Origin of the sequence: Erythrobacter oryzae, from assembly GCF_030271515.1 — a bacterium.
Classification (GTDB): domain Bacteria; phylum Pseudomonadota; class Alphaproteobacteria; order Sphingomonadales; family Sphingomonadaceae; genus Erythrobacter; species Erythrobacter oryzae.
In genome coordinates this window covers 669,474-726,152 of the sequence record NZ_JASCXI010000001.1, presented here as the reverse complement: position 1 = coordinate 726,152, position 56,679 = coordinate 669,474, and the positions used below count along the sequence as shown (strand labels likewise).

At 67.8% G+C, this 56,679-nt stretch carries 52 protein-coding genes; 32 read left to right on the top strand and 20 right to left on the bottom strand.

Going from position 1 to position 56,679, the window contains the following annotated elements:
* Positions 1-16: 16 nt before the first annotated feature.
* The 3 genes from PFX90_RS03575 to PFX90_RS03565 form a co-directional block, all read right to left on the bottom strand.
* Positions 17-466, bottom strand: a complete 450-nt coding sequence (locus PFX90_RS03575) for a MaoC family dehydratase (RefSeq protein WP_285710673.1) — start codon at positions 464-466, stop codon at positions 17-19.
* A 104-nt stretch (positions 467-570) separates the two neighbouring features.
* Positions 571-1,953 carry a putative O-glycosylation ligase, exosortase A system-associated gene (locus PFX90_RS03570; RefSeq protein ID WP_285710670.1) on the bottom strand — a complete coding sequence of 461 codons (1,383 nt, stop codon included), beginning with the start codon at positions 1,951-1,953 and terminating at the stop codon, positions 571-573.
* Positions 1,950-2,165 (bottom strand): hypothetical protein, encoded by a 216-nt coding sequence (locus PFX90_RS03565; RefSeq protein WP_285710668.1) that lies wholly within the window; start codon positions 2,163-2,165, stop codon positions 1,950-1,952. Before PFX90_RS03565 ends, PFX90_RS03570 begins: the two co-directional genes overlap by 4 nt.
* A gap of 91 nt (positions 2,166-2,256) precedes the next feature.
* On the opposite strand from PFX90_RS03565, the gene PFX90_RS03560 reads away from it, so the two are divergent.
* The 4 genes from PFX90_RS03560 (at position 2,257) to PFX90_RS03545 (ending at position 10,878) form a co-directional block, all read left to right on the top strand.
* Positions 2,257-3,510: a TIGR04063 family PEP-CTERM/XrtA system glycosyltransferase gene (locus PFX90_RS03560; RefSeq protein ID WP_285710665.1), complete on the top strand. Its 1,254-nt coding sequence runs from the start codon at positions 2,257-2,259 to the stop codon at positions 3,508-3,510.
* Positions 3,511-3,517: 7 nt separating this feature from the next.
* On the top strand, positions 3,518-4,501 hold the full coding sequence (locus PFX90_RS03555; protein WP_285710662.1) for a hypothetical protein: 984 nt from the start codon (positions 3,518-3,520) through the stop codon (positions 4,499-4,501).
* A gap of 277 nt (positions 4,502-4,778) precedes the next feature.
* On the top strand, positions 4,779-9,419 hold the full coding sequence (gene gltB, locus PFX90_RS03550; protein ID WP_285710660.1) for a glutamate synthase large subunit: 4,641 nt from the start codon (positions 4,779-4,781) through the stop codon (positions 9,417-9,419).
* Positions 9,420-9,441: 22 nt separating this feature from the next.
* Positions 9,442-10,878: a glutamate synthase subunit beta gene (locus tag PFX90_RS03545; RefSeq protein ID WP_285710658.1), complete on the top strand. Its 1,437-nt coding sequence runs from the start codon at positions 9,442-9,444 to the stop codon at positions 10,876-10,878.
* Positions 10,879-10,900: 22 nt separating this feature from the next.
* On the opposite strand, the gene PFX90_RS03540 is transcribed toward PFX90_RS03545, so the two are convergent.
* Entirely contained in the window at positions 10,901-12,679 is a 1,779-nt protein-coding gene (locus PFX90_RS03540; RefSeq protein ID WP_285710655.1) for a DEAD/DEAH box helicase, read from the bottom strand.
* A 276-nt stretch (positions 12,680-12,955) separates the two neighbouring features.
* Here PFX90_RS03540 and PFX90_RS03535 point away from each other — a divergent pair, with 276 nt between their 5' ends.
* Positions 12,956-14,197: a hypothetical protein gene (locus PFX90_RS03535; protein WP_285710652.1), complete on the top strand. Its 1,242-nt coding sequence runs from the start codon at positions 12,956-12,958 to the stop codon at positions 14,195-14,197.
* A gap of 33 nt (positions 14,198-14,230) precedes the next feature.
* Here the strand turns inward: PFX90_RS03535 and PFX90_RS03530 are convergent, their stop codons facing one another.
* From PFX90_RS03530 to murI, 5 genes are all read right to left on the bottom strand, one after another.
* Positions 14,231-15,559, bottom strand: coding sequence for a methyl-accepting chemotaxis protein (locus PFX90_RS03530; RefSeq protein WP_285710649.1), 1,329 nt, complete (start codon positions 15,557-15,559; stop codon positions 14,231-14,233).
* A gap of 123 nt (positions 15,560-15,682) precedes the next feature.
* Positions 15,683-16,381, bottom strand: coding sequence for a nitroreductase (locus PFX90_RS03525; RefSeq protein ID WP_285710646.1), 699 nt, complete (start codon positions 16,379-16,381; stop codon positions 15,683-15,685).
* Between the two features lie 62 nt (positions 16,382-16,443).
* Positions 16,444-17,436, bottom strand: a complete 993-nt coding sequence (locus PFX90_RS03520) for a hypothetical protein (RefSeq protein ID WP_285710643.1) — start codon at positions 17,434-17,436, stop codon at positions 16,444-16,446.
* Between the two features lie 76 nt (positions 17,437-17,512).
* Positions 17,513-18,733, bottom strand: coding sequence for a 5-aminolevulinate synthase (gene hemA / locus PFX90_RS03515; RefSeq protein ID WP_285711236.1), 1,221 nt, complete (start codon positions 18,731-18,733; stop codon positions 17,513-17,515).
* Between the two features lie 174 nt (positions 18,734-18,907).
* A complete protein-coding gene (murI, locus tag PFX90_RS03510) occupies positions 18,908-19,720 on the bottom strand; it encodes a glutamate racemase (RefSeq protein ID WP_285710641.1) in 813 nt (270 codons plus the stop codon).
* Between the two features lie 110 nt (positions 19,721-19,830).
* Here murI and plsY point away from each other — a divergent pair, with 110 nt between their 5' ends.
* Together plsY and dprA are read left to right on the top strand one after the other, a co-directional pair.
* Positions 19,831-20,421: a glycerol-3-phosphate 1-O-acyltransferase PlsY gene (gene plsY / locus PFX90_RS03505; RefSeq protein ID WP_285710639.1), complete on the top strand. Its 591-nt coding sequence runs from the start codon at positions 19,831-19,833 to the stop codon at positions 20,419-20,421.
* Between the two features lie 16 nt (positions 20,422-20,437).
* Positions 20,438-21,571: a DNA-processing protein DprA gene (gene dprA, locus PFX90_RS03500; RefSeq protein ID WP_285710637.1), complete on the top strand. Its 1,134-nt coding sequence runs from the start codon at positions 20,438-20,440 to the stop codon at positions 21,569-21,571.
* Here dprA and PFX90_RS03495 read toward each other — a convergent pair.
* Positions 21,568-22,119, bottom strand: coding sequence for a superoxide dismutase family protein (locus PFX90_RS03495; RefSeq protein ID WP_285710634.1), 552 nt, complete (start codon positions 22,117-22,119; stop codon positions 21,568-21,570). The genes dprA and PFX90_RS03495 overlap by 4 nt on opposite strands.
* Positions 22,120-22,362: 243 nt before the next feature.
* Here PFX90_RS03495 and topA point away from each other — a divergent pair, with 243 nt between their 5' ends.
* The 3 genes from topA (at position 22,363) to PFX90_RS17105 (ending at position 25,977) form a co-directional block, all read left to right on the top strand.
* Positions 22,363-24,927, top strand: a complete 2,565-nt coding sequence (gene topA, locus PFX90_RS03490; RefSeq protein WP_285710632.1) for a type I DNA topoisomerase — start codon at positions 22,363-22,365, stop codon at positions 24,925-24,927.
* A gap of 98 nt (positions 24,928-25,025) precedes the next feature.
* Positions 25,026-25,313 carry a hypothetical protein gene (locus tag PFX90_RS03485; protein ID WP_285710631.1) on the top strand — a complete coding sequence of 96 codons (288 nt, stop codon included), beginning with the start codon at positions 25,026-25,028 and terminating at the stop codon, positions 25,311-25,313.
* Position 25,314: 1 nt separating this feature from the next.
* Positions 25,315-25,977, top strand: a complete 663-nt coding sequence (locus PFX90_RS17105) for a response regulator (RefSeq protein WP_336426481.1) — start codon at positions 25,315-25,317, stop codon at positions 25,975-25,977.
* A gap of 45 nt (positions 25,978-26,022) precedes the next feature.
* Here the strand turns inward: PFX90_RS17105 and PFX90_RS03475 are convergent, their stop codons facing one another.
* Positions 26,023-26,400, bottom strand: coding sequence for a hypothetical protein (locus PFX90_RS03475; RefSeq protein ID WP_285710628.1), 378 nt, complete (start codon positions 26,398-26,400; stop codon positions 26,023-26,025).
* Between the two features lie 227 nt (positions 26,401-26,627).
* On the opposite strand from PFX90_RS03475, the gene PFX90_RS03470 reads away from it, so the two are divergent.
* Positions 26,628-27,143, top strand: coding sequence for a hypothetical protein (locus tag PFX90_RS03470; protein WP_285710626.1), 516 nt, complete (start codon positions 26,628-26,630; stop codon positions 27,141-27,143).
* A gap of 50 nt (positions 27,144-27,193) precedes the next feature.
* Here PFX90_RS03470 and PFX90_RS03465 read toward each other — a convergent pair whose 3' ends face one another.
* The 4 genes from PFX90_RS03465 to lepB all read right to left on the bottom strand — a co-directional run bounded on the left by PFX90_RS03465 (position 27,194) and on the right by lepB (position 30,103).
* On the bottom strand, positions 27,194-27,535 hold the full coding sequence (locus tag PFX90_RS03465; protein ID WP_285710624.1) for a hypothetical protein: 342 nt from the start codon (positions 27,533-27,535) through the stop codon (positions 27,194-27,196).
* Between the two features lie 68 nt (positions 27,536-27,603).
* Positions 27,604-28,521 carry a GTPase Era gene (gene era, locus PFX90_RS03460; RefSeq protein WP_285710621.1) on the bottom strand — a complete coding sequence of 306 codons (918 nt, stop codon included), beginning with the start codon at positions 28,519-28,521 and terminating at the stop codon, positions 27,604-27,606.
* Positions 28,522-28,580: 59 nt separating this feature from the next.
* Positions 28,581-29,267: a ribonuclease III gene (gene rnc / locus PFX90_RS03455; RefSeq protein ID WP_285710619.1), complete on the bottom strand. Its 687-nt coding sequence runs from the start codon at positions 29,265-29,267 to the stop codon at positions 28,581-28,583.
* On the bottom strand, positions 29,264-30,103 hold the full coding sequence (gene lepB / locus PFX90_RS03450) for a signal peptidase I (protein WP_285710617.1): 840 nt from the start codon (positions 30,101-30,103) through the stop codon (positions 29,264-29,266). The genes rnc and lepB overlap by 4 nt, the downstream gene beginning before the upstream one ends.
* Before the next feature lie 49 nt (positions 30,104-30,152).
* On the opposite strand from lepB, the gene pgi reads away from it, so the two are divergent.
* From pgi to PFX90_RS03425, 5 genes are all read left to right on the top strand, one after another.
* Positions 30,153-31,697, top strand: a complete 1,545-nt coding sequence (pgi, locus tag PFX90_RS03445; protein ID WP_285710614.1) for a glucose-6-phosphate isomerase — start codon at positions 30,153-30,155, stop codon at positions 31,695-31,697.
* Between the two features lie 246 nt (positions 31,698-31,943).
* Positions 31,944-33,524, top strand: coding sequence for a DEAD/DEAH box helicase (locus PFX90_RS03440; protein WP_285710612.1), 1,581 nt, complete (start codon positions 31,944-31,946; stop codon positions 33,522-33,524).
* 107 nt (positions 33,525-33,631) lie between these two features.
* Positions 33,632-34,984, top strand: coding sequence for a glutathione-disulfide reductase (gene gorA, locus PFX90_RS03435; protein WP_285710610.1), 1,353 nt, complete (start codon positions 33,632-33,634; stop codon positions 34,982-34,984).
* 60 nt (positions 34,985-35,044) lie between these two features.
* The gene (locus PFX90_RS03430) at positions 35,045-36,067 is read left to right on the top strand and encodes an NAD-dependent epimerase/dehydratase family protein (protein ID WP_285710607.1); all 1,023 of its coding nucleotides are present in this window, start codon (positions 35,045-35,047) and stop codon (positions 36,065-36,067) included.
* 1 nt (position 36,068) lies between these two features.
* Positions 36,069-36,791, top strand: coding sequence for an SDR family oxidoreductase (locus tag PFX90_RS03425; RefSeq protein WP_285710603.1), 723 nt, complete (start codon positions 36,069-36,071; stop codon positions 36,789-36,791).
* On the opposite strand, the gene PFX90_RS03420 is transcribed toward PFX90_RS03425, so the two are convergent.
* Entirely contained in the window at positions 36,788-37,894 is a 1,107-nt protein-coding gene (locus tag PFX90_RS03420; protein ID WP_285710601.1) for an NAD(P)/FAD-dependent oxidoreductase, read from the bottom strand. The two genes, PFX90_RS03425 and PFX90_RS03420, sit on opposite strands and share 4 nt — an antisense overlap.
* A 103-nt stretch (positions 37,895-37,997) precedes the next feature.
* Here PFX90_RS03420 and PFX90_RS03415 point away from each other — a divergent pair, with 103 nt between their 5' ends.
* The 12 genes from PFX90_RS03415 (at position 37,998) to PFX90_RS03360 (ending at position 49,736) form a co-directional block, all read left to right on the top strand.
* The gene (locus PFX90_RS03415) at positions 37,998-39,530 is read left to right on the top strand and encodes an acyl-CoA carboxylase subunit beta (RefSeq protein WP_285710599.1); all 1,533 of its coding nucleotides are present in this window, start codon (positions 37,998-38,000) and stop codon (positions 39,528-39,530) included.
* Between the two features lie 17 nt (positions 39,531-39,547).
* Positions 39,548-39,898: a hypothetical protein gene (locus PFX90_RS03410; RefSeq protein WP_285710596.1), complete on the top strand. Its 351-nt coding sequence runs from the start codon at positions 39,548-39,550 to the stop codon at positions 39,896-39,898.
* On the top strand, positions 39,895-40,347 hold the full coding sequence (mce, locus tag PFX90_RS03405; protein WP_285710593.1) for a methylmalonyl-CoA epimerase: 453 nt from the start codon (positions 39,895-39,897) through the stop codon (positions 40,345-40,347). The genes PFX90_RS03410 and mce overlap by 4 nt, the downstream gene beginning before the upstream one ends.
* Before the next feature lie 87 nt (positions 40,348-40,434).
* Positions 40,435-41,220, top strand: a complete 786-nt coding sequence (locus PFX90_RS03400; protein ID WP_285710591.1) for an enoyl-CoA hydratase-related protein — start codon at positions 40,435-40,437, stop codon at positions 41,218-41,220.
* 135 nt (positions 41,221-41,355) lie between these two features.
* Positions 41,356-43,605 carry a methylmalonyl-CoA mutase gene (scpA, locus tag PFX90_RS03395; protein ID WP_285710589.1) on the top strand — a complete coding sequence of 750 codons (2,250 nt, stop codon included), beginning with the start codon at positions 41,356-41,358 and terminating at the stop codon, positions 43,603-43,605.
* A gap of 143 nt (positions 43,606-43,748) precedes the next feature.
* The gene (locus PFX90_RS03390) at positions 43,749-44,060 is read left to right on the top strand and encodes a hypothetical protein (protein WP_285710587.1); all 312 of its coding nucleotides are present in this window, start codon (positions 43,749-43,751) and stop codon (positions 44,058-44,060) included.
* 15 nt (positions 44,061-44,075) lie between these two features.
* Positions 44,076-45,086 carry a biotin synthase BioB gene (gene bioB / locus PFX90_RS03385; protein ID WP_285710586.1) on the top strand — a complete coding sequence of 337 codons (1,011 nt, stop codon included), beginning with the start codon at positions 44,076-44,078 and terminating at the stop codon, positions 45,084-45,086.
* Positions 45,083-45,484 (top strand): hypothetical protein, encoded by a 402-nt coding sequence (locus PFX90_RS03380; RefSeq protein ID WP_285710583.1) that lies wholly within the window; start codon positions 45,083-45,085, stop codon positions 45,482-45,484. Before bioB ends, PFX90_RS03380 begins: the two co-directional genes overlap by 4 nt.
* On the top strand, positions 45,481-46,335 hold the full coding sequence (locus PFX90_RS03375; protein ID WP_285710581.1) for an alpha/beta hydrolase: 855 nt from the start codon (positions 45,481-45,483) through the stop codon (positions 46,333-46,335). The genes PFX90_RS03380 and PFX90_RS03375 overlap by 4 nt, the downstream gene beginning before the upstream one ends.
* 73 nt (positions 46,336-46,408) lie before the next feature.
* Positions 46,409-47,062 carry a CPBP family intramembrane glutamic endopeptidase gene (locus PFX90_RS03370; protein WP_285710579.1) on the top strand — a complete coding sequence of 218 codons (654 nt, stop codon included), beginning with the start codon at positions 46,409-46,411 and terminating at the stop codon, positions 47,060-47,062.
* Between the two features lie 88 nt (positions 47,063-47,150).
* Positions 47,151-49,211: an acetyl-CoA carboxylase biotin carboxylase subunit gene (locus tag PFX90_RS03365; RefSeq protein WP_285710577.1), complete on the top strand. Its 2,061-nt coding sequence runs from the start codon at positions 47,151-47,153 to the stop codon at positions 49,209-49,211.
* 243 nt (positions 49,212-49,454) lie between these two features.
* Positions 49,455-49,736, top strand: coding sequence for a hypothetical protein (locus PFX90_RS03360; protein WP_285710573.1), 282 nt, complete (start codon positions 49,455-49,457; stop codon positions 49,734-49,736).
* Between the two features lie 10 nt (positions 49,737-49,746).
* On the opposite strand, the gene PFX90_RS03355 is transcribed toward PFX90_RS03360, so the two are convergent.
* Genes PFX90_RS03355 through PFX90_RS03340 form a run of 4 tightly spaced genes read right to left on the bottom strand, consistent with a single transcriptional unit; the run spans position 49,747 to position 52,654 of the window.
* Positions 49,747-50,205, bottom strand: coding sequence for a GNAT family N-acetyltransferase (locus tag PFX90_RS03355; protein ID WP_285710572.1), 459 nt, complete (start codon positions 50,203-50,205; stop codon positions 49,747-49,749).
* Between the two features lie 3 nt (positions 50,206-50,208).
* Positions 50,209-50,979 carry a cyclase family protein gene (locus PFX90_RS03350; RefSeq protein WP_285710570.1) on the bottom strand — a complete coding sequence of 257 codons (771 nt, stop codon included), beginning with the start codon at positions 50,977-50,979 and terminating at the stop codon, positions 50,209-50,211.
* The gene (gene aroB, locus PFX90_RS03345; protein WP_285710568.1) at positions 50,976-52,094 is read right to left on the bottom strand and encodes a 3-dehydroquinate synthase; all 1,119 of its coding nucleotides are present in this window, start codon (positions 52,092-52,094) and stop codon (positions 50,976-50,978) included. Before aroB ends, PFX90_RS03350 begins: the two co-directional genes overlap by 4 nt.
* Positions 52,085-52,654 (bottom strand): shikimate kinase, encoded by a 570-nt coding sequence (locus PFX90_RS03340; protein ID WP_285710566.1) that lies wholly within the window; start codon positions 52,652-52,654, stop codon positions 52,085-52,087. The genes aroB and PFX90_RS03340 overlap by 10 nt, the downstream gene beginning before the upstream one ends.
* A gap of 47 nt (positions 52,655-52,701) precedes the next feature.
* Between PFX90_RS03340 and PFX90_RS03335 the strand changes: the two genes are divergently transcribed.
* From PFX90_RS03335 to PFX90_RS03320, 4 genes are read left to right on the top strand one after another with little or no spacing between them, the layout of a single operon-like run.
* Positions 52,702-52,887, top strand: a complete 186-nt coding sequence (locus PFX90_RS03335) for a hypothetical protein (protein WP_285710563.1) — start codon at positions 52,702-52,704, stop codon at positions 52,885-52,887.
* Positions 52,884-54,794 carry a hypothetical protein gene (locus tag PFX90_RS03330; protein ID WP_285710560.1) on the top strand — a complete coding sequence of 637 codons (1,911 nt, stop codon included), beginning with the start codon at positions 52,884-52,886 and terminating at the stop codon, positions 54,792-54,794. The genes PFX90_RS03335 and PFX90_RS03330 overlap by 4 nt, the downstream gene beginning before the upstream one ends.
* Positions 54,794-55,681: a tyrosine recombinase gene (locus tag PFX90_RS03325; RefSeq protein WP_285710558.1), complete on the top strand. Its 888-nt coding sequence runs from the start codon at positions 54,794-54,796 to the stop codon at positions 55,679-55,681. Before PFX90_RS03330 ends, PFX90_RS03325 begins: the two co-directional genes overlap by 1 nt.
* 9 nt (positions 55,682-55,690) lie before the next feature.
* On the top strand, positions 55,691-56,635 hold the full coding sequence (locus tag PFX90_RS03320) for an acetyl-CoA carboxylase carboxyltransferase subunit alpha (RefSeq protein ID WP_285710555.1): 945 nt from the start codon (positions 55,691-55,693) through the stop codon (positions 56,633-56,635).
* Positions 56,636-56,679 lie beyond the last annotated feature (44 nt).

Below are 56,679 nucleotides of genomic sequence, written 5' to 3'. Positions count from 1 at the left end.
ACGTTAGGGCGCAAAATCAGACGAAGTATTGCGTGATCCACTCGCACATGAGGGCGGGCTTGTCCTCGCCTTCGATCTCGATCGTGATCTCGCAGGTCTGCTGCCACTGGCCGGGGCGCTTCTCGACCATTTCGAGCAGCTTCCAGTGCCCGCGGATGCGCTTGCCGGCGCGCACGGGGGCGATGAAGCGGGTCTTGTTGCCGCCGTAGTTGACGCCCATCTTCACCCCATCGACGCGCGGCGCGCCGCCCTGGGCGCCGAGATAGGGGATCATCGAGAGCGTCAGGAAGCCATGCGCGATCGTGCCGCCGAAGGGGGTCATCTTCGCCATCTCTTCGTTGACGTGGATGAACTGGTGGTCACCGGTCGCCTCGGCGAACTGGTTGATGCGTTCCTGGCTCATTTCGGCCCAGTCGCTGGTGCCGATCACTTCGCCGACCTTGGCGGCCAAATCCTGTGCGTTCATCGGGGCTCCTCCTCTTGTGTGCGAGGCGCCCGATCCGGGGCCGCCCTCGCTTGCCTTGCGCGGCGCTTCATGGCGCAAGCGAGAGGGGAGCGCAACGGCCAGAACTATGCCGCTACGGCACCGTGCATCTGGCCATTCGCCGCAGCGCGGCGCGAGGCGCTGCGGGCCAAACTCGCCCGCGCCGAATCGATCCGCAGGCAATAGGTGTTGAGCCCGATCTGGAGGCCCACCAGCATCAGCATCACCGGCTGATAGGCGATCCCCTGGAACAGCGCCCCGACGAGGTAGATCACCGCCCCCATCTGGAGCGCGGCGGCAAGCGGCGCGATCCAGCGGGTGGTCTCCTCCCCGGCCGCCTTCCAGCGGCGCTGGATCCGCTCCATCTGCCACAGGCCGACAAGGTGCAGCAGCAGCCACAGGCCGAGCCCCGGCCAGCCCTGTTCGCCGAGCATCTCGAACACCGAGGAATGGTAGGCGCGCGCCTTGTCCTCGACCTCGGTGTATTCGATGGTGGTGGTGTTCCCCTCGGTCTTCTTGACCGGCATGGTGTAGGTGAACCTGTTCGAGCGATAGGCATCGAACCCGCCGCCCAGCGGCTTGGTCTGGACATAATCGAGCGTCCAGTTCCACACCGCCACGCGGGTCGAGGCGCTCTCGTCGCCGCCCGGCTCGGCGATGGTCGCCATGCGGTCGTAATAGGATTGCGGCAGGAAGGGCAGGGCGGTCAGCCCGAGCACCCCGGCTCCCGCGATGAACAGCAGGCGGCGCTTGGTGTAGCGGAGCATCAGCACGGCGAGCGCGGCGATGCACAGGAGTCCCGTGCGTGCCTCGGTCCCGATCGGCACCAGCAGCGCGGCGAAGGTCAGCGCGGCGGCGAATAGCGTCACCGTCCAGTGCTTCGGGAAGACCGTGCCGTGCTTCACCAGCCACCACAGCAGGGGGATCAGCCCGATCGCCACGGTCGCCAGCGTTGAGCTTTCGTAGATACCCGAGTTGTCGTCGACGAAGAAATTGAGCTCGCCATAGCCGCCCCCGCCGGTCACCACCTTCAATCCCGTCGCGATGACGATCATCGCCACGCTCAGCACCAGCGAGAGCGCCAGCCCCTCGATCCGCGCGCGGGTGGTCAAGGTGAGGGGGAGGAAGATCGCGAAGAGCAGCGCCTTCCACACCCAGTCCCACTTGGTCAGCGCCTCCTCGGGGAAATCGGCATTGCCGGTGGTCCACCAGCAATAGCCGAGCAGCGCCAGCATCAGCCCCTGCCGCAGGGTGAAGCGCGCGCCCTCCTTGCGGTCGATCGCGAGCCACCCCCCGAAGGCCGCGGCAAAGGCGATCAGCGACAGCGGCAGGGTGGTGATGATCGAATAGCCGATCCGCTGGGGCGAGAGGATGTCGATATAGATATAGAGAAGCACCCAAAGGAACGGGCGCCTGAGGCCGAGCAGCATCACGTATGCGATGAATACGAGGAAGAAGAGGTCCTTCACTGCGCCGCCTCGTCGCTGTCTGCCGCCTGCCCGCTGCGCGCGCGGCGCGCCTCGTTGCGGCCCGAGACGCTGGCGGCCTTGCGGTTGCCGGCGGTCTCGGACTTGATCTCCTCGAGCAGCGGATCGACATCGAGCCCCTCGCGCATCACCAGCCGCATCAGGGCGACCGCGAGCAGGCCATGGCCGAGGGCAAGGGCGAAGGTGTCGATCATCTCTCAGGCGGGTTCCGCTGGCGTCATGGGGGAGCCTTACTCCTAGCCAGTTGACGCCGCGTTAAGCACGCCTGCGATAGAGCGTCGGGCCATGACCCGCGTCCTTCACGTCCTCGACCACTCGCTGCCGCTTCACAGTGGCTATACCTTCCGCACGCGTGCCATTCTGAAAGCGCAGGAGGGCCACGGGCTGGAAGTGCGCGGGATCACCGGGCAGCGGCACAATCTTGAAGCCCCCGGCGGGCCTGCGACCGAGGAGGCCGACGGGCTCATCTTCCACCGCACCCCCGGCACCCCCTCGGGCCCTCCCGCCTTGCGCGAGCTGGGCGAGATCGAGGCGCTCACCGCGGCGATCATCGCTCTGGCCGACGAATGGCGCCCCGACATCATCCACGCCCATTCGCCCGCCCTGTGCGGCGCGGCGGCCGAGCGTGCAGCGCGGGCGCTGGGCGTGCCCTTCGTCTACGAGATCCGCGCCTTCTGGGAGGACGCCGCGGTCGGCAACCTTTCGGGCACCGAGGGCAATCTCAAATACCGCCTGACCCGCGCGCTCGAGACCCGCGTGGCGCGCGCGGCGGATGCGCTGTTCACGATCTGCCACGGCCTCAAGGACGATCTGGCGGCGCGCGGCATTCCCGAGGGGCGCATCAATGTCATGCCCAACGGGGTCGATTTGGGGCTCTTCGGCGATCCGCCCCCGCGCGACGAGAACCTTGCGCGCGATCTCGGCATTGCGCCGGGGGCTCCGGTGATCGGCTATATCGGCAGCTTCTATGCCTATGAGGGCGTCGACGACCTGATCGCCGCCATGCCCCTGCTGCGGCAATCCCACCCCGAGGCGCGGCTGCTGCTGGTGGGTGCCGGGCCGATGGCCGAAAGCTGGCGCGCCGCCGCCGCCCGCCTGCCCGAGCCTGACGCGGTGATCTTCACCGGGCGCGTGGCCCACACCGCAGTCGAGCGCTACTATTCGCTGGTCGACGTGCTCGCCTATCCGAGGAAGGCCCAGCGCCTCACCGATCTGGTAACCCCCCTGAAGCCCTTGGAAGCGATGGCCCAGCGCCGGCTGGTGGCCGCATCGAGCGTCGGCGGGCACCGCGAGCTGATCGAGGACGGGATCACGGGCACGCTCTTCGCCCCCGACGATCCGGCCGCCTGCGCCGCCGCGCTCGCGCGGCTGCTGGACAATCGCGGCGACTGGGAGGCGATGAAGGCGCGCGCGGTCGATCATGTGCGCACCCGCCACGACTGGGCCGCAAATGCGCGGCGTTATCTCTCTGTTTACCATCTCTTGATAGCCCAAGGTAATACGGACGGCGCGCCGCGCGCTGTCGCACGGACGGGGTAGTTTTCGCATGGCAACGGGGCACAAGGGCAAGTCGGCGCAGAGCAAGGGCAAGCACAAGCCGGGCCCCGCCCGCAAGCGTCCTGCCAGGCTGCCGCTTGCCGCGCACCGGGCCTTCCCGCCGCTCCTCGGCCTGTGGGGCGCGCTGCTGGGTGCAGGCGTGGTGGTGGTACTGCCCGAGGCGATGGTGCTCGAGATGCTGCACGGCACGCTGATCGGCACCTGGGCCGCGGCGGCGCAGCCCTCGCTCGCGTGGATTTCCGGCGGATTGCTCGGCGCCCTGCTGTTCGCCTTTGCCGCCTGGCGCCACGTCGGCGCGCGTCGCACCATCAAGGGCCCCTCGGTGGTCAAGATGGCCGCGCGTCAGGTGAACCCGATCAATCCCGCGCGCGACCTCGGTTCGCTGCGGCTCGACGATCCGGTCGAGACCATGCCTTTCTCGACGCCCGCGTGGCGCGATGCCGATCTTGCAGAGCCCAAGCCGGCACAGGCGCCCGAGCCCGCTGCCGCCCCGCGCGAACTCGACCTCAGCGAATTCGCCGAACTGCCCGGCCGCAATGCGGTGTGGGTCGAGGAACCGGCGCCCGCGCAAGATACCGCGCCCGAGCCCGCACCCGTCGCCGCTGCGCCCGCCGCGCCGGTCGCCGAGCGCCCCGCCGCACCCGAACCCAAGGTCTCGGCCTTGCCGCCTGCGCCGGGCAAGGCCGCGCTCGCCCGCCTGCGCGCGGTGCCGGCCAGCGAGCTCAGCCTTGCCGAGATGGTCGAACGCTTCGCCGGTGCGCTCCACGAAGTGCGCGAGAACGCGCCCGGCCGCTCGCTTGGCCCCGGCGATCTCGCGGCGCGCGAGGCGGCGCTGGCCGAAGCCCTGAAGGCGCTCGAGGCACTGAGCGGCAAGGGTCGCCCCGCGCCGCGCCTGCCGCGCCGCGATGAGTCCCTCCACGGCGTGCGCATCCGCTTCCAGCCGCAATACCAGCGCGCCCGCGGCGCCGCGTGAGCGCGCAGGATCGGCGCAAAAGCTGCAACCGACCGGGCCGGAACCTGCGCCTGGCGCAATCAACCTAAAGTCTGAATAGGTCTGCGAGAAATATTCCTTCGCGCGCAGCCCTTGCCAAACCCGCTTCCTGTCGGCATGAGGGCCCCGAAAACGGGCAATGGTCACCCCTAAAGGGGCGGGCTGCGCCCGAATGACCTGCCTGAGGCGTGTTCCTTTGCATGAGCGATCATGCGACAAGGTTCGCGCCTCTCGGCATCTGACAGATCGGACTTGACGCATGGGTTACCCCTCCGCCCAGGGTCTCTACGACCCCGCCAACGAACATGACGCCTGCGGCGTCGGCATGGTTGCGCATATCAAGGGCGAGAAAAGCCATGCCATTATCGCCAGCGCGCTCGAGATTCTCGAGAAGCTCGACCACCGCGGCGCGGTCGGCGCGGACCCGCTGCTGGGGGACGGCGCGGGGATTCTGATCCAGATTCCCGATCCGCTGATTCGCCGCTGGGCGGACAGCGCAGGTCACGATCTGCCGCAGCCGGGCGACTATGCCGTGGGCATGTGCTTCCTGCCGCAGGACGCGGCCGCGCGCGACTTCGTCAAGGCGCGGATGGAGGCCTTCACCGCCAAGGAAGGCCAGCGCTTCATCGGCTGGCGCGAGGTGCCGACCACGCCCGCCGGCCTCGGCGCGGCGGTGATCGCCTCGATGCCGGTGATCGAGATGGCGGTGATTGGGCGCGGGGCGAACTGCGCCGATCAGGACGCCTTCGAGCGCAAGCTGCTGACGATCCGCAAGCAGGTGCAGAACCCGCTCGCGCAGCTCGCTGAGAAGCACGGCCTTCCGGGGGTGACCGAGACCTATATCCCGTCCTTCTCGACCCGCACCGTGGTCTACAAGGGGCTGCTGCTGGCGACGCAGGTTGGCAGCTTCTATGACGACCTGCGCGATCCGGCCTGCGTTTCGGCGCTGGGCCTCGTCCACCAGCGTTTCTCGACCAACACCTTCCCCAGCTGGCGCCTCGCCCACCCGTTCCGCTTCATCGCGCACAATGGCGAGATCAACACGGTCCGCGGCAACGTCAACTGGATGAACGCCCGCCGCCGCACGATGGAAAGCGAGCTGCTGGGGCCGGATCTCGACAAGATGTGGCCGATTATCCCGCACGGGCAATCGGACACGGCATGCCTCGACAATGCGCTCGAACTGCTGATCGCGGGCGGATACAGCCTCGCCCATGCGATGATGATCCTCATCCCAGAGGCCTGGGCCGGCAACCCGCTGATGACGCCCGAGCGGCGCGCTTTCTACGAATATCACGCCGCCCTGATGGAGCCGTGGGACGGCCCGGCCTCGGTGTGCTTCACCGATGGCCGCCAGATCGGCGCGACGCTCGACCGCAATGGCCTGCGCCCTGCGCGCTTCTGCGTCACCAAGGACGACATCGTCTGCCTCGCCTCGGAAAGCGGCGTGCTGCCCTTCCGCGAGGAGGACATCGTGCGCAAGTGGCGCTTGCAGCCCGGCAAGATGCTGCTGATCGACCTCGAACAGGGCCGCATCATCGAGGATGACGAGCTCAAGGCCGATCTCGCCAATGCCGAGCCCTATGCCGAGTGGCTGCATCAGGCGCAGTACAAGCTGGAAGACATCACCGACGTGGTGCCCGAACTCGCCGCGATCCCGGCGGAAGAGGGCACGCTGCTCACCCGCCAGCAGGCCTTCGGCTACACGCAGGAGGACATCACCCGCTTCCTCGAACCGATGGCGGTGGACGCCGACGATCCCATCGGCTCGATGGGCACCGACACGCCGATCGCAGTGCTCTCGGACCGCGCGCGGCTGCTCTATGATTATTTCAAGCAGAACTTCGCGCAGGTCACCAACCCGCCGATCGATCCGATCCGCGAAGAACTCGTGATGAGCCTCACCAGCATGATCGGCCCGCGCCCGAACCTGCTCGGCCGCGATGCCGGGACGCACAAGCGCCTCGAGGTCGACCAGCCGATCCTGACGAACGAAGACCTCGCCAAGATCCGCTCGGTCGAAGAGGCATTGGACGGCGCATTCCGCTGCGCCACGATCGACATCACATGGGACGCCAAGAGCGGGGCCGAAGGCCTTGAAATGGCATTGAAGGAGATGTGCTGGGCCGCGACCGAGGCGGTGCTTCAGGATCACAACATCCTTGTCCTCAGCGACCGCGGCCAGAGCGAAACCCGCGTGCCGATGCCCGCGCTGCTGGCTACCGCGGCGGTGCACCACCACCTCGTCCGCCAGGGCCTGAGGATGCAGACCGGCCTCGTGGTCGAGACGGGGGAGGCGCGCGAAGTGCATCACTTCTGCGTGCTCGCGGGCTACGGCGCCGAGGCGATCAACCCCTATCTCGCCTTCGAAACGCTTGAAGCCCTGCGCGCCAAGCGGCACCCGGAGCTTCCGGCCTACAAGGTGCAGCAGAACTTCATCAAGGCGATCGGCAAGGGCATCCGCAAGGTCATGTCCAAGATGGGCATCTCGACCTACCAGTCGTACTGCGGCGCGCAGATCTTCGACGCGGTGGGGCTGTCCTCCGCCTTCGTCGAGAAGTATTTCACCGGCACCGCCACCACCATCGAAGGCATCGGCCTTGCCGAAGTCGCCGAGGAAGCGCTGCGCCGCCACGGGCAGGCTTACGGCGACAACCCGCTCTATGACGGGATGCTCGATGTCGGCGGGATCTACCAGTATCGCCTGCGCGGCGAAGAGCACGCTTGGACGCCGCAGAACGTCGCCCAGCTCCAGCACGCGGTGCGCGGCAATGACCCGAAGAATTACGAGGAATTCGCCAAGTCGATCAACGAGCAGTCCGAACGGCTGCTGACGATCCGCGGCCTCTTGGAGTTCAAGAAGGCCGACAAGCCGATCCCGCTGTCGGAAGTCGAACCCGCCAGCGAAATCGTGAAGCGCTTCTCGACCGGCGCGATGAGCCTCGGCTCGATCAGCCACGAGGCGCATTCGACCATGGCGATCGCGATGAACCGCATCGGCGGGCGTTCGAACACGGGCGAGGGCGGGGAGGAGCCGTTCCGCTTCAAGCCGCTCGCCAACGGCGATTCGATGCGCAGCCGGATCAAGCAGGTCGCTTCCGGACGTTTCGGCGTGACCACCGAATACCTCGTCAATTCCGACGATATCCAGATCAAGATGGCGCAGGGCGCAAAGCCCGGCGAAGGTGGGCAGCTGCCGGGCCACAAGGTCGACAAGCGCATCGGCGCGGTGCGGCACTCGACCCCCGGCGTGGGCCTGATCAGCCCGCCGCCGCACCACGACATCTATTCGATCGAGGATCTCGCGCAGTTGATCCACGACCTCAAGAACGTGAACCCGGTCGCGCGGATTTCCGTGAAGCTGGTGTCCGAAGTGGGTGTCGGCACGGTCGCGGCGGGCGTGTCCAAGGCGCGCGCGGATCATGTCACCATCGCGGGCTATGACGGGGGCACGGGCGCTTCGCCACTGACCTCGCTGACGCATGCGGGCTCGCCATGGGAGATTGGCCTTGCCGAGACCCAGCAGACGCTGCTGCTCAACGATCTGCGCCAGCGGATCGCGGTGCAGGTCGACGGCGGCCTGCGCACCGGCCGCGACGTTGCCATCGGCGCGCTGCTGGGTGCGGATGAGTTCGGCTTTGCCACCGCTCCGCTGATCGCTGCGGGGTGCATCATGATGCGCAAGTGCCACCTCAACACCTGCCCCGTCGGCGTCGCCACGCAGGACCCGGTGCTGCGCGCGCGCTTCACCGGCCAGCCGGAGCACGTGGTCAACTATATGTTCTTCGTCGCCGAGGAACTGCGGGCAATCATGGCCGAGCTGGGCTTCCGCACCGTCGCCGAGATGGTCGGCCGGGTCGACCGGCTCGACACTCGACGGATGGAGCGCCACTGGAAGGCGCGGGGCATCGACCTGTCGCGCATCCTCCATCAGGTGCCGCTGAAGGACGGGGCCTCGCTGCGCCAGATCGGCGTGCAGGACCACGGCCTCGACGGCGCGCTCGACAACCGGCTGATCGCCGATTGCCGCACGGCGATCGACACCAAGGCGCCGGTGCAGCTCGAATATGCCGTGCGCAACGTCAACCGCACCGTGGGAGCGATGCTCTCGGGCGAGGTCGCCAAGGCGCACGGGCACGAGGGCCTGCCGACCGACTCGATCCGCATCAACCTCACCGGCGTTGCCGGACAGAGCTTCGGCGCGTGGCTCGCCCATGGGGTGACGCTCGATCTGGTCGGCGATGCCAACGACTATGTCGGCAAGGGGCTCTCGGGCGGGCGCATCATCGTGCGCCAGCCTGCCGAGGCCCCGCGCGCGTCGAACGAGAACATCATCGTCGGCAACACCGTGCTCTACGGCGCGATCGCGGGCGAGGCCTATTTCAACGGCGTAGCGGGCGAGCGGTTCGCGGTGCGCAATTCGGGTGCCATCGCGGTGGTCGAGGGCACCGGGGATCACGGCTGCGAATACATGACCGGCGGCGTGGTGGTGGTGCTCGGCAAGACCGGGCGCAACTTCGCGGCGGGCATGAGCGGCGGGGTCGCCTATGTCTATGATCCCGAAGGCGCTTTCGAGAAGCTCGTGAACCACGCGCAGGTCGATCTGCTGCCGATTTCGGCCGCGCCGGATGCGGAGGAAGGCACGGGCCGCCCGTCGCAGCGCCCGCGCTCGGTCCACGATTTCGGCATGGGCGACATGCTGCGCCACGATGCCGAGCGGCTGCGCATCCTCGTCGAGCGGCACCAGCTCCACACCGGCTCCAAGCTGGCGGGCACGCTGCTGGCAGACTGGGACACGGCGCTGGGCAAGTTCGTCAAGGTGATGCCGCGCGATTATGCGGCAGCGCTCAAGCGCCTCGAAGCCGAGCGGCACGAAGCCGCCAGCGTCGCCGCGGAATAGATTTCAGGAACGAGATGTAAGTATGGGCAAGGAAACCGGATTTCTCGAGCTGGACCGCCGCGAGCGGGATTATCTCGATCCCAAGGAGCGCCTGAAGAACTACCGCGAATTCGTCATCCAGCCGGATGACGCGACGCTGACGGGGCAGGCCTCGCGCTGCATGAATTGCGGCATTCCCTATTGCCACAACGGCTGTCCGGTGAACAACATGATCCCGGACTGGAACCACCTCGTCTACGAGGCGGACTGGAAGCGCGCGCTCGCCAATCTCCATTCCACCAACAACTTCCCCGAATTCACCGGCCGCATCTGTCCCGCCCCGTGCGAGGCGGCGTGCACATTGAACATCATCGACCAGCCGGTCACCATCAAGTCGATCGAATGCGCGATCGTCGACCGCGGGTGGCAGGAAGGCTGGATTACGCCGCAGGTGCCCGAAAAGAAGACCGGCAAGTCGGTTGCGGTGGTCGGCTCGGGCCCGGCGGGCCTCGCCTGCGCGCAGCAGCTGGCGCGCGCCGGGCATTCGGTGACGGTGTTCGAGAAGTCGGACCGCGTCGGCGGGCTGCTGCGCTACGGCATCCCCGACTTCAAGATGGAAAAGCACCTCATCAACCGCCGCTGCGTGCAGATGGAGGCAGAAGGGGTCACCTTCAAAACTTCCAAGGAAGTCGGCGTCGACATCTCCTTCGCTTCGCTGAAGGAGAATTTCGACGCGGTAGTGCTCGCCGGCGGCGCGGAAGATGCGCGCCAGCTGCAGATCCCGGGCGCGGAGATGCCCGGCGTGCGCCTCGCGATGGAATTCCTCACCCAGCAGAACAAGCGCGTTGCAGGCGACGACGAACTGCGCGCCGCCCCACGCGGCTCGCTGGTCGCCACGGGCAAGCATGTCGTGGTGCTCGGCGGCGGGGACACGGGGAGCGACTGTGTCGGCACCTCGAACCGGCAGGGCGCCAAGAGTGTCACCCAGCTCGAGATCATGCCCAAGCCGCCCGAGAAGGAAGACAAGGCGCTGACCTGGCCCGACTGGCCGATGAAGCTGCGCACCTCGTCCAGCCACCAGGAAGGCGTCGAGCGCGACTGGGCGGTGCTCGCCAAGCGCGTGATCGGCGATGGCCAGAAGGTCACGGGCCTCGAATGCGTGCGGGTCGAGTGGAAGGATCGCCAGATGCAGGAAATCGCAGGCAGCGAATTCACCATCCCGGCCGACCTGATCCTGCTCGCGATGGGCTTCGTCGGCCCGCGCAAGGCGGGTCTGCTCGAACAGGCGGGCGTCACGCTCGACGCGCGCGGCAATGTCGCGGCGGACACCAGCAGCTACGCCACCAGCGAGCCCAACGTGTTCGCCTGCGGCGACATGCGGCGCGGGCAGAGCCTTGTGGTCTGGGCGATCCGCGAGGGACGTCAGGCCGCGCGCGCGGTTGACGAGGCGCTGATGGGGGTTTCCGCCCTCCCGCGCTGAGGCGAGCGCCTGACGCGCGGCGTCAGGAGTGCTTGAACTTGCGCTTGTGCTTATGCGCGGGCTTGCCCGGCTTGGGGCCGCCCGCGTTATGGCCGCCGGGCTTGACGAACCCGCGCGCGGGCGGCTTGGCCTTGACGAAGGCATTGTCGGCGTTGCTGCGCGAGGGGCGCAGCTGGCGGTTGCTGCGCGCCGCTTCGCGCGGGCCGGCGTCGGAGCGCTCGATCCGCACCACTTCCTCGTCACCCTGCGGCTCGCCGGTGCGCGCGGCAGTGGCGGCATATTTGTCGGCGAGCGCGCGCGGGATCTGGAAATAGGTCTCGGCCTGGCCGATGCGGATCGCGCCGATCTCGTTCTTGGTGATGTGCCCGCGGCGGCAGATCAGCGGCAGCAGCCAGCGCGGGTCGGCGCCGTCGCTGCGGCCGATATCCATCCGGAACCACACCGTGTCCTCGAAGCCGGGGCGGTAGCGTTCCTTCTGCGCATCGCGGCTGTTGGCGGTGATCTCTTCGGGCTCGGGCATCCGCGCGCGGTGGGCGTGGACGAGCATCGCGGCGATATCCTCGGGCGAGCGTTCGGCGAGCAGGCGCTGGGCGAGCTCGCGGTCGGCCTCGTCGAATTCGGTCGGGGCGAGGAGCTTTTCCAGCAGCCGCTCGCGGTCGCGCGTGGCGATCATCTCGGGGCCGGGCACGTCCTGCCACTCCGCAGCGATCTGCGCGCGGCCGAGCATCGCCTCGGTGCGGCGGCGGGCGGAGAAGGGCACGATCAGCACCGCGATCCCCTTGCGCCCCGCGCGGCCCGTGCGGCCCGAGCGGTGCTGGAGCGTTTCGGCATCGCGCGGCAGCTCGACATGGACGACGAGGCTGAGCGTCGGCAGGTCGATCCCGCGCGCGGCGACGTCGGTCGCAACGCACACCCGCGCGCGGCCGTCGCGCAGGGCTTGCAAGGCCTGGTTGCGTTCGGACTGCGAATGCTCGCCCGACAGCGCCACGACCGCAAAGCCGCGCTCCTGCAGGGTGGCGTGGAGGTGGCGCACCTTCTCGCGCGTGGAGCAGAACAGGATCGCGGTCTCCGCCTCGTGGAAGCGCAGCAGGTTGACCACCGCGTTCTCGACTTCCGGCGGGGAGACGGTGACGGCCTGATAGGCGATGTCGCCATGCCCGCGCCCGCCTTCGCTGATGGTGGCGATGCGCAGCGCTTCGTGCTGGTAGCGGCGGGCCAGCGCCTCGATCGGGCGCGGCATGGTGGCCGAAAACAGCAGCGTGCGGCGCGTGTCGGGGGTGGCATCGAGGATCGCTTCGAGCTCCTCGCGAAAGCCCATGTCGAGCATCTCGTCGGCTTCATCCAGCACCGCGACGGCGAGGCCCGAGAGGTCCAGTGCCCCGCGCTCGAAATGGTCGCGCAGGCGTCCCGGCGTGCCGACGACGATCGCGGGCCCCGAGTTCAGCACCTTGCGCTCGGCCGAGGGGTTCATGCCGCCGACGCAGGTCGCGACGCGCGCGCCGGTGCGCTGGTAGAGCCATTCGAGCTCGCGGCTGACCTGGAGTGCCAACTCGCGGGTCGGAGTGATGACCAGCGCGCGGGGGCTCTCCACGAAACCGATCCGCTCCGCGTCCCCGAGCAGTTCGGGCACCATCGCAAGGCCGAAGGCGACGGTCTTGCCCGATCCGGTCTGGGCCGAGACGACAAGGTCACGCCCCGATGCTGCGGGCTCGAGCACGGCGGCCTGCACGCTGGTGGCTTCGGCATAGCCGCGCTCTTCAAGGGCGGCGGCAATGGGGGCGGGGAGAGCGGGGAAGGTCATGAGGAGGATACTTTTCTTGGGGCAGGCGCGCCGTCCGCGTCATGGCGCGGGAGCAGGCGAATGGCCGGGGGGAGAGGCGAGGGGCGCAGGTCGCCCCGCACAAACAAGCGCGGCCCATAGCGACAAATGCAGCCCTTGGCCTGCCAAAAGTGCGCTTCCTGCAAATGAATGGGTATGCGCGGCTGCGCGAGGGCCAGGGCAGGCCGCCCGCGGCCCGCTATGGTGAGGGGGCGGACCTGTGATATGCTGATGCCTTCTTCGGGGGAGGGAATCGCGATGCGCACTGCTTTTTCGGCTACCATTGTCATCGGCGGCCTTGGCGGCGCGGCAGCGCTGATGTCGGCGACCGCTCTGTCCCAGTCTGCGGCAAGCCCGCCCGTGCGCTACACGATGGATGCAGCCACGATGAGCGGCATGGCCGCGATGGCGGGTGGCGGCGGCGGAGGTCTGGGCGGGATGATGAGCATGATGCGCGGCGGCCCGCCCAAGGCGGTGCGCACGCTCGAACTCGCCCACGGAGCGAGCGGCACCGCGCCCAAGCCGCAGGCCGATCACTTCATGCCCAAGGGCGCAGGGCTCGGCACGTCCTTGCGGCTGCTTCCTCCCCAGCCCGGGGGCGAACCCGATGGGGTGTCGCAGTTCGAACGGCCGAGCGGGAAGTTGCTGCTGTTCTGGGGCTGCGGTGCCAAGGCGCCCAAGGGCCAGCCGGTGGTGATCGACTTCGCCAAGCTCGCAGCTGGGCAGATGCCGCCGGGCCTGTTCATGGATGCGGCAAACCTGCCCGATGACTGGCGCATCCTTGCATCGAACAGCCGCACCTACACGTCGTGGCCCAATGGGAAGGATGGCGGCAAACCCGTGCCCGCCACCGGCTCGCTGATCGGCCCGCACAGGATCACGGCGAACTACGCCAAGGAGATCAACTTCTCCCTCGCCGAGGATTTCATGCCCCCGCTCGCCGCGCGCACCAGCGAGGCTCCGGGCGGTGCGTCGGTGCTGGCGTGGACCGGGCTCGAGAAGGCGACCGGTTACTACGCCTGGGCGATGGGCGCCAAGAGCATCGGCAAGGGCGGCACCCCGACCGAAATGGTGTGGTGGGCCTCGTCCAAGAGCCAGGCTTTCGGCGGGCCGCTGTGGGACTGGATTTCGCCCGCTGGGGTGCGCAAGTTGATCGCGGCGGGCACGGTGATGCCGCCCGAGCAGCGCGACTGCACCATCCCGACCGAGGTGATGAAGGCCAGCGGCGAGGGGATGATGGTGAGCCTTCAGGCCTATGGCCCGCAAGCCGATTTCGCCTTTCCCGCGCGTCCCGCCGATCCCAAGAAGCCGTGGAACCCCGAATGGATCGCCCGGGTGCGGTTCCGCTCCTCGACGATGCTGATCCCGGGGATGGAGAGCATGGGCGCAATGTCCGGCGCGCAGGGCACGGACGCGGGCACCGAGCCCGCCAAGCCCGCCAAGAAGAAGTGCAAGGGCTTGAAGGGCCTTGCCGAGCGCGCTGCGGGCCTGTGCGAATAGGCCTGCTGCGGCGCGAGGGGATGAGGATCAATCTCAGGCGGCTCTTGCGATAGGGGGGGATGATGCAGCCGGTGCGACGCCGGGTGCGGGCTCGAGGACGAACTTTGCCAGCTGTCCGTTGAGTTCCGTTGCCTGGCGCGAAAGGCTGCGTGCCGCCGCCGAGGCCTGTTCCACCATCGCCGCGTTCTGCTGGGTCATGCGGTCGATATCGGAAACGGCGGCGTTGACGTTCGACAGGCCTTGCGCCTGACGCTGGGTCGATTGGCTGATGCCGGCAATCAAATGGGTCATCTCGGCAATACCCGCGACGATCGTTTCGAGCGCTTTGCCGGTATCTGCGACCAGTTCGACACCGGTTTCGACCTGGCGCTGCGATCCGGTGACCTTTGCCTTGATGTCGCTGGCCGCTTCGGCCGAGCGCTGTGCCAGTGCACGCACTTCGGAGGCGACCACCGCGAAGCCCTTGCCGGATTCGCCGGCGCGCGCGGCTTCGACCCCGGCATTGAGTGCGAGCAGATTGGTCTGAAAGGCGATCCCGTCAATCAGATCGACGATCGAGGATATTTCTTCGGAGGACCGCTCGATATCGGCCATCGCCGCAACCGCGCGCTTCATCACTTCGCCCGAGTTTTCGACCTTCTGCCGGGTATCGGCCATTGACTGGTCGACAGCGGCCGCATCGGATGCGGTGCGGCTGACTTCGGAAGTGATCGTGTTCATTTCCGCCAGCGTCCGTTCCACCCGGCTCGCCTGATCCTGCGTGCGGGTCGCGAGATCTTCGACCGCCACGCTGATCTCCGCAGCACCCCGGTCAATCGATTCGCGGGCATCCCCGACAACCGCCAGGGCGCTCCGGAGCGCTGCCACGGCATCGTTGAAGTCGTAGCGCAGCTTCTTGTATCCGTGGGGCAAGTGGCGATCGAGCGAGAAGGCGAGGTCGTTACGGGCCAGTTTCTCCAGCGCGCCGCTGAGCACGTCGACGATGATCTTCTGGTCGGCCGCCGTTTCGCGAACCTTCACCGCATTGTCGCGGAAGGTGTTCATTGCGCGGGCCATGCGGCCGACGCAGTCGCGGGTGTGGTCCTGGAACAGGATGTCGCTGGCGGTGTCCCCCGTCGCGAGCGCCTCCATGCGGATCACCGTGGTGACGTAGGGGTCGCAGATCAGCCTCTTGGACGTCAGCACGATCACCGGGGTGAGAATGACTAGGCCGAGCGCAAGCACCGCCCACGCCGAAAATCCGTCTGCGTTCCCTGCGAGCCATGCAGCCAGCACGGCAAGGCTGACGAGCGCCGTGTGGATGGCGGTCAGGGCATTGAACTTGGTGCGGATCGGGGCGTGCTTCGTGAACCAGTCGAACATCGGGTTTCCCTGCTTGGCTGGCGGCAAGGAGCGGTCGGCTGACGACCGATCCCCTGCAGCGCGAAGCAGACACTACACCCCGGAACTGTATGATATCTTGTGGAATGATCCTGTGAGGTTCACCTAGGCCTCGTCAAACCCGACGAAGCGTGCCGCCTCGTCCACCGCGCGGCGGGTGATCACGACGGGGTTGGCGGGGAAGTCCGGATCGGGCCAGCCCATCGCGACCGCCTTCATGATCACCTGATCCTCGGGGATGCCCGCGTGTTCGCGCACCACCGGCGATTGCATGATCCCTTGCGAGTTGATCACGCAGCCGAGGCCCTTGCTCCACGCCGCATTGACCAGCGCTGTGGTGACAGCGCCGCAATCGAACACGGTGTCGTCGGCCTCGGAGAGTTCCTTGTCATAGGTGACGATCACGCACACCGGCGCGTCGAACTGGCGGAAGCCGCGCAGCACCCAGTCCTGGCGCGCTGCCTTGTCGTCGCGGCCGATGCCCATCGCCTCGAACAGCTGGATCGCGCAGCCGACCTGCCGGTCGCGGTGGACGCCTTCGAACGGGCGGCCCTTCCGGAACTCGCGGCTGTCGGGCTCGCCGGCGAGGATGCGTTCGGTGTTGCCCTTGCGGATGCGGTCGAGCGGTTCGCCGGTAATGACGTGGAAGTGATAGGGCTGGGTGTTCATCGACGAGGGAGAGCGCATTGCCAAGGTCAGCACTTCCTCGATCAGCGCGCGCGGCACGGGCTTGTCGAGGTACCCGCGAATGCTCCGCCGCCCGAGCACCACCTCGGCATAGGTCTGGTCAGGCGTGCCGCCCATTTTCAGTCTCTCCCTTGCAACTGACCGAAGCGGCTAGCGCAAGGGAGAGTGAATGCAAAGGGTCAGCGGCGCGCCGTCAGCGCCCCGCCAAGGACGATGTCATTGTTTCCGTCGATAATCCGGAAGCCGAAAGCGAGCCCGGCCTCGCGTCCCTGCGGGCCGAAGAACCAGCCCGAAAAGCCGCCGCCCACCGATCCGTCCGGCACCCGGCTGAAGGGCGCCGCGAAGGTCTGCTGCGTGCCATCGATCACTGATTGGCCCGTGTAGGTTCCCAGCGCAGTGGAGGTCGGCGATAGCGAGCCATCGGACAGGAACTCGCGGCCGATGATGGTGACCGTGACGCTCACGGCACCGGTGGTCGGGTTCGCTGTGAGCTCTGCTGTGCTGGTGCTGATGTCGAACTGGCGGCGCACCGCGGTGGTCCGGTCGGTAATGAACGCTGTGCCGTTGTAGAAGAACTGCGTGTAGCTGATCGGCGTGCTCGGACGATCGGTCAGCAGGGTCGGCACCCCGATCACGCAGAAGGCGTTGGTGAGAATACTCGCCGGGCGGGTGAAGACGCGCGTTGTCCGGACATATTCCGCAGGCGTGGTGCCAAGGGTCGGCTGGGTGATCGCGAACCTGTTGCCGAAGCCGTCGCTGGCAACCTGGCGATAGGCGACCGTATTGGGCTGCGTGGTCGAGATGATGTCGGCGGGAGTGAAAGTGTAGGTGTAGTCGAACCCGTCAGGTGAGCGGCTCGCGATCCGCCAGCTGCTGGTCGCGGAAAGAAAATCGTGGTCGATTGCGAGCGGAAATGTCGAGGAGCGGATGAAGCCGACGTCGCTGAACAGGCTGATTTGTCCGGCCTGCTCGGTCGTTCCGGCGCAGGCGCTTCTGAATTGCTGATCGCCGGTCAGCGCCGAGAACAGACTATAGGTCGGCGTCGGTGTAGGGGAGGGCGTCGGGGTCGGCGTACCGCCGCCACCGGTTGCCGGAGGGGAGCCGCCGCTATCGCCGCCGCCGCATGCCGCCAACGCGAGCGCGAGGCCCGCGGACACCAAAAACCGATTCATCGTGGATGCGCCCCCAAAAATTCCTGCGGGAACGCATATCCATAAGGATCGTTTGCGCAAGCCGGAATTGCCGGCCTCAGGCCGCTTCGGCGAGCCCCAGTTCGAGCCGGTCCCAGATCTCGACCAGCGCCGCGGTCAGCTCGTCCATCATTTCGTCGGTGTGGTGCGGGCCCGGCGTGAAGCGCAGGCGCTCGGTGCCGCGGGGGACGGTGGGGAAGTTGATCGGCTGTACATAGACGCCGTATTCGGCGAGCAGGATGTCGCTGATCTTCTTGGCGCGCACCGGATCGCCGACCATCAGCGGGACGATATGCGTGACCGAGTCCATCACCGGCAGGCCCGCTTCGGCGAACTTCAGCTTCAGCAGCGCGGCAGCGCGCTGCTGGGCGTTGCGCTCGACGCTGCTCTCCTTGAGGTGCCGCACGCTCGCCAGCACGCCCGCGACCAGAACCGGCGACAGGGAGGTCGTGAAGATGAAGCCCGGCGCGTAGCTCCGGATGCAGTCCACCACCTTGGCGGAGGCAGCAATGTAGCCGCCCATGACTCCAAAAGCCTTGCCGAGCGTGCCCTCGATGATGTCGATCCGGTGCGCCGCGCCGTCACGTTCCGAAATGCCGCCGCCGCGCGCGCCATACATGCCGACCGCGTGGACCTCGTCGATATAGGTCAATGCGTTGTACTTCTCGGCGAGGTCGCAGATCGCGTGGATCGGGGCGACATCGCCGTCCATCGAATAGACGCTCTCGAAGGCGATCAGCTTGGGGGTGTCGGGATCGACGCTTGCCAGCAGCTCTTCGAGGTGAGCCACGTCATTGTGGCGGAACACCTTCTTTTCGCAGCCCGAATTGCGGATCCCGGCGATCATGCTGGCGTGGTTCAACTCGTCCGAGAAGATCACGCAGCCCGGCAACAGCTTGGCCAGCGTCGAGAGCGTCGCGTCGTTCGAGACATAGCCCGACGTGAACAGCAGCGCGGCGTCCTTGCCGTGGAGGTCGGCGAGTTCCTGTTCCAGCTCGACATGCAGATGCGTGTTGCCGCCGATATTGCGAGTGCCGCCGCTGCCCGCACCGACATCGTGGAGCGCGGCTTCCATCGCGCCGATCACCTTGTCGTGCTGGCCCATGCACAGGTAGTCGTTCGAGCACCACACCGTGATCGGCTTGGGGCCGTTGTGGCCGTGGAAACAGCGCGCGTTGGGATAAGCGCCCTTGTTGCGCATGATGTCGATGAAGACGCGGTAGCGGCCTTCCTCGTGCAGCCGGTCGATCGCGGAATCGAAGATCTGGTCGTAGTTCACGTCACGCGTCTCGCTCATGTCGCGGCCACCGTGGCGGGGGGACGCGTGTTCCTGCCTTGCTTTTGTCCCGCCACAACGAGCCAGAAGGCGGAAAGTTTCGCCGCTATTTAAGGGCGCGGCGGCGCATTTTCCACCGCGATCTTTGCGAGTGTTTCGCAAGCGATCTTCCGCGGATCAGAACGCTTCCGCGCTCCCGAAGCCGCGTGCGGCGAGGGCCCCCTCGAGCCCCGCTGCGCCCGCGAGCGGTCCCGTGACGACGAACCTGTTGTGGGGGCGGTCGGGGCCGGGGGAGGGCACGAAGCTCTGTCCTTCGAGCAGATGCGCGATGCGCCGCGCGATGCCGGCCGCGCCGTCGACTTGCTGGACGTTCTGGCCGAAGGCTGCGGCCAGTTCGTCGGAGAGCAGCGGGAAATGGGTGCAGGCGAGCACCAGCGTGTCGATCCGCTCGTTCCCGGCCATGGCTTGCAGCCGGTCGCGGACATCGGCGATCAGCGCCGGATCCACGCCGCGCCCGCGAAGTTTCGCCTCGGCGGCCTGCACCAGACCGGGGGCGGCAAGGCGCAGCAGGCGCTTGCCGCCCGCGAACTGCGTCTCGAGGTCGTCGACGTAGCGCTGCCGGATCGTTGCCTCGGTGCCGACAAGGCCGATGGTGCCGGTCTGCGTCAGCGCGGCAGCGGGTTTGATCGCGGGGACGGTGCCGACCACAGGGATCTCGAGCACGTCGCGCACCATGCCAAGCGCGATGGTGCTCGCGGTGTTGCAGGCGATGCAGGCGAGGCGCGGCTGCCAGCGTTCGGCCATGCGCCCGAGCAGCCCCGCCACCCGCGCGGCAATCTGCGCCTCGGTCTTGGTGCCATAGGGCAGGCCCGCAAGGTCCGCGGCGTAGATGACGGGGGCGTCCGGCAGCCCCTTGCGCAAGGCGTCATAGACGGTGAGCCCGCCGACACCGGAATCGAACAGCAGGATCGGGGCAGCAGGATCGGCCATTGCACCCGCGGCGATGGCCGAGCCGCCGCCCGAGGTCAACTCTCGGGGCTGCGGGGCATCGCCGCGACATGGGCTTGGGCGAATCGCATGCGCGGCGCTATGGGGTTCGCATGGAACCGTTTTTTGCCGCCTTGCTGGGCTTTGCCCTGGGCTCGATCCCCTTCGGCCTGATCCTCACCCGCGCCGCCGGGCTGGGGGATGTGAGGAAGATCGGCAGCGGCAGCATCGGCGCGACCAATGTGCTGCGCACCGGCAACAAGGGGCTGGCGGCAGCGACCGTGCTGCTCGATGCGGCGAAGGCGGTGATCCCGGTGCTGGTCGCCCGCGCGGTGTGGCCCGGCACGGAAGGCATTGCGGCGGTCGCGGCGGTCGCCGGACATTGCTTCACCCCGTGGCTCGCCTTCAAGGGCGGCAAGGGTTTTGCGAGCGCGGCCGGAGCCTTGGCCGCGCTGGCCTGGCCCGCGATGCTCGCCTGCGCCGCGATCTGGGGCATGACGCTGTTCCTCAGCCGGATTTCCTCGGTCTCCTCGCTGGTGAGCGTGGTCGCCGCGCCGGTGGTGGCATGGGGCCTCGGCTACCCGCAGGTGATCCCCCCGCTGATCGCTATCGCGGCCATCGTGATCGTCCAGCACCGCGCCAATATCGGCCGGCTGATGCGGGGGGAGGAGCCGAAGGTCGGCTCATCCTCGGCCAAGCCGTGACAGGGGTGCGCATCTGATGGAGAGCACGGGGTCGCAGCCATCGCTCTCACAGCAAGAGGCCTTCGCGCGCATCCGCCTGCTGCGCTCGCCCAATATCGGCCCCATCAGTTACCGCCAACTGCTCGCCCGCTTCGGCAGCGCGGGGGCCGCGCTCGATGCGCTGCCCGATCTCGCCAGCCGGGGCGGGCGCGCCTATCGCCCCGCCAGCGCGGAGAGCATCGAGCGCGAGGTAGTGGCTGTCCGCGCGGCGGGCGCACGCTACCTGTTCCACGACCAGCCCGATTACCCCGCGCTGCTGGGCGAGCTCGATTCCGCCCCGCCGATCCTCACCTGCCGCGGCAACCTTGCGCTGGCGAGCGGCCCTTGCGTCGCGCTGGTCGGCGCGCGCAATGCCAGCGCCGCGGCGGTCAAGCTCGCCCGCGATTTCGCCGCGGCGCTGGCCGAGGCGGGCTTCACCGTCGTCTCGGGGCTGGCGCGCGGGATCGACGGGGCGGCGCACGAGGGCGCCTTCCCGCAGACGATCGGCGTGATCGCGAGCGGGATCGACATCGCGTACCCCCCGCAGCACACCGACTTGCAGGAGCGCATCGCCACAGAGAGCCTGCTGATCGCCGAACAGCCCCCCGGCACCGAGCCGCGCGGGCGGCATTTCCCTTCGAGGAACCGCATCATCGCGGGCCTCGCAAGCGGCACGCTGGTGATCGAGGCCGCCCCGCAGTCGGGCTCGCTCATCACCGCCAGGCTCGCGGGCGAGGCGGGGCGCGAGGTGATGGCGATCCCAGGCTCCCCGCTCGACGCGCGCAGCCTGGGGTGCAACCAGCTGATCCGCGAAGGCGCGGTGCTGGTGCAGACGCCCGAGGAGGTGGTGGAACTGCTGCAAAGTTTTACGGGCGCGCCGCGCTCGCGTTTCCGCGTCGCGGACAGTCCCTCGGACTTCGACTACGCCGAACTGGCGAAACTCGACTGGGGCGAGGCGCGCGCCGATTTCAGCCACGACATCGCCCATCTGCTGACCAACGCCCCGGTCGCGGTCGACGAGCTGATCCGCCAGACGGAAGCGACCCCCGCCGAGGTGCACATGGCGCTGCTCGAACTGGAGCTGGCGGGCGAGCTGGTGCGCGAGGCGGACGGAACCGTTCGCAGGGCCTAGCTCTTCGGAATGATCACCCCGCAGGCCTGACGCCCGCCGCTCGAGGCCATGGTCTTGTAGTCGTCGGTCGCGGCGTGGATCATGATCGCCGCGCCGTCCGCGTCGTGGAGCGCGTGGGGGAGGGCCTCGCTCGCGGGGCCGTGGATGGTGACATCGGGGACGAAGAATTCGGCCATCGCGGTGCCGTCGGCAGCGACGTCGAGGTTGGGCAGGTCGCCCGCGTGATAGCCGCCCGGCGCGTGGAAGCCGTGCTCGTTCCCGGCGGGGTTGAAGTGGCCGCCCGCTGCCATGAAGTCGGGCGCGCAGGCGCCGACGGTGTGGATGTGGAGCCCGTGCTTGCCGGCCGGAAGCCCCTTGACCGCAACCGCGACCACCACCCCGTGCTCGGTCTGGGTGAAGCTGATCGTGCCCACGTCCGTGCCGTCGGCGAGCTTCATCGCCGCGACCGTCGCGGCTTCGACCTTGCCTTCGTGATGATCCGCCAAGACGGGCGAAGCCAGCGCGGTGAGCGCAAGGGCGGCGAGGGCGGGGCGGGCAAGGCGGGTCATCGGCAGGTGCTCCTTCATGTGCAGTCCGGGCGTAACCGCCTGCGTCTATCGAGGTTCCGGACCGCGGGGCGAGGCGGGCGCGCCGTTCGGCCAGACGATATTGCGCGCCCGGCAGCCGCGCGGCTTTCCAACCCTCACCGCTATTCCATGCGTGCCTCCCCGGCGCAAGGCGCGCTTGACTTGGCGCAAGCTTCCTCGCCACCCTCGCGCGTACGTACACGTAAGGACACCTCTCGAAAGCCCATGCAGCTCGTCATCGTCGAATCCCCCGCCAAGGCCAAAACCATCGAGAAGTATCTGGGCAAGGACTTCAAGGTCCTCGCCTCCTATGGCCATGTCCGCGATCTGCCGCCCAAGGACGGCAGCGTGAGGCCGGAGGACGATTTCGCGATGGAGTGGGAACTCTACCGCGACAAGCAGAGCCGCTTCAAGGAAATCGCCGACGCGGCCAAGGGCGCCTCGCGGCTCGTGCTGGCGACCGACCCTGACCGCGAGGGTGAGGCGATCAGCTGGCATGTGCAGGAGTTGCTGGCGAAGAAGAAGGCGCTCCCCAAGCAGGTCGACCGCGTCACCTTCAACGCGATCACCAAGCAGGCCGTGACCGAGGCGATGACGCGCCCGCGCGAATTGGATCAGCCGTTGATCGACGCCTATCTGGCGCGCCGCGCGCTCGACTATCTATTCGGCTTTACCTTGTCGCCGGTGCTGTGGAGGAAGCTCCCCGGCGCCAAATCGGCAGGCCGCGTGCAGTCGGTGGCGCTGCGCCTCATCGTCGAGCGTGAGCGCGAGATCGAAGCCTTCCGGGCGGAGGAATACTGGAGCGTGCTCGCCAAGATGCAGCACGACGGCACGGAGTTCGATGCGCGCCTCGTCAAGTTCAAGGGCGTGAAGCTGGAGCGCCTTAGCCTCGGCAACCAAGGCATCGCGATGGAGGCCAAGGCGGCGGTCGAGGCCGGCCGCTTCACGGTCGAGGGTGTCGAGACCAAGCCGGTCAAGCGCATCCCCGCGCCGCCCTTCACCACATCGACCTTGCAGCAGGAGGCCGCGCGCAAGCTCGGCTTCTCGGCGCAGCACACCATGCGGCTCGCGCAAAGCCTCTACGAGGCGGGCGCGATCACCTACATGCGGACCGACGGCGTGCAGATGGACATGAGCGCGATCATGGCCGCGCGCGATGCCATCGCGGCGCGGTTCAGCGAAGATTACCGCCCTGAAAAGCCGCGGATGTATTCGACCAAGGCGAAGAACGCGCAGGAAGCCCACGAGGCGATCCGCCCCACCGATTTCACGCGCGAGCGCGCCGGAACGGGCGATGAGGGCAAGCTTTATGACCTCATCTTCAAGCGCGCGATGGCGAGCCAGATGGCGACCGCGCTGCTCGAACGCACCACGGTCACCTTGCGCGATGCCACGGGCCAGCATGAGTTGCGCGCCACGGGGCAGGTGATCCGCTTCCCCGGCTTCCTTGCGGTCTATCAGGAAGGGCTTGACGACAGCGAGGATGACGACGGTGGCCTGCTCCCGCAGATGAAGGCGGGCGACATGCCGGCCAAGCGCGCTGTCGAAGCCACCCAGCACTTCACCCAGCCGCCGCCGCGCTTCTCCGAAGCCAGCCTTGTGAAGCGTCTCGAGGAACTCGGCATCGGCCGCCCCTCGACCTATGCCTCGACCATCCAGACCCTGCGTGACCGCGCCTATGTGCGGATGGAGAAGAACCGCTTCTTCGCGGAAGAAAGCGGCCGGTTGCTGACCGCCTTCCTCGAACGCTTCTTCCCCACCTATGTCGCCTATGACTTCACCGCCGGGATGGAGGACGAGCTCGATGTCGTCTCCGACGGGCGCGAGGAATACAAGGCGCTGCTCGCGCGCTTCTGGCGCGACTTCAAGCCCAAGGCTGACGAGGTGATGGACAAGAAGCCCTCGGAAGTGACCGAGGCGCTCGACGATTACCTGTCCGACTTCCTCTTCCCCCCGCGTGAGGATGGACATGATCCGCGCGCCTGTCCGCTCTGCGCCACCGAGGGCCGCGCGAACGGGCGGCTGTCGCTCAGGGGCGGCAAGTTTGGCGCCTTCGTCGCCTGCGTGAACTACCCCGAGTGCAAATATACCCGCCGCTTCGCCCAGCCGGGCGGCGAGGGCGAGGGCGGCGGCGAGGACGGGATCCTCGGCCAGCACCCCGAGACCGGCGAGAACATCCTGCGCAAGACCGGGCGCTTCGGCCCCTATGTCGAGATGGGCGAGGGCAAGGAAGCAAAGCGCGCGAGCATCCCCAAGGACTTGGACGACTTCGGGCTCGACTGGGCGGTGAAGCTTTTGGACCTCCCCCGCATCATCGGCGCGCACCCCGACACGGGGCTGGAGATCGAGGCCAATATCGGGCGTTACGGGCCCTATCTCAGGCATGACGGCAAGTATGGCAAGCTGACCAACACCCGCGAGGTGTTCGAGGTCGGCATGAACCGCGCGGTCGACATTCTCGCGCAGGCCGCCAATCGCGGCGGCGCGGGGGCGGCGCGCGGCAAGGCGGAAGCGATCGCGACTCTGGGCGAACACCCCACCAGCGGCGGCGAGATCAAGGTCATGCCCGGGCGCTATGGCCCCTATGTCACCGACGGCACCACCAACGCCACGATCCCGCGCGACGTGAAGCCGGAGGACGTCACGCTTGCCGCCGCCATCGAGTTGATCGACGCGCGCGCCGCCAAGGGGCCGGCCAAGGGGAAGGGCAAGAAGAAGGCCGCTCCCAAGAAGGCTGCGGCCAAGAAAAAGGCCCCCGCCAAAGCCAAGGCGAAAACTGCGACGAAGTGAGTGTGAAAGCGGCTGAAAACCCCGTTTCGGGTCCCCGTCGTGTTGAGGAAAAATAAAGCATTTGCCCGATAGAACCGGCGTCAGACGAGGGCTGCGCCGTGATCGAAATCGAAGTCCAGAACGAAACCCATCAGACCCAGAGCCGCATCCGCTTTGCCGCGGTGCCGCGTATCGGCGAAGGCCTGCGCCTGCGCGAGCCGGACGGCATGTGGGCGAGCTACGACGTGCTCGACGTGTGGTACCAGAAGGCCGAATTCGGCGATGTCTGGATGCCCTATCTCCACGTCCGCGTGACGCCCGGCGAGATGATCGGTTCGATCGAGGCCGATCCCTATTCCGACGATTACGCCGCGCAGGGCTATGCCAGCATGGGCGGGGGGCGCTGAGATGCAGAACCTGATCAAGCGCAACACCGGCCCGAACCGCCACGCTCCGGGCGACGGCAAGACCCTGGCTGAAAAGCTCGCGCAGAACGAGGCGCTGCTCGCCGCCGCGGCCGAGGAAAGCGCCGCGCGCGTTGCGGCCGCCGCTGCCACCGAGGCCCCCGCAGACCCCGCGCCGGCTGCGCCCCAGCCGCCGCGCCCCGCCGCGCCCGCCGTCGACCCCGACGACACCGCCGCAATCGTCGCCGCCGCCAAGGCGATGCGCGACCGCTATGCCGGAACGCCCGCGCCCGCGACGGTCACCAAGACCTGCCTCATCGTCGACGACAGCCGCGTGATCCGCAAGGTCTCGAGCAAGATCGCGATCAGCCTCGGCTATGTCCCGATCGAGGCCGAAAACGGCGAGGAAGCGCTCGCCCGCTGCAAGAAGTCGATGCCCGATCTGGTGCTGACCGACTGGAACATGCCCGAAATGGACGGCATCGCCTTCGTCACCAAGCTGCGCAGCATCCCCACGCCCAAGGAGCCGGTGGTGGTGTTCTGCACCTCGAACGGCGAGGCCAAGGACATCCACGACGGCATCGCCGCGGGCGCGGACGACTACATCGTCAAACCCTTCGACGAGGCCGCGCTACGCGCCAAGCTGGAGAAGCTGGGGCGGGGGTGAGCCGATCGCCCGGCGTCGGGCGTGCTACCGTCTCTCGAGGCAGATTTACGAACCGAGGCAGGTCTTGGCGAAGGCCTGGCTCGCGGCCGCGTATTCGTCTTTCGCCGATCCCGACAGGCTCTGGAAGATGCGCGCACCCTCGCCGGTCGCGCGCAGGATATCGGTGAGGACGGCAGCCGGGTCCATCCCCTCCTTCTCGCCCGCCGCGATGGCCTTGGCCTTGGCGCGCTCCATCACCGCCTGCGCGGTCGGCGCACCGGTGCCGCTGGTGAGCGCCTGCAAGCCGACCGCGCGGAAGCAGTCGCGGGCATAGGCATAGGTCCCGGGCTCGGCATCTGTGACGGCGGGCGCGCTCTGGCTGGAGCACGCGCCGAGCGCGGCCAACGCGACGGCGAGGCAGATGCGGCTGTGTTGGACGGTCATGGCATTTTCCGGCTTGGTTTGTGCCGCACCGGCTTAGCACGGGTCGGTTAATGATCCGGGCACGCTGCCGGGCGCAGCCTTGGCCAAGGACATCCACGACGGCATCGCCGCGGGGGCGAGGCTGCCTTGCAGGCGAAGCTGGGACGGAGGTAAGCTTCCCTCTTTTCCCGGCCGCTTCCTTCGCTTATCGCTGCCCCGTCATGCCATGTGGCAAGGGGGCTCGCATCGTGAATTCCGCAAGAAACCGCGCCGCCGCGGCGCTGCTCGCTCTGGCCTGCGCCGGCTGTGTCGCTTCGGCCCCGGTGCCCAAGGGCGCCGTGTTCGGGCCGCAATTCGCCGAGGCGACCTTCGAGCTCGGGCTTGCCGATACGGTCGGCTTCGGGGTCGCCACGACGCAGGAATACCGCGTCGGCGCCACGCCCGAGTTCGAAGAGGCGGGTGTCGTCAAGATCTTCACCTGGGCCGCCAAGAAACCCGCACCGCATTTGCTCGAGGCCGGCAAGCCGGTGGTCGTTTTCGCCAAGATGAACCGTATGACCGGCGCGCCCGGGATCACCAGCTCGTCGGATGCATGGTGCATCAACCGCTCGCGGTTCACCCCGGCGCCCGCGACCCGCTACCGCGTGGTGCAGAGCGGCGTTGCCACGGAAGGCTGCGCGCTGAGCGTGGTGGAAGCCGACACCGGGCGCGCGCCGGCCAGTCTGGAAGTGATCCCCTTTGCGAAGACCGCCCCGGCCAAGTAGGGCGACCAGCCTCGCCCCGCATCCCATCGGGGACCGGGCGCGGCCATCGGTCAGAACAGCTGGTCGGTGTCGGCGCGGGCCGATCGGGGCGACTTTTGCGCCTTGAGCCAGGAGCCGTTGATATTGCCCATCGGCGACGTCCCGACACTGCCTATGACGATGCTCGCAATCAGCGCCGCGACCACCCCGGCCCCGGCAAACACGAAGAACGGCCAGAGGTCACCCGAGGCGAGCCAGCGATAGGCGCCGAACAGGATGCCGCACATCATGCACACGATCCCGGCGGCCTTGGCGATCTGGCTGCTGGTCTCCTGCCTCGCGGCGAATTCGCAATAGAGCTCGTAGGAAATCGGCATCGGCGGCCCCTTCATGTAGGGCATTTTCAGGAACATCTGGCCGTCTATTTCCTCGAAGTAGTCGGAGCGAAACCGCTCCGCCAACGGATCGTCTCCAAACGCCATTAGCGCACCCAATCCAGCCCGATTTCCTCAAAGATTTCCTTGTCTTCGGCCCAGTTTTCCAACACCTTCACGTGCAGGAACAGGTGCACCTTGACCCCCAGCACCTCGGCCAGTTCCGCCCGCGCCGCGGCGCCGATCGCCTTGATCTTGGAGCCGCCCTTGCCCAGCACGATCGCGCGCTGGTTGTCGCGGGTGACGACGATCTGCTGGTGGATCTCGACCGAGCCATCGGCGCGCACCTCGTATTTTTCGGGCCGCACCGCGCTGTCGTAGGGCAGTTCCTCGTGGAGTTGCTGGTAAAGCTGTTCGCGGGTGATCTCGGCGGCGAGCAGGCGTTCCGAGGCGTCGGAGACCTGGTCCTCGGGGTACATCCATTCGCCCTCGGGCATCAGCTTGGCGAGGTTGTCCTTCAATTCGGGAACACCCTCGCCGGTCAGCGCCGAGATGAAGAACACCTCGGCGAAGTCGACCTTGCCGGTGAGTTCCTGCGCCAGCACCAGCAACGGCTCCTTCTTGGCGCGGTCGACCTTGTTGAGGACGAGGATCTTGCGCTCGGGTCGCGCTGCCAGCGTCTCCAGCAGCGGCTCCAGCTCATGGCGGCGCTGCTTGATCGGATCGACCATCAGCAGCACCGCATCGGCCGCCTCGGCGCCCTCCCACGCGGCGCTCACCATCGCGCGGTCGAGGCGGCGCTTGGGGGCGAAGATGCCGGGGGTGTCGACGAGAATCATCTGCGTGGGCGCGCCGTCGAGTTCGTGCAGCGCGATCCCGAGCATCCGCGCGCGCGTGGTCTGCGCCTTGGCCGAGGTGATCGCGACCTTCTGGCCGACGAGGGCATTCACGAGCGTGGACTTGCCCGCATTGGGCGCGCCGAGCACGGCGACAACGCCGCAGCGGGTGGGGGGCGTATCTGTCATAAGGAACCTTCTAGCACTATCGCTGCCATTGTTTCACGTGAAACATTTAGAGAACAAAATCACCCGAACTGCTCGAGGAACGCCTTGGCGGCGAGCTTTTCGGCCTCGCTCTTGCTGGTCGCGGTCGCCTCGGCACTGCCGACGTTCTTGATCGTGACCCGCACGGTGAAGCGCGCGGCGTGATCGGGGCCCGAGCGGTCGGTGACTTCGTAGAGCGGGGCCATGCGGCGGTTGCCCGCGGCCCATTCCTGCAGCGCGCTCTTGGGATGCTTGGCCTTGCCGACATCGCCTTCGAGCTCGTGCGCCCACAAGCGGTAGATCAGCGCCTGCGCCGCGTCGAAGCCGTGAGTGATGAAGCAGGCACCGATCAGCGCCTCCATAACGTCGCCGAGAATCTTGTCGCTGTCCGCCCCGCCATCGTCGCGCGCCTGCTTGCCGAGGCGGATGTGCTGGGGCAGGCCGATGCCGCGGGCGATCCGCGCGCAGGTCGCCCCGCTGACGAGCGCGTTGAGGCGCTGCGAGAGGCGGCCCTCCGGCGCGTCGCCGGCGCGGAACAGCCACGCGGCGACCGACAGGCCGAGGACGCGATCCCCAAGAAATTCAAGGCGTTGGTAGTCGGTCGCCTCGGCGCCCGAGCCGTTGAAGCTGCCGTGGGTCAGCGCTTCCAGCCAGGTCGCATCGGCCCCGGGGGCGAAGCCCTGTTCTTCGAGCCATGCGCGGGTTTCGGGGAGGAGCGCGCCGGTCACAGCGTGTCCCCGATCCGGCCCCAGCGCGCGGCCGAGAACCACGAGACGGGGTTGAGCCAGTCGGCGCTGCCGTCGGTCGACCACACGATCACTGCCGCGCGGCCCACCAGCAGGTCCTGCGCAACGAAGCCCACGCCCTCGCCCGCGGAGGCGGGGAAGCGGCTGTCCATCGAGCTGTCGCGGTTGTCGCCCATCACGAACAGGGTGCCGGGGGGCACGACCCGCTCGGAAAAAGCGTCGGCCGACCACGGGCCGAAATCGAGCGTCACATAGCTGCGCCCGTTCGGCAGAGTCTCGCGAAAAGCCTTGTAGCGGCACACTTCGCCCGTGCCGTCCGCGGCAGGCTCGGTCTCGCCGCCCCAGGCGCAGCCGGTGTTGGGCGAGAGCGGGACGAGCACGTCGGGGGCGGGGACGCGCGCCACCCGCTGCCCGTTCAGCACGACCTGCCCGTCGACCACCGCGACCCGGTCGCCCGGCACGCCGATCACGCGCTTGATGTAGTCGCGGCTATCGATCGGGTGCTTGAAGATCACGATGTCGCCGCGCTCCGGGGTGCCCGGCAGCAGCCGCCCCCCGGGCAGCGCGAGGTCGAAGGGCAGCGAGTGGCGCGAGATGCCGTAGGGCCACTTGGCCGCCAGCAGATAATCGCCGTTCATCAGCCGCGGAAGCATCGATTCCGAGGGGATCGAGAAGGGCGAGAATACGAATACCCGGAAGGCCAGCACCAGCAGCAACAGCTTGACGCAGAACCACGCGAAGCTACCCCAGCCATCGCCCGTCCGGGCACCGGCTGCGGCGGGCGGCGCGTCTCCGAGCGATTGGGTCTTAACATCCATCGCCCATGCCCTTACCCGCAGCGGCACACTTGCGCAAAGGGGAACACAGATGGGCGGAACGGGCAACACGGCAGCGGCATGGGCGGCTTTGCGTGGGAAGCCGCATGCCACGCTGGCTGAGCTGTTCGCCGCCGACCCGGCGCGCCACGAGGCGCTGACCCGCCGGATCGCATGGCCCGTCGAGCCCGGCAGCAGCGTCGAGGCGGGGATGCGGATCGACTTTTCCAAGACCCATTTGTCGGACGAGGCGCTGACTGCCTTCGAAGCACTGGCCGAGGTCGCCGGCTTCGCCGCCGCGCGCGAAAAGCTGTTCGGCGGCGGGATCGTCAACCCGACCGAGGGCCGCGCCGCCACCCACGGCGCGCTGCGCGGCAGCGGCACCCCGGCGGCGGTCGAGGAGGCCGAGGCGCTACTCGCTAGAATGGGCATGCTGGTCGAGGCGATCCACGAGGGCGCGCTGGGCGAGGTCCGCCACTGCATCGCCATCGGCATCGGCGGCTCGGCGCTGGGCCCCGCGCTGGCGATTGACGCGCTGACCCGCGATCTGGCGCTGGTCGACGTCCATGTCGTCTCGAACATCGACGGCCTCGCCTTGGAACAGGCATTCCGCGCCTGCGACCCCGAGACGACGCTGATCGCGGTCGCTTCGAAAACCTTTACCACCATCGAGACCATGACCAACGCGGCGAGCGCGCTGAAGTGGCTCGCCGACAACGGGGTCGAGGACCCGGGCGGGCGCGTGGTCGCGCTGACCGCCGCGCCCGACAAGGCGGTCGAATGGGGGGTGGACGAGACCCGCATCCTGCCGTTCCCCGAGAGCGTCGGCGGGCGTTATTCGCTGTTCTCGAGCATCGGCTTTCCGATCGCGCTCGCCATCGGGATGGACGAATTCCGCCAGATGCTCGCCGGGGCGAAGGCGGTCGACGACCACTTCCGCGCCACCGAGGGCCGCGCCAACGCCCCGCTTCTCGCGGCCTTCGCCGACCAGTATTACACGCGCCTTCGCGGCTGCCAGACCCGCGCGGTCTTCGCCTATGACGAACGCCTCGCGCTGCTGCCCGACTATCTCCAGCAGCTCGAGATGGAATCGAACGGCAAGAGCGTGACGGCCGAGGGCAAGCCTGTGGACGGTCCGACGGCGCCGATCACCTGGGGCGGGGTGGGGACGGACGCGCAGCACGCGGTGTTCCAGCTGCTCCATCAGGGCACGCACCTGATCCCCGTGGACTTCATCGCCAGCATCGCGCCCGGCGACGATCTCGACCCGGCGCATCACCGCATCCTGCTGATGAACTGCCTCGCCCAGGGCGCGGCGCTGATGGCGGGCAAGACCTCGGACGACCCCGCGCGCGCCTATGTCGGCGACCGGCCCTCGACCACCTTCCTCCTCGACGATTGCGACGCGGCGGCGCTGGGCGCGCTGATCGCCTTCCACGAACAGCGCACCTTTGCGAACGCGGTCTTGATGGGGATCAATCCCTTCGACCAGTTCGGGGTCGAGCTCGGCAAGGCGATCGCCAAGCAGATCGAGAGCGGGGAGGGGGATTTCGACCCCTCGACCAAAGCGCTGATGGCGGCGGCAGGATTGGGGTGATCGCGTATTCGATTGACTTTTCGCGCCCTCTCCCCCACATGCCCCCCATCGAAGCGCGCTAGCCATGCGTGAAGCGGCGGACCCATAAGAAAATGTCCGCCCCGGCCGCGCCTCGGTTCTACCCCAAGACTTCCCTTTTCACGCGGGCGGTTTCAACCCCCGCGCCGCGCGTGGCGTGCCTCGTGGACGATTGTTCGTCCGGGGCGGCCCAGCGCGCGTCGCAGCATATTTGCGAGTTATAACACCATGACCACTTTCGCTGATCTCGGGCTGTCGCAGCCCGTGCTTCAGGCCCTCGACATGAAGGGCTACAACACGCCGACCCCGATCCAGGAACAGGCGATCCCCGCCGTGCTCAAGGGCCGCGACCTGCTCGGGATCGCGCAGACCGGCACCGGCAAGACCGCGGCCTTCATGCTCCCCAGCATCGACCGGCTGCGCGAGGCGGACAAGCCGATCCCGTTCAAGTCCTGCCGCATGCTGGTGCTGGCGCCGACCCGCGAACTCGCGGTGCAGATCGCCGACAGCGCCAAGGATTACGGCGCGCTCGCGGGCCTCAAGGTGCAGTGCATCGTCGGCGGCACAAGCGTCGGCAAGGATCGCAACAAGCTTCACCGCGGCACAGATATTCTGGTGGCGACCCCGGGGCGCCTGCTCGATCTCGTTGACCAGAAGGCGTTCAACCTTGCGGGCATCGAAATCCTCGTGCTCGACGAGGCGGACCAGATGCTCGACCTCGGCTTCATCCATGCGCTGAGGAAGATCCGCGAACTCGCCCCCAAGGAGCGCCAGACGCTGTTCTTCAGCGCCACCATGCCCAAGGCGATCAAGGAGCTGGTGAGCGGCTTCTGCACCAACCCCGTGCAGGTCTCGGTCACCCCCGAGAGCACCACCGCTGAGCGGATCGACCAGTATCTCTTCATGGTCCAGCAGGACGAGAAGCTCTCGCTGCTCCAGATGATCCTCCAGCGCCGCCATCAGGTGCCGGGCGAGTTCGAGCGTATCCTGATCTTCACCCGCACCAAGCACGGCGCGGACCGGGTGGTGAAGAAGCTCTCGCAATCGGGCATCGAGGCGAACGCGATCCACGGCAACAAGTCGCAGCCGCAGCGCCAACGTGCGCTCGACGAATTCCGCAAGGCCCGCGTGCCGATTCTGATCGCGACCGATGTTGCCGCGCGCGGGATCGACATTCCGGGCGTGAGCCACGTGATCAATTACGAGCTGCCCAACGTGCCCGAGCAGTACGTCCACCGCATCGGCCGCACCGCGCGCGCGGGGCGTGACGGAATCGCCATCGCCTTCTGCGCCGAGGACGAACGCGCCTATCTCAAGGACATCCGCAAGGTGACGGGCGCGGAACTCGAGCGCCTGCCGCTCCCCGACAACTTCCGCGCGGTGGTGGAAGGCGAGGGGCCGGAAAAGCCTGCGCCGCGTCAGCCGATGAAGCGCGTGCAGGCCCGTCCGCTCGGGCAGAGGAAGCCGCAGGGCGAACAGCGCGGCGAGCGCCGCGAAGGTGGCGAGCGTCGCCCGCAGCAGGGCAAGCCGCAGGGCCGTCCGCAGCACGACCGTGCCGGTGGCGGCGAGCGTCGCCATGCCGATGCCCCGCGCGGCGAGCGTCGTCCGCAGCCACAGGGCGAACAGCGGCCGCAGGGTGACCGCCGCCAGCCTTCGGCCAAGGCCGGGCCGGGCGGTCGTCCGGGCGGTGGCCGTCCGCAAGGGCAGGGACAGGGCCATGGCGGTGGCGGTAACGGTGGCGGCAATCGTCGCGGCGGCCGCGGTCGCGGCGGCGGTGGTGGCGGGCGTCCGCGCGCCGCGCAGGGCTGATCCGCGCCTCCCGAGCTTTTGTCTGAAATACAGCATTTCGGGCCCCGGTGGTTGCCGCCACCGGGGCCTTCGCCCATATGCGCTCCCGACAAGACGGGAGCGGCGCCATGGCTGACGAATACGACTACGACCTCTTCACCATCGGCGCAGGCTCGGGCGGAGTGCGCGCGAGCCGCGTCGCCGCCGCCCACGGCGCGAAGGTCGCCGTCGCCGAGGAATACCGCGTCGGCGGCACCTGCGTGATCCGCGGCTGCGTGCCCAAGAAGATGCTCGTCTACGGCGCCCACTTCGCCGAGGATCTCGTCGATGCGCAGCATTTCGGCTGGACCATCGAGGGCAAGCGCTTCGACTGGGCGGCGCTGCGCGATCACGTGCAGAACGACGTGACGCGGCTCGAGGGGCTCTACGGCCAGACCCTCGGCAACCACAATGTCACGATCTTCGCCGAGCGCGCCATGATCACCGGCCCGCACGAGATTACCCTTGCCAGCGGCAAGACCGTCACCGCGAAATACATCCTCGTCGCCACCGGCGCGCGCCCGCTGGTGCCGGAGTTTCCCGGCAGCGAGCATGTCATCACCTCGAACGAGGCGTTCCATCTCGAAGCGCTCCCGCGCCGCATCCTGATCGCGGGCGGGGGCTACATCGCCAACGAGTTCGCCGGCATCTTCAACGAGTTCGGCTGCAAGGTGACGATCGCCAACCGCTCGGACACAATCCTGCGCAGTTATGACGCGTCCCTGCGCGACCGGCTGCTCCAGATCTCGATGGTCAAGGGCATCGGCTTCCTGTTCAACACCGAATTCGAGAGCATCGAAAAGCAGGATGACGGCAGCCTGCTGGTCAAACTCACCGGGCAGGATCCGTGCGAATATGACGCGGTGATGGTCGCGACGGGCCGCGTGCCCAATACCGAGGGTCTGGGGCTCGAGACGGTGGGGGTCGAACTCGGCAAGAAGGGCGAGATCGTGGTCGATGCCTTCAGCAAGACCAGTGTCGATCACATCTATGCCGTGGGCGACGTGACCGACCGGGTGCAGCTCACCCCCGTGGCGATTCGCGAGGGGCAGGCCTTTGCCGACTCCGTCTTCGGCCCGGGCGAGACCTATGCCGTCGACCACTCTTGTGTCCCCAGCGCGGTGTTCAGCCACCCGCCCATCGCTGCGGTCGGCATGACCGAGAGCGAGGCGCGCAACAGCCTCGGCAACATCAAGGTCTACCAGTCCGACTTCCGCCCGATGAAGAACGTGGTGGCGGGCCGCAATGAGCGCAGCCTCTACAAGATGATCGTCGATGCCGCGAACGACCGGATCGTCGGCATCCACATGATCGGCCCCGAAGCGCCCGAGATCATGCAGGCTGCCGCGATCGCGGTGAAGGCGAAGCTCACCAAGGCCGATTTCGACGCGACGGTCGCGATCCACCCGACCATGGCCGAGGAGCTGGTGCTCTTCAAATAAGTTGCATGGCGAAACCTATCTGCTAGAAGCGGCCCGTATCCGTAACGGAAAGGGGAGCGCATGGCAGGCACGGTTCTGGTGACGGGGGCGACCGGCTACATCGCCGGGGAGCTGATCCGGCAATTGCTGGCCAAGGGATGGACGGTGCACGGCACCGTCCGCAATGTCGCCAGGAGCGAGGGGGCCCTGCGCGCGCGGCTCGGCAATCCCTCGTCGGCAGCGTTCAAGCTGTTCGAGGTCGAGCTCATGTCGGACAAGGGCTGGGCCGAGGCCGTGGCAGGCTGCACCCATGTCGCCCATGTCGCCTCGCCGATCCCCGCGCAGGCCCCCAAGCACGAGGACGATCTGATCGTCCCCGCGCGCGAGGGCACCCTGCGCGCACTGCGCTTCGCCAAGGCGGCGGGGGTCAAGCGCTTCGTCCAGACCTCCTCGACCGCTGCGGTGGTCTACGGCGTCGACCGCGGCACCTACACCTTCGACGAGAGCCGCTGGACCGACATCGACCACCCCGATGCCTACCCCTATGTCAAATCCAAGACCCTCGCCGAGCGCGCCGCGCGCGAGTGGGTCGCGGCCGAGGGCGCAGGTTTGGAGTTCGTCTCGGTCAATCCCGGCATGGTGCTGGGGCCGGTCGAAAGCGCGGACTTCTCGGCCTCGGTGGAACTGGTGCAGCAGCTTCAGAGCGGCGCGATGCCGATGGCCCCCAACCTAGGCTTCCCCATCGTCGACGTGCGCGATATCGCCGCGCTGCATGTGCTGGCGCTGGAGACACCGGGGCTGGCGGGCGAGCGCTTCCTCGGGGCGGGCAAGTTCCTCACCGCGCTCGAAGTGGCGGGCGTGCTGCGCGCGCGGCTGGGCGAGAGGGCGCGCAAGGCTCCCACGAAGCCGATGCCCGACTGGGTGGTCAGCATCCTCGCCCTGTTCAACCCCGAGGTGCGCGGGATCAAGACCGAGATCGGCAAGGTGCGCCATGTGGATGCTTCCCACGCGAAAGACCGGCTCGGCTGGACAATGCGGCCCGTGGAGGACACCATCGCCGAATGCGGTGAAAGTCTCATCGCGCACGGGGTGGTGAAGGTCTGACATGGATGTGAACGGCAAGGCGGTGCTGCTGACTGGCGGCAGCGCAGGCATCGGGCGCGAGATCGCGCGGCAGCTGAAGGCCAAGGGCGCAAAGGTGCTGCTCACCGGACGCGATCCGGCGCGGCTGGCGGCGATGGAGAGCGAAGGATTCGAGACCCTCGCCGCCGACCTGTCGAGCGCGGCGGGCGTCGATGCGCTGGTGGCGGCGCTGGGGGATCGCCCGGTCGATATCCTCATCAACAACGCAGGGCTGGGCGTGCCGCATGATGTGAGGAACGGTCTGCCCGATCCCGATGCGGCGGACGGGTGCCTCTACGCCAACCTCTCCGCCCCCGTGCGGCTGATCACCGCGCTGCTCCCGCGCCTGCGCACGCGGCCCGAGGCGGCGATCGTCAACGTGACGAGCGGCCTCGCCATCGCTCCCAACACCGCCTCCTCGGTCTATTGCGCGAGCAAGGCGGGGCTGCGCAGCTACACCATGGCCCTGCGCGCCCAGCTGGCGGGCGAGCCGATCCACGTGATCGAGGCGCTGCCCCCGGTGGTCGACACCCAGATGACCGCCGACCGCAAGACCTCCAAGATGCCGCCGCAGGAATGCGCGCGCCAGATCATCGCGGCGCTCGAGAACAACCGGCCCGAGGCCAATGTCGGCATGGTGAAGGTTTTGCGGGCGGTCTATTCGCTCTCGCCCGCCTTAGCCCGCAGCGTGATGCGGCAGTTCTAGGCGGCGAGGCGTGCGGGGCTGAACATCGCGAAGGAAAGCCCCGCCGCCGCCGCATCCTCCGGGAGGGGCTGGTCGAGCGCCGCCGCCGCCGCGATGGCAGAGAGGGCAGGGGCGGTCTGGAACCCCGCGCCGCCTTGTCCGGCGCACCAGATAAACCCGGGCGCGCCCGCCGCTTCTCCGATCACCGGCAGTTCGTCGGCGACGAAGCTCCTGAGCCCCGCCCAACTGTGGCTGATCCGGCGGATGGCGAGCGTGGTTGCCTGCTCCACCTGGTCGGCCGCGATGGCCTTGTCGAGTTCCTCGGCCGCCGCATCGCAGGGCTCGGACGGGGTCTGGTCCATCGACGAGGCGAGCAATTGCCCGCGCCCCTCGGGCAGCAGGTAGAAGCCTTCGCCGACGGTCTTGGTGAAGGGCCAGCGGCTCACGTCCTCGCCCTCAGGGGCGGCGAAGCTGATGACGGTGCGGCGGCGCGGTTCGATGCCGATGGGGGTGACGCCCGCCATCCGCGCAACCTCGTCCGCCCAGGCCCCGGCGGCGTTGACCAGCACCGGCGCGCCGTGCCGCGTGCCGTCGGCCCGGACCGCGACCCAGCGGTCGCCTTCGCGCCCGATTACTACCACCCGCGCCCCCGGGATCACCGCCCCGCGATTGCCACGGATCGTGGCCACATGGGCTTGCAACATCGCGTGGGTATCGAGCTTCAGCGACCCGTGATCGACCAGCGCGGCGGCGCAGGCCTCGGGCTTGAGGCAGGGCATCAGCGCGCGGGCTTCCTCGGGGCCGATGCGGGTATAGTCGCAGCCATACTGGCGATGTACCTCTTCCAGCGCATCGAGCGCCGCGATATCACCCTCATGCGCGATGTGGAGCGCGGGGTGGACGCTCGCGTGGGCGGCGAGCTCCGCCATGCTCAGCGCTGTCAGGCTGCGCACCGGTTCGTTGCCGAGGCCGTAATGCGCAAAGGCCACGCTCCGCCCCGAGGCATGGTATCCGGGCGCGCTCTCGCCCTCGAGCACCGTCACCCCTGCATGCGGCGCGATCCGCGCGGCCACAGAAAGCCCCGCGATCCCGCCGCCGATCACCAGCACGTCAGAGACATACATTACGCCGCTCCCTTCGCCCGTCCCGCCACTTTTGTCACGTTGACGCCTAGCCGCGCCTAAGGCAACGCGCTGTGGCAAGAGACCGGTCTAGAGAGGAACCCGCGTGTCCGCCAACATCGCCGAAATGGAACGCCGCCGCGAAGCCGCCCGTCTGGGCGGCGGGCAGAAGCGCATCGACGCCCAGCACGCCAAGGGCAAACTGACCGCGCGCGAGCGGCTCGACGTGCTGCTCGACGAGGGCAGCTTCGAGGAAGTCGACGCCTATGTCGAACATGACTGCATCGATTTCGGGATGGAGACGCAGAAGATCCCCGGCGACGGAGTGGTGACCGGGAGCGGCACGATCAACGGCCGGCTGGTGTTCGTCTTCTCGCAGGACTTTACGGTTTTCGGCGGCTCGCTCTCCAAGCGTCATGCCGAGAAGATCTGCAAGGTGATGGACACCGCGATGAAGGTCGGCGCGCCCGTCATCGGCCTCAACGATTCGGGCGGGGCGCGCATACAGGAGGGCGTCGCGAGCCTCGGCGGCTATGCCGAGGTGTTCCAGCGCAATGTGCTGGCGAGCGGCGTGGTCCCCCAGATCAGCCTCATCATGGGGCCGTGTGCGGGCGGGGCGGTCTACAGCCCGGCCATGACCGACTTCATCTTCATGGTGAAGGATTCGAGCTACATGTTCGTCACCGGCCCCGACGTGGTGAAGACCGTCACCAACGAGGTCGTGACGCAGGAAGAGCTGGGCGGGGCGATCACCCACACCACCAAGACCTCCGTTGCCGACTTGGCTTACGAAAACGATGTCGAAGCCCTGCTCGCCACCCGCCGCTTCTTCGACTTCCTCCCGCTCTCCAACCGCGAGGAAGGGCCGACGCTCCCCACGAGCGACCCGTGGGACCGGCTGGAGAACAGCCTCGACACGCTGATCCCCGACAACGCCAACCAGCCCTATGACATGCACGAAGTCATCACCAAGGTGCTGGACGAGGGCGACTTTTTTGAAATTCAGCCGGCCCATGCAGGGAACATCATCTGCGGGTTTGGCCGCGTGGAAGGCCGCACCGTGGGGCTGGTGGCGAACCAGCCGATGGTGCTCGCAGGCGTGCTCGACATCAATTCCTCGAAGAAAGCCGCGCGCTTCGTGCGCTTCTGCGATGCCTTCGAGATCCCGATCATCACCTTCGTCGACGTCCCCGGCTTCCTCCCCGGCACCGCGCAGGAGCTGGGCGGGATCATCAAGCACGGCGCCAAGCTGCTCTTCGCCTATGCCGAGGCGACCGTGCCCAAGATCACCGTCATCACCCGCAAGGCTTACGGCGGGGCCTATGACGTGATGGCCTCCAAGCACCTGCGCGGCGATTTGAACTACGCCTGGCCCACCGCCGAAATCGCGGTGATGGGCGCCAAGGGCGCGGTGGAGATCATCTTCCGCTCCGAAAAGGACGACCCCGCCAAGATCGCCGAGCGGACGAAGGAATACGAAGACCGCTTCGCCAACCCCTTCGTGGCAGCGCAGCGCGGCTATATCGACGAGGTGATCCACCCCCACTCGACCCGCCGCCGGATCGCGCTGGGGCTAAGGAAGCTGCGGACGAAGAGCCTCGAGAACCCGTGGAAGAAGCATGACAATATCCCTCTTTAACTGGGGAGCGAACTGCCATGTCTGATTTTGCCGATGCTTACGAATACGCGTACAACGGCGCTGACGGCCTTTATGTAGAGAGCTTCTGGACAGCCGTTACGCAAGCGGATGAAGCCGAACTCGCGAAATGGGTAGCTGCGTTTCGGACGGTAGGCCTCGAACAGCAGGCGGCCTTACTCTCAACATATCTGGAGACGGATGCCAGGGCGTTGGAGAAGTGGATGGACCACGGCCCGCACGATATCCCATTTGAACCGTCGCGAGATTGGGACGCTGAATTTGCCGCAATATTGGGTCCCGACGGATATGCAGGCGTTCAGAAAACCATCGAACAATTCAGGATAAGCCACGGTTTGGATGAACTATGAAACTCGGACGCCTCAACCACATCGGCATCGCCACGCCCTCCATCGCCGACAGCATTGCCTTCTACCGCGACGTCATGGGCGCGACGAAAATCCACACACCCTTCGACCTTGAAGAGCAGGGCGTGAAGGTCTGCTTCGTCGACACGCCCGGCGCGGATGGCGCGCTGAACGGCACCCAGATCGAGCTGATCGAGCCGCTGGGGGAGAACTCCACGCTTGCAGGCTTCCTCGCCAAGAACCCCTTGGGCGGGCAGCATCACCTGTGCTTCGAGGTTCCCGACATCGCCGAGGCGCGCAGCGATTTCGAGGCGCTCGGCAAGCGCATCCTCGGCCCCACCCGCATCGGCGCGCACGGCACCCCTATCTTTTTCGTCCATCCCAAGGACATGGGCGGCATGCTTACCGAGATCATGGAGACGCCCAACGAGGGCACGCACTGGTCGAACTAGTTTAATCCGTCACCCCGGCCGCCGAGCCGGGGTCGCTTGCGGCAAGCGGTCCCGGATCCAGTCCGGGACGACGAAATGGAGAGAAGAATGTCCTACGAAACCATCCGCGTCGAACGTGACGGCCCGCTGCTCACCATCACCCTCAACCGCCCCGAGCGCCTCAATGCCATGCCGCCCAAGATGGCGGACGAGTTGGGGCAGGCGTTCTACGACCTCGGCGACGCGCGCGCGGTGCTGATCACCGGCGAGGGCAAGGGCTTCTGCTCGGGCGCGGATTTGTCGGCGCGCGGGAGCGGCTCGGCGCTCGGCGGCAAGGGCGGGAGCCACGAGGCGCTCATCAACCACTACAACCCCGCGATCAGCCAGGTGGTGCGCGCGAGCGTGCCGGTGATCTGCGCGGTCAACGGTCCGGCGGCGGGGGTGGGCTGCTCGCTCGCGCTGGCGGCGGACTTCACCATCGCCGCCAAGAGCGCGTATTTCCTTCAGGCCTTCGTCAATATCGGCCTGGTCCCCGATGGCGGCTCGACCTGGCTGCTCACCCGCGCCATCGGCCGCGCGCGCGCGACGCGGATGATGATGCTGGGCGAGAAGATCTCAGGTGAACAGGCCGAGGAATGGGGCCTCGTCTACAAATGCGTCGAGGACGCCGACCTGATGACCGAAGCCCGCGCGCTGGCCGAGAAGCTCGCCAACGGCCCGACGGTGGCCTACGCCACGATGAAGCGCAATATCGCCACGGCGCTCGATCAGAACCTCCAGATGGTGCTGCTCGCCGAGGCCGAGGGCCAGCGCATCGCGGGCGCGACCAAGGACGCGATGGAGGGCGGCATGGCCTTCCTCCAGAAGCGCAAGGCCGAGTTCAAGGGGGAGTAATCGCCCCCCTTCGTCACCCTGAACTTGTTTCAGGGTCCATCGTGCCATTCGAACCTCCGTCCGAGAGGAAGAATGGATGCTGGAATCGAAGATGTGCTTGCACAAACAAGTTCAGCATGACGGGATTGTATAGGTATGACCCAGAAACCCACCCTCTCCGACTGGAACGCCCTTGCCGCCAAGGAGGTGAAGGGCCGCGACCTCACCTGGCACACGCCCGAAGGCTTCGCGATCAAGCCGCTCTACACGGCGGAAGATCACGCAGGCTTCGACCCGGGCCTCCCCGGCTTTGCGCCCTTCACGCGAGGGGTGAAGGCTTCGATGTATGCGGGCCGCCCGTGGACCATCCGGCAATATGCGGGCTTCTCGACCGCCGAGGAATCCAACGCCTTCTACCGTCGCAACCTGGCGATGGGGCAGAAGGGGCTGTCGGTCGCCTTCGACCTTGCCACCCACCGCGGTTACGACAGCGATCACCCGCGCGTCGTCGGCGATGTCGGCAAGGCCGGGGTGGCGATCGACACGGTCGCGGACATGGAGATCTTGTTCGACCAGATCCCGCTCGATTCCATGTCCGTCTCGATGACGATGAACGGCGCGGTGATCCCGGTGCTGGCCTTCTTCATCGTCGCCGCCGAGCGTCAGGGGGTGTCGCAGGACAAGCTGGATGGCACCATCCAGAACGACATCCTCAAGGAGTTCATGGTCCGCAACACCTATATCTACCCGCCCGAGCCGAGCATGCGGATCATCTCGGACATCATCGCCTACACCTCGGCCAACATGCCGAAATTCAACTCGATTTCGATCAGCGGCTACCACATGCACGAGGCAGGCGCCACGGCGGTGCAGGAGCTCGCCTTCACCATCGCCGATGGCAAGGAATATGCGCAAAGGGCGATGGCCGCCGGGCTGGACATCGACGCCTTCGCCGGGCGCCTGAGCTTCTTCTTCGGCATCGGCATGAGCTTCTTCATGGAGATCGCCAAGCTGCGCGCTGCGCGCACCTTGTGGTGGCGCGTGATGGACGGCCTCGGCGCGAAGGACGAACGCTCCAAGATGCTGCGCACCCATTGCCAGACCTCGGGCGTCTCCTTGCAGGAGCAGGACCCCTACAACAACGTCATCCGCACCACGGTCGAAGCGATGGCGGCGGTGCTGGGCGGCACGCAGTCGCTCCACACCAATGCGCTCGACGAGGCGATTGCGCTCCCCACCGACTTCTCGGCGCGGATCGCCCGCAACACCCAGCTGGTGTTGCAGGAGGAGAGCGGGATCACGAGCGTCGTCGACCCCCTCGGCGGCTCGCACTATATCGAGGCGCTGACCTCCACCCTCGTCGACGAGGCCTGGAAGCTGATCGAGCAGGTCGATGCGGCAGGCGGCATGACCGCCTTTGTCGCCACCGGCGCGCCCAAGGCCGCGATCGAGCGCGCGGCGGCGGAAAAGCAGACCAAGGTCGACAAGGGCGAGACGGTGATCGTCGGCGTCAACAAGTACCGCAAGGAAAGCGAAGACGCGCTCGAGACGCTCGAGGTCGACAACCAGAAGGTGCGCGCAGGGCAAATCGCCCGCCTCGCCAAGGTGCGCGAAGGGCGTGACGAAGCCGCCTGCCGCGCCGCGCTCGCGGCGCTGACCGAGGCGGCGCGGACCGAGCCGGGGCTTCACCGCGAGGCGCTGCGCACCGGGCGCGACGAACGCGGTGTCCCGCTGCCGCCGTCGAAGATCGCCGAACTGGAAAAGCTTGCCGACGTGAACCTCCTCGCCAAGGCGATCGAATGCGCGCGCGCCGATGCGACCTTGGGCGAGATTTCGGCGGCGATGGAGGAAGCCTTTGGCCGCCACGATGCGACCCCCGCGCCGGTCACGGGCGTCTACAAGAGCGCCTATGAATTCGACCGCCGCTGGGCGCAGGTCACCGACGGCGTGGAAGCCGTGGGCCGCCGCCTCGGTCGCAAGCCCCGCATCATGATCGCCAAGATGGGCCAGGACGGCCACGACCGCGGCGCCAACGTGATCGCGAGCGCCTTCGGCGACATGGGCTTCGAGGTGATCTCCGGCCCGCTGTTCCAGACCCCTGAGGAAAGCGCCAGGATGGCGCTCGAACACAATGTCGACGTGGTCGGCGCGTCCTCGCTGGCAGCGGGCCACAAGACCCTGATCCCCGAACTGATCCGCCTGCTGCGCGAAGCCGGTCGCGGCGACATCAAGGTCACCGCCGGCGGCGTCATCCCCCCGCAGGATTACGACTTCCTGCGCGAGGCGGGGGTGCAGGGGATCTACGGGCCGGGAAGCAATGTGGTGGAATGCGCGGCGGATATCCTCGTGCTGCTCGGGCACAACATGCCGCCGCTGGGTGAGGGGCTGGACGAGGCGGCGGAGTAGCCGCTACTCCCTCGTCATTGCGACCCCGGACTTGATCCGGGGGAAGCAATCCAGCTTCGGACGGTGCCAATTGGCGATACGGCAGTCGCTGGATTGCCGCGTCGCCTCCGGCTCCTCGCATTGACGAAGGAAAGTGACGCGAAATGAGCACAGACCGATATGCCGGGAAGCCGTTCTTGCGTTTGCTTGACAGCTATGTCCTCGCCGCCATTGGGGAGTTGCCGAGCGCGCAGCAGGACAGTCTGCAATCGATGGAACCGAAGCTCCACAGCGTCTATGGCACCAAGGGCAGTTGGCAGCAAATCGTTGCGGACCAGATGGGGTTTCCAGAGGACTTGCCCGAAACGATCAGGGCAATCTGGGACAACGGTGTAGCAAAGATGCGCGCGAGCGGTATTGACGCGGAGCCTTCTGAATTCGTTCGGCAGTTCGTCGACACAAACTTTCCGCATTAAGTCTAGGAATTGGATTTGACCCACTCCCGCACCGACTGGACCCGCGCCGAGATCGCGGCCCTCTTCGACCTGCCCTTCACCGAGCTGCTGTTCCAGGCCGCCAGCGTCCACCGCGCCTACCACCCCGCCACCGAAGTCCAGCTGTGCACCCTGCTCAGCATCAAGACCGGGGGATGCCCCGAGGATTGCGGCTATTGCTCGCAGTCGGTCCATGCCGACAGCGGGGTTGAGGCCACCAAGCTGATGGACGTGCAGGCCGTGCTCCAGCGCGCGGCGCAGGCCAAGGATGCGGGCAGTCAGCGGTTCTGCATGGGAGCGGCGTGGCGCAATCCCAAGGACCGCGACATGCCCGCGATCGTGGAGATCGTGAAGGGCGTGCGGGCCATGGGCCTCGAGACCTGCATGACGCTGGGGATGCTCGAACCGCATCAGGCGGACATGCTGGCCGAGGCGGGGCTCGACTATTACAACCACAATATCGACAGCTCGCCGGAGTATTACGAGCGCGTGATCTCCACCCGCGATTTTCAGTGCCGGCTCGATACGCTCGATCACGTGCGCAAGGCGGGCATCAACGTGTGCAGCGGCGGGATCGTCGGCATGGGCGAGACGCGCGAGGACCGGGTGGGCTTCGTCCACACGCTCGCGACCCTGCCGCAGCATCCCGAGAGCGTGCCGGTCAATGCGCTGGTGCCGGTCAAGGGCACGGTGCTCGGCAACATGCTGGCCGACACGCCGCTCGCCAAGATCGACGATATCGAGTTCGTCCGCACGGTCGCGGTCGCGCGCATCACCATGCCGCGCTCGATGGTGCGCCTCTCGGCGGGGCGCGAGTCCATGTCGGAGGCGACGCAGGCCCTGTGCTTCCTCGCGGGCGCGAATTCGATCTTCACCGGCGACAAGCTGCTCACCGCCCCCAACGCGGGCGATGACAAGGACGGCGCGCTGTTCGCCAAGCTCGGCCTCACCGCTCTGAAAGGCGAGGAGCCCGCGCGGGCGTGCAAGAGCGCGGTGCCGGCGGAGTGATCGGCCTGCTGGCCCTGGTGCTGGCAGCCGCCGACCCCGCGCCAGACGTGGCGCCCGGCTGCGAGGAGCGGGCCCCCATCCGCGATCCTGCCGTGTGCGCGCCGCTCTACGACGACGGCGAGTATGTGATCCAGAACATGGAGAGCGTCGCGGTCGGGACGACCGAAGACATGCAGCGGGTCCGCAAGGGAACGCAGCACTGCGGTCTCGATAACCGGATCGATGGCGTGGGTGCGGTGGATCTTGCCGTCTACGACATATTCAACGCCACCGAAGCCTCGCGGGCCTGTGTCCGCGACTGGATCCGCGATAACGCGCCCGAGCTTGTCTTCTCGGAGGAGCGCTTCGAGCAGAAGTTCGAGACCGCGCCCCCGCTGCCCCCAAGGGAAAAGCCGTGAGAGCGCGCTGGCTTTGCGCCGCGATGGCCGCGCTGGTGCTCGGCGCAGCGGTTGCAACCAGGGCGCAGGAGCCCGCGCCCCTCACCATCGGCGAGACGATCACCCTCGAAGCGCTCGGGCAGCGCCGCGAGGTCAACATCGTCCTGCCCCCTGACTACGCCAAGGAGCCCGGGAAACGCTGGCCGGTCATCTACCAGCTCGACGGCGCCGTAACGCAAGACCTGATGATGGGCACCGGCTTGATGCGCTGGGGGGCGCTGTGGGGGCGGAGCGAGGATGCGATCATTGTCGGGATCGAAACCCGCGACCGCCAGCGCGAACTCCTCCCCGCCACCCACGACCCCGCAGAGCGCCAGCGCTACCCCACCGGGGGCGAGAGCGCGCTCTTCCGCACGTGGATAGCAGGCACCGTCAAACCGCTGGTCGAAACCCGCTACCGCACCGATGGCCGCGCGTTCTTGGTGGGCGAAAGCGCGGCGGGGCATTTCGTGGTCGAGACATGGGCCACTGCGCCCGGCCTTTTCACCGGCTACGCCGCGATCAGCCCGAGCCTGCAATGGGACTTCGAGGCATTGAGCCGAAAGCCCCTGGGCGCTGGCCTGCGCCCCCCGCTCTACCTCAGCCTCGCCGACGAGGGCGGGGCGACCGAGACCGGGATGATGCGGCTGCTGGAAGCGCTGCCGCCCGCGCAGCCCTACTGCTTCTCCGACCGGCGCAGCGAGCTCCACCACGCCACCGCGCTCCACGGGTTGTTGCCCGAGGCGCTGCAATATCTGCTTCCGACGAAAGCCGATTGGCTGGAGGAATACGGCATGGTGCTCAGGTGCGAGAAGCGGGGCGGGCAGGGATAGCTGCGGCGCAGGCAAGCGGCTCGACTTTCGCTGATCTTGATCCCATAACCCTCTGGGAAAAGGGGGCTTCGGGATGATCGCAGCATTCGTGGCACTGGGCGGGGCGGCGCTGGTGGTGGCTCTGAAGGCGCGGGACATTTTCGGCGAGGGCCGGGCTGCGCGAGTGCGGGCTGCTGCGGGGCTGTGGCTGGTCGCTGCCGCCGGGTTCTGGCTGGCGCTGGAGCAACCAGGTTTCGACCCGGCGCGGATCGGCCTCACCACCTTCGGCTGGAGGCAGGCGGGGCTGGGGGCGCTGTTCGGCATCCTCGGCATCGCAACCATGCCGCTCTACATCCTCCTCGCCCGCAAGCTCGGCGGAGCGGCGCACAATGCCGAGGCGCTCGCGACTCTCACGGCCGCGCCGCTGCCGCAGCGCCTGTTCCTGCTGGCGACCGCCGGGATCATCGAAGAGGCGATCTTCCGCGCGGTCGGCATCGGCGCGCTGATCGCGGCGGGCTGGCCCCACGCGCTCGCCGTGGCGCTGCCGCTGGCGGTGTTCGTGGTGCTGCACAAGTCGTCATGGGGCGCGGTGCATTTGATCTTCGTCGCGGTGGCGGGCGGGTTGATGACCGCGGCCTTCCTGCTCGGCGGGATCTGGGCGGCGATCATCGCGCATCTGATCGTCGACGCGCCGATGCTGCTCGCGGGCAAGGCGATGACGCGCCGAGGCCCGCCCGCGCCAGCGTGAGGCCGCCCCAAATCCGCTAGCTTGCTTGCCGCGCCAACCCTCGGCATAGCCGCTGGCGAGAAGTGCCCCTTGGAGAGAGGTCCCACCCTTGTTCTCGAAAATCCTGATTGCCAACCGCGGCGAGATCGCCTGCCGGGTCATCACCACCGCGCGGAAAATGGGGATCAAGACCGTCGCGGTCTATTCCGACGCTGACGCGCGCGCGCCCTTCGTGGCAATGGCTGACGAGGCGGTGCATATCGGCCCTTCGCCCGCGGCGGAATCCTACCTGATCGCTGACAAGATTATCGCGGCCTGCAAGCAGACCGGGGCCGAGGCTGTGCACCCCGGCTACGGCTTCCTCTCCGAGCGCACCTCCTTCGCCGAGGCGCTGGCGAAAGAGAACATCGCCTTCATCGGCCCGCCGGTGGGCGCGATTGCGGCGATGGGGGACAAGATCGAATCCAAGAAGCTGGCGAAAGAGGCGGGCGTCAATGTCGTCCCCGGCTTTGTCGGCGAGATCGAGGATACCGAGCACGCGGTGCGCATCTCGAACGAGATCGGCTATCCGGTGATGATGAAGGCCTCGGCAGGGGGCGGGGGCAAGGGGATGCGCCTCGCCTATAACGAGGCCGACGTTCGCGAGGGCTTTGAAAGCGTGAAGCGCGAGGGGCTGAACTCCTTCGGCGATGACCGCGTGTTCATCGAGAAGTTCATCCTCAATCCGCGCCACATCGAGATCCAGATCCTCGGCGACCAGCACGGCAATATCCTCTACTTGAACGAGCGCGAATGCTCGATCCAGCGCCGCCACCAGAAGGTGGTCGAGGAAGCGCCGTCGCCTTTCGTGACGCCCAAGATGAGGAAGGCGATGGGCGAGCAATGCGTCGCTTTGGCACGCGCAGTGGGCTATTACTCGGCGGGCACGGTCGAATTGATCGTCAGTGGCGCGGACCCGACGGGGGAGAGCTTCTACTTCCTCGAAATGAACACCCGCCTTCAGGTCGAACACCCCGTCACCGAGGCAATCACCGGCATCGACCTGGTCGAGCAGATGATCCGCGTGGCGGCGGGCGAACGCCTCGCCATGACGCAGGACGACATCGGGATCGATGGCTGGGCGATCGAGAACCGTGTCTATGCCGAGGACCCCTATCGCGGGTTCCTGCCCTCCACCGGGCGGTTGGTGCATTACCAGCCGCCGCTTCCGGGCTGGCAAGAGGATGAGCAGGTGGCGGGCAAGGCGCGCCGGGGCGTGGCGCGCGGGAACGGCTCGGTGCGGGTCGATGACGGGGTCTACGAGGGCGGCGAGGTCTCGCGCTTCTATGACCCGATGATCGCCAAGCTGATCACCTGGGCCCCGACCCGTGACGCGGCTGCGGACTTGCAGATCGAGGCGCTCGACCATTTCCGCATCAAGGGCCTCGGCCACAATGTCGATTTCCTCAGCGCGATCATGCAGCACCCGCGCTTCCGCTCGGGCGAGCTGACCACGGGCTTCATCGCCGAGGAATATCCCGATGGCTTCCACGGAGCGGCGACTTCGGAGGAAGTGAAGCGGCTGCTGGCAGCGGTCTGCGCGGGCAATGAATTCACCCTGCAATCGCGCAACCGCCGCATCTCCGGCCAGCTTGATGGCGATGACGGGCGCGAGGGCGTGCTGCGGGTCACCACCGAATGGCTGGTGAAGCTTGGCGACGAGCGCTTCCACGTCACCCTCGGCGAGGGCCATGCCATCGTCGACGGCGTCAAGGTCGAGGGCACCTGCAATTGGCAGCCCGGCATGACGCAGGCCGAAGCCACCGACGGCGCGGGCCTCAAGCTCGGCCTGATTGTCGAGCGGCAAGGCAACCAGTGGAAGGTCACCACCCGCGGCGCGCAGCACACCGCGCTGGTGATCCCGCAGCGCCTCGCGCGGCATGAATCGCTGATGCTCGAGAAGGTCCCGCCCGATCTTTCGCGCCTGCTGATCTGCCCGATGCCAGGTATGCTGGTGAAGCTCCACGTCGCCGAGGGCGAGACGGTGCAGCCCGGCCAGCCGCTCGCCACCGTCGAGGCGATGAAGATGGAGAACATCCTGCGCGCCGAAAAGGAAGGCGTGATCGCCAAGATCAACGCCGCCGAGGGCGAGAGCCTTGCGGTCGATGCGGTGATCCTCGAACTGGAGTGACCGGCGCCGCGCGCGCCGCTTGACGGCGCGGACGGTTCACGACCGCTTTGCGTCAATCCGACGAAAAGCTGCGCCGCGCCGCAACATCCTTCCAAAACCTGTTGTAGAATTGCGGCAGTTTAATGATTTCCGACGGAAAATCCGCCGCCGCTCTGTCCTACAACCCGTCTTGTGAGAAACTCGTCTGGCCGAGTCGCGGTATTCCCCGCGCGGTGGATTGAATCTCTGTGGGAGGATTTGATCATGGCACATACGGGCACGGGCTTCTTCGACAGGAAGGGCCATTTCTTCAAGACCGCGCGCGAGGCGACGGTGAGCGATCTGGCAGGCTTGCTGGGGCAGATCGGCGAGGGCGAGAGCCTTGCGCCGGGCATCGCCTACATGCTGCTCGAACGCCGCGCCGAGATCGAGCGCCTCTTCGCCGAGCATGACGCGATGCTCGAGGAGGAGGCTGCACTGAAGGCGGCGCGCAGCGCGGAAACGCGCGACAACATCGCCAAGCTGCCGAGCCGCCCGGCGCACTGAGGCGGCAAGGCTAGTCCAGTGCCAGATGCAGGCACTGGTTGAAGTCGGTCAGCGCGTAATCGGCAAAGGCCGGGCCGTTGACGAAACCGCGCCTGCGGTAGAGCGCCAGCGCGGGCTCGAAGGCCGGGCCGGTGCCGGTCTCGAGGCTGAGTGTGGCGAGGCCCTCGGCGCGGGCGTGGGCGATGATTGTCTCGAGCAGCGCCGCTGCGATCCCCTGCCGCAGGAAATCGGGATGGGTGCGCATCGACTTCACCTCTGCCGAGACCGCATCGAGCCGCTTCAATGCGCCGATCGCGGCCACCCGCTCCCCGACATGAACCGCCCAGACGGTAACGGCCTCGTCCTGCAACCCGCTGAGGTCGAGCGCGAAACTCAATCCCGGGGGCGAGCCCTCGACCATCGCGCGCTGGTGGAAGGCAATGAGGTCCCGGACTCGGGGGTCTTCAAGGTCGGCAAGCGCGATCAGCATCCCTTACTCCTCCACCATCGCCACCGCGCGGATCCAGCCGGCGCTGGCGCGCTCGATCTTGACTGGGAAGCAGCTGACGGTGAAGCCGAAGGGCGGCAGCGCGGCGAGGTTCGCCAGCTTCTCGATCTGGTAATAGGGGCGGATGCGCCCGGCCTTGTGCCCTTCCCAGATGATCGACGGGTCGCGGCTCTCGGCCCAGCGCCGCGCGGTATGGCTGAAGGGCGCGTCCCAGCTCCACGCGTCGGTGCCGACCACCTCGATGCCTTGCGCGGTCAGCCACAGGGTCGCCTCCGCGCCGAGGCCGACGCCCTGATCGGTGAAGCCCTCGGTGCCGTAGACCGCGCCCGACTGCACCAGCACGATATCGAGCGGTTGCAGCACGTATCCGATCCGCGCCAGCTCCGTCTGCACCTCGGCGGCGGTGACGACGTGGCCGTGGGGGAGGTGGCTGAAATCCAGCTTCACGCCGGGGCGGAAGAAGCGGTCGAGCGGGGCCTCGTCGATACTCGGGGCGGGGGAGGCGCCGCCGTCGGTGGTCGAATGGAAGTGCCACGGTGCGTCCATGTGGGTGCCGTTGTGGGTCGAGAGCTCGACGAACTCCACCGCCCAGCCTTCGCCATCGGGCAGGTCTTCGCGCGCGAGGCCGGGGAAGAACATCGCGATCTGCTGCCACGTGTTCTCGTGGGTCATGTAGGTGACCTTGGGCCGCATCACCTCGGGATCGGAGACCACATTATTGGTGATCGGGATCGAGAGGTCGATGAAGCGGGTCACCCGGCCAGTTCCTCATCCATGAAGGCGGCGATGTCGGCGAGGTCGACGTCGCGGGCCACGTAGGCCTCGCCCAGCGCGCGCAGCAGGAGGAAGGGCAGGGTGGTGCCTTCCGCCTTCTTGTCGTGGCGCATGTGATCGACGAGGACAGCGCCGCTGCAGGCGAGGCCGAGCGCCGGGAGCGCGGCGGGCAGTCCCGCCGCCGCAATCGCTGCCGTCGCCCGCGCGGCATCATCAGCGGAAATCTCGCCCCGCCTCGCCGAGTATTTCGCCGCAAGCACCATGCCGAGCGCCACCGCCTCGCCATGCAGCAGACGGTCGGAAAAGCCGGTCTCCGCCTCCAGCGCATGGCCAAAGGTGTGCCCGAGGTTGAGCAGCGCGCGCAGGTCTTGCGTCTCGCGCTCGTCGGCGGCGACGATCCGGGCCTTCATCGCGATGCTGGTGGCGATCGCATGTTCGAGCGCTTGCGGCTCGCGGGCGAGCACCGCCGCGCCATTCGCCTCCAGCCACGCGAAGTACTCGGCATCGCCGAGCAGGCCGTACTTCAGCACCTCGGCAAACCCTGCGCGCATTTCGCGATCCGGCAAGCTCGTCAGCACCAGCGGGTCGATCAGCACCAGTGAGGGCTGGTGGAAGGCGCCGATCAGGTTCTTGCCCGCACGGGTGTTGATCGCGGTCTTGCCGCCGACCGAGCTGTCGACCTGCGCCAGCAGCGTCGTCGGCAGCTGGACAAAGCCTACCCCGCGCTTCGTCACCGAACAGGCAAAGCCGACGAGGTCGCCCACCACCCCGCCGCCCAGCGCAAAGACATGGTCCTTGCGGGTCACGCCCAAGGCCAGCAGCCAGTCGCACAGCTTTTCCAGAACGCCCCAGGTCTTGGCGTCCTCGCCCGGCTCGACCACGAACCACTCTGCCGCCAGCCCGTGTGCGGCAAGGTGCGCGTCGATCCGGGCGGCGAACAGGCGTCGGGTGTTGGTGTCGGCGACGAAAGGCACGGGGCGCTGGGGGCCATAGCCCTTGAGGAACGGCGCGGCGGCCTCGGCGAGCCGCTCGAGCAGCCCCTCCTCGATCACCACCTCATAGGCGCGCCCGGCCAGCGCGACGGGAATTACAGCCATTGGTCAATCGCCTCGATGATCGCGCGCGCGGTGTCGGCGTGGGGGCCGGTCTCGCTGACGATACGGATATGCGCCTGCCCGTAGAACGGCGCGCGCTCGGCCGCCAGCCGGGTGAGGATCTCGCGCGGGTTGCCCTGCTTCAGCAGCGGACGGTTGGAGCGGCGCGCGGTGCGCTCGACCAGCGTGTCGATGTCGCAGTCGATCCACACCGCGATGCCCTTTTCGAGCACCGCAGCACGGGTCTGCGGATCGACGAAGGCGCCGCCGCCGGTCGCGATCACGCCGTGGCCTTCTGAGAGCAGGCGCGCGATCACCCGCCGCTCGCCATCGCGGAAATGGGCCTCGCCGAAGGCCTCGAAGATCTCGGGGATCGAGCGCTGCGCGGCCTCGGCGATGGCATCGTCGGCATCGACGAAGTCGCGCCCGAGCATGTTCGCGAGCTTGCGGCCCACGGTCGATTTGCCGACGCCCATCAGCCCTACCAGCACCACCGGCCGGTCGATGCGCGCGGCGATGGCGGCGATTGCGCGATCATGGGGGGAGGGGCACGCGGCGGACATTGCCGCAAGGCCTATAGATGGGCTAGGGCACGCGCAATATGGCAAACTTGCGGCAAGAGCGTCTGACCCCCGGCGGTTTCGAGCGGGTTCCTCCCAAGCGACGCGGGCGGCGCTGGCCGTGGGTGGCGGGGCTGGCGGCGCTCGCGCTGACCCTTCTGGCATGGTTCGACGGCGGCGAGGAAGCGCTGCGCCCGATCGCAGAGGATGTGAGCCTGCCGGAGCAGGGGCAATGAGCGGCCAGCGCCGGAATTTCGGGGCAAGCGTGCTCGCGATCGCTGTGGCGGGCGCTCTGGGCGGCGCGGGTCTTGCGGGCCTTGCGCTGGCGCAGGGCAAGCCCGAATCGCTGCTGCCGCCCGGCTTCGACGATCCTGCCCCCGCGCCAACCCCGCGCCAGACACCCGCGCCGCGTCCCGCGCAGGGCCCGCCATCCGCGCCGGGCCAGCCGCCGCTGGCGCAGCCGGGGCCGGGAGCGGTGCCGGTCGATCCGGCCAGCCTCCCGCCGCTCCCGGAGATAAGCCGCGAGGATCTCGCCCGGCTGCCGAGCCTCGAGCAGCTCGAGAACATGTCGACCGAGGAGCTCGACCAGCTGCTCGGCCTTGCGCCCAAGAGCGACATTCCGGCGGGTGCTCGGCGCGCCCTGACCCGCGTCGGGGTGCTGGCGGTGGACGAGGGCGGCCTGCCACCGGTGGCGCTCGCGAACCAGTCGGACAAGCTGGTGCGCGCCGCCCTCAATGGCACGCAGGGCCCGCTGGTGTCGCGCTGGGGGCACATCCTGCTGCGCCGCACGCTGGCGAGCCGCCTCGCCGCGCCGCTCGGCATGGATCCGGTCGAATTCGCCGCGCTGCGGGTGGGCGTGCTCAACCGCATGGGCGAATACGCCCTCGCGCGCGCGGTGGTGCAGGATATCGACACCGCCAACTGGTCGCCCGCGCTGACGCAGGAGGCGCTCGCCGCCTACCTCGCCGCCGGGGACATCACCGGGGCCTGCCCGGCGGTGCGCCTGCAGGGCTCGCAGCGGCAGGACGGCGAGTGGGTGATGTGGCAGGCGATCTGCAACGCCTATGCGGGCGAGACCGCGCTGTCCGCCACGCAGCTCGACCGCGCGCTGTTCCGCGGCGCGGCGCCGCGCGTCGACGTGCTGCTGGCGCGGCGCTTTGCCGGGGCGGCGGGGCGCGCGCAGCGGGGCGTCAATGTCGAGTGGCAGGGGGTGGACGATCTCAACCCCTGGCGCTTCGGCCTTGCCAATGCCGTGGGCGAGCCGCTGCCAGCAGGGTTGCTGGAGAACGCATTGAAGGCGCGCGGCGGGGCCTATTACGCGCGCAGCGGCGCGCTGCTGCCGATGCTGCCCGCAAGCCAGCGCGCGCCCTTCGCCGGACGCGCCGCGCGCGAGGGGATCCTGTCGGCCGACGCGATGGTCGATCTCTATTCCGAAGTCTACGCCGATCCGGCCGCGAGCGAGGAGGCGAAGGCCCATGCCGCCGCGCTGCGCGAGGCCTATCTTGCGACCGATCCGGCCGCGCGCATCGCCGCGATGCAGCGCCTGTGGGCCGACGGGGCGAAGCTCGGCGGCGGCGACGGCTACGGCGCGCGCGTGCTCACCGCCTTTGCCGCCGCGCGCATTCCCGCCACCGCCGAGAATGCGGGCGCGGCCGGTGACCTCATCGCCGCCATGCTCGCCGCCGGGCTCGATCGCAACGCGGGCCGCTGGGGGAATGTGGTCGAGGAAGGCTCGATGGGCTGGGCGCTGATCGCGCTGTCCTCGGCCAATGGCGCCGCCGTCGGGCAGGGCGCGGTCGAGAGCTTCATGGGCGATGACGCGAGCGAAGGTCAGAGGAAGTCCGCCTTCCTCGTGGCCGGGCTCGCCGGGACCGGGCGCTTGTCCGAGGGTGACGCGGGCGCGCTCGCGGGCGATCTCGGCTTCGATCTAGCGCGCAAGACCCGCTGGACCACCGCGATTTCCCGCGCGGCCGAGGTCGGCAATCCGGCGCTGGTGGCGCTGCTGGCGGGTCTGGGGATGCAGGGGTCGAGCTGGTCGCAGATGACCCCGCTCCACCTCTACCACATCACCGCCGCGCTGACCCGCGTGGGGATGGTGGCCGAGGCCCGGATGATCGCCGCCGAGGCGGTCGCGCGGGGCTGATGTCGGCCAGCACCGAGGCGTTCCTCGCCATGCTGGCCGCCGAAAGGGGCGCAGCGCTCAACACGCTCGCCGCCTATCGCCGCGATCTCGATCAGGCCGAGGAGGCCATCGGCGATCTTGCCGCCGCGGACCGTGACGCTGTCGCGGGCCTTGCGGGCGAGTGGGCGGCCCTTGCCCCTGCCAGCGTGGCGCGCAAGGCTTCGGCGCTGCGGCAATTCTTCGGCTTTGCCATCGACGAGGGCTGGCGCAGCGACGATCCCTCGGGCGCGCTGCCGCAGCCGCGGCTCAAGCGACCCTTGCCCAAGGTGATGGGTCACGACCAGATCGCCGCCCTGTTCGCCCGCGCCGAGGACGAGGCAGCGGGCGACGATCCCAAGGCGGTGCGCCTCCTCGCCCTTATCGAACTGCTCTACGGCTCGGGCCTGCGCGCGACCGAGCTGGTTAGCCTGCCGATCAGCGCCGTGCCGCGCGATGCGCCGTTCCTGACGGTGACGGGGAAGGGCGGGGCGGCCCGGCTTGTGCCCGTTGGCGGGCGAGCACTGGAAGCTGTAGGCCGCTGGCTGGCGCTGCGCCCGCAAACACCGCCCTCGCGATACCTGTTCCCCTCGGGGAAAACCGGCCACCTCTCCCGCGTCCGGCTGTTCCAGCTGCTGAAGGACCTCGCCGCGCGCGCGGGGCTCGATCCCGCAAGCATCAGCCCCCACGTGCTGCGCCACGCCTTTGCCACGCACCTGCTCGAAGGCGGCGCCGACCTGCGCGTGCTGCAAACCCTGCTCGGCCATGCCGACATTTCGACGACGCAAATCTACACCCATGTCGATGCCGCGCGGCTGGTTGCCCTCGTCAATTCCCGCCACCCGCTTGCAACCCGCACAACATCCGACTAGCCCCGCGCCATGATTTCCTACCTCGATTTCGAGAAACCCGTCGCCGCGCTCGAAGAACGCATCGCGCAGCTGCGCAGCGTCAATGCGCTCCATGATGTCGATGTCGCCAGCGAAATCGGGCGGCTCGAGACCAAGAGCGCCGAGCTGCTCGCCAGCACCTATGCCTCGCTCACCCCGTGGCAGAAGACGCAGGTTGCCCGGCATCCGCAGCGCCCGCATTTCCGCGACTATGTCGCCCATGCTTTCAGCGACTTCATGCCGCTGGGCGGTGACCGGCTCTATGCCGACGACCTTGCGATCATGGGCGGCTTCGCGCGGCTGGGCGACCGGCGCGTGATGCTGATCGGGCACGAGAAGGGCCACGACACCAAGAGCCGCATCGCCCACAACTTCGGCATGGGCAAGCCCGAGGGCTATCGCAAGGCGATCCGCCTGATGGAGCTGGCTGGTCGATTCGGCCTCCCCGTGGTGACGCTGGTCGACACCTCGGGCGCATTTCCGGGGATCGAGGCCGAAGAACGCGGGCAGGCCGAGGCCATCGCCCGCGCGACCGAGGCGTGCCTTGCGATCGGCGTGCCGATGGTCGCCGCGATCGTGGGCGAGGGCGGGTCGGGCGGCGCGGTGGCGCTCGCCAGCGCCAACCGGGTGCTGATGCTGGAACATGCGGTCTATTCGGTGATCTCGCCCGAAGGCTGCGCCTCGATCCTGTGGCGCACCTCCGAAAAGGCGCCCGAGGCCGCGCAGGCGATGAAGGTCACCGCGCAGGACCTCAAGCGAATCAACGTCATCGACCGCATCGTCAAGGAGCCCATCGGCGGCGCGCATCGCGATCCGGCGGGCGCGGCGCGGATGCTGGGAGAGGCGCTGGCCGAGGAGGTCGATGCTCTCGCGCCCAAGAGCGCCGAGCAGCTGATCGCCGCGCGCGAAGACCGCTTTCTCGCCATCGGCGGCTGACAGGCCATCTCAAGTTAAGGTTTCGTTTGCCACGTCCCTGATGC

Bases quoted from the DNA above. Each gene is read 5' to 3' on its own strand.
- PFX90_RS03575 (WP_285710673.1), bottom strand. From the start codon at position 466: ATGAACGCACAGGATTTGGCCGCCAAGGTCGGCGAAGTGATCGGCACC.
- PFX90_RS03565 (WP_285710668.1), bottom strand. From the start codon at position 2,165: ATGATCGACACCTTCGCCCTTGCCCTCGGCCATGGCCTGCTCGCGGTC.
- PFX90_RS03560 (WP_285710665.1), top strand. From the start codon at position 2,257: ATGACCCGCGTCCTTCACGTCCTCGACCACTCGCTGCCGCTTCACAGT.
- PFX90_RS03555 (WP_285710662.1), top strand. From the start codon at position 3,518: ATGGCAACGGGGCACAAGGGCAAGTCGGCGCAGAGCAAGGGCAAGCAC.
- gltB (WP_285710660.1), top strand. From the start codon at position 4,779: ATGGGTTACCCCTCCGCCCAGGGTCTCTACGACCCCGCCAACGAACAT.
- PFX90_RS03545 (WP_285710658.1), top strand. From the start codon at position 9,442: ATGGGCAAGGAAACCGGATTTCTCGAGCTGGACCGCCGCGAGCGGGAT.
- PFX90_RS03540 (WP_285710655.1), bottom strand. From the start codon at position 12,679: ATGACCTTCCCCGCTCTCCCCGCCCCCATTGCCGCCGCCCTTGAAGAG.
- PFX90_RS03535 (WP_285710652.1), top strand. From the start codon at position 12,956: ATGCGCACTGCTTTTTCGGCTACCATTGTCATCGGCGGCCTTGGCGGC.
- PFX90_RS03530 (WP_285710649.1), bottom strand. From the start codon at position 15,559: ATGTTCGACTGGTTCACGAAGCACGCCCCGATCCGCACCAAGTTCAAT.
- PFX90_RS03525 (WP_285710646.1), bottom strand. From the start codon at position 16,381: ATGGGCGGCACGCCTGACCAGACCTATGCCGAGGTGGTGCTCGGGCGG.
- PFX90_RS03520 (WP_285710643.1), bottom strand. From the start codon at position 17,436: ATGAATCGGTTTTTGGTGTCCGCGGGCCTCGCGCTCGCGTTGGCGGCA.
- murI (WP_285710641.1), bottom strand. From the start codon at position 19,720: ATGGCCGATCCTGCTGCCCCGATCCTGCTGTTCGATTCCGGTGTCGGC.
- plsY (WP_285710639.1), top strand. From the start codon at position 19,831: ATGGAACCGTTTTTTGCCGCCTTGCTGGGCTTTGCCCTGGGCTCGATC.
- dprA (WP_285710637.1), top strand. From the start codon at position 20,438: ATGGAGAGCACGGGGTCGCAGCCATCGCTCTCACAGCAAGAGGCCTTC.
- PFX90_RS03495 (WP_285710634.1), bottom strand. From the start codon at position 22,119: ATGACCCGCCTTGCCCGCCCCGCCCTCGCCGCCCTTGCGCTCACCGCG.
- topA (WP_285710632.1), top strand. From the start codon at position 22,363: ATGCAGCTCGTCATCGTCGAATCCCCCGCCAAGGCCAAAACCATCGAG.
- PFX90_RS17105 (WP_336426481.1), top strand. From the start codon at position 25,315: ATGCAGAACCTGATCAAGCGCAACACCGGCCCGAACCGCCACGCTCCG.
- PFX90_RS03475 (WP_285710628.1), bottom strand. From the start codon at position 26,400: ATGACCGTCCAACACAGCCGCATCTGCCTCGCCGTCGCGTTGGCCGCG.
- PFX90_RS03465 (WP_285710624.1), bottom strand. From the start codon at position 27,535: ATGTTCCTGAAAATGCCCTACATGAAGGGGCCGCCGATGCCGATTTCC.
- era (WP_285710621.1), bottom strand. From the start codon at position 28,521: ATGACAGATACGCCCCCCACCCGCTGCGGCGTTGTCGCCGTGCTCGGC.
- lepB (WP_285710617.1), bottom strand. From the start codon at position 30,103: ATGGATGTTAAGACCCAATCGCTCGGAGACGCGCCGCCCGCCGCAGCC.
- pgi (WP_285710614.1), top strand. From the start codon at position 30,153: ATGGGCGGAACGGGCAACACGGCAGCGGCATGGGCGGCTTTGCGTGGG.
- PFX90_RS03440 (WP_285710612.1), top strand. From the start codon at position 31,944: ATGACCACTTTCGCTGATCTCGGGCTGTCGCAGCCCGTGCTTCAGGCC.
- gorA (WP_285710610.1), top strand. From the start codon at position 33,632: ATGGCTGACGAATACGACTACGACCTCTTCACCATCGGCGCAGGCTCG.
- PFX90_RS03430 (WP_285710607.1), top strand. From the start codon at position 35,045: ATGGCAGGCACGGTTCTGGTGACGGGGGCGACCGGCTACATCGCCGGG.
- PFX90_RS03425 (WP_285710603.1), top strand. From the start codon at position 36,069: ATGGATGTGAACGGCAAGGCGGTGCTGCTGACTGGCGGCAGCGCAGGC.
- PFX90_RS03420 (WP_285710601.1), bottom strand. From the start codon at position 37,894: ATGTATGTCTCTGACGTGCTGGTGATCGGCGGCGGGATCGCGGGGCTT.
- PFX90_RS03410 (WP_285710596.1), top strand. From the start codon at position 39,548: ATGTCTGATTTTGCCGATGCTTACGAATACGCGTACAACGGCGCTGAC.
- mce (WP_285710593.1), top strand. From the start codon at position 39,895: ATGAAACTCGGACGCCTCAACCACATCGGCATCGCCACGCCCTCCATC.
- PFX90_RS03400 (WP_285710591.1), top strand. From the start codon at position 40,435: ATGTCCTACGAAACCATCCGCGTCGAACGTGACGGCCCGCTGCTCACC.
- scpA (WP_285710589.1), top strand. From the start codon at position 41,356: ATGACCCAGAAACCCACCCTCTCCGACTGGAACGCCCTTGCCGCCAAG.
- PFX90_RS03390 (WP_285710587.1), top strand. From the start codon at position 43,749: ATGAGCACAGACCGATATGCCGGGAAGCCGTTCTTGCGTTTGCTTGAC.
- PFX90_RS03370 (WP_285710579.1), top strand. From the start codon at position 46,409: ATGATCGCAGCATTCGTGGCACTGGGCGGGGCGGCGCTGGTGGTGGCT.
- PFX90_RS03360 (WP_285710573.1), top strand. From the start codon at position 49,455: ATGGCACATACGGGCACGGGCTTCTTCGACAGGAAGGGCCATTTCTTC.
- PFX90_RS03355 (WP_285710572.1), bottom strand. From the start codon at position 50,205: ATGCTGATCGCGCTTGCCGACCTTGAAGACCCCCGAGTCCGGGACCTC.
- aroB (WP_285710568.1), bottom strand. From the start codon at position 52,094: ATGGCTGTAATTCCCGTCGCGCTGGCCGGGCGCGCCTATGAGGTGGTG.
- PFX90_RS03340 (WP_285710566.1), bottom strand. From the start codon at position 52,654: ATGTCCGCCGCGTGCCCCTCCCCCCATGATCGCGCAATCGCCGCCATC.
- PFX90_RS03330 (WP_285710560.1), top strand. From the start codon at position 52,884: ATGAGCGGCCAGCGCCGGAATTTCGGGGCAAGCGTGCTCGCGATCGCT.
- PFX90_RS03325 (WP_285710558.1), top strand. From the start codon at position 54,794: ATGTCGGCCAGCACCGAGGCGTTCCTCGCCATGCTGGCCGCCGAAAGG.
- PFX90_RS03320 (WP_285710555.1), top strand. From the start codon at position 55,691: ATGATTTCCTACCTCGATTTCGAGAAACCCGTCGCCGCGCTCGAAGAA.